A 57,671-nucleotide genomic window follows, 5' to 3' on the forward strand; every position below is an offset into this window, starting at 1 on the left:
CCGCGCAGGTGGCCGACTAGGGCGTTGGCGAACCGCAGCAGTGCGTTGGTCAGGCCGCATGCCGTCATCAGCTCCGATGCGAGGATGAAGAACGGCACCGCCATGAGCGGGAAGCTGTCGATCCCGGCGAACATGCGCTGTGTCGCGATCAGCGGGTTCACAGACCCGTCGATCAGGACCGCGGTAATGCCGGCGATCCCCATCGTGAACGCCACCGGGACACCCAGAAACAGGGTCGCGAAAAACAACAGGATGAGGGTATTGGCCACGGCTCAGGACACCTATTCGACCGACGCGACACCGGCCTGAATTTCGAAGTCCTGCGCGACGAAACGCTTGGCGAAGAACGCGAGCTGGACGAGGAAGAGCGCGCATCCGATCGGGATCGCGAGGTAGGGGATCCCGCGCGAGATGCCGGTCGACATCGTCTCCTTGTCCCAGCCGAATTCGACGAACCGGATTCCGAGCCAGCCCATTACGCCCATGAAGATGAACATCACCGCGACGATCGCCCAGCGCAGCGCGAGCTCGTATCGGCGTGGAAGCATGATCGGCAGGGTATCGATGGCCACCAGGCGGCCTTCGCGCAACGCCAGCCCCGCACCGCTGAAGGCGCCGAGGATCATCAGGTGCCGTGCGACTTCCTCAGCCCAAGCAAAGGACATGTTGAAGCCGTAGCGGCCGACCACGTTGATGAAAACGATCGCGAAGACCATCGCCAGAACGATCGCGACCAGGGCCCGATTCAGCGCGACGATCCAGCTCTCAAGGGCGCGCAACGCCACTCCTCCCACAGTGCATTCTTGTTCGTTGAGCAAAAACTGGCATACAGTATGCCACCTGTCAACGCGAACCTATATGTGCTACGCGTCACCCTGCGCGTTGGCCAAGGTGCCCGCGCGCCGGCGAAAGGAACGAGCCATGAAGTCGTTAGATCGCCCGAAATCGCTGACGGAACTGGTGACCGAAACCCTTCGGGACTGGATCGTCAAAGGTGAACTGGATCTCGGCAGTCACCTGTCCGAGGTTCGTATCGCCAATGATCTCAAGGTCAGCCGAACCCCGGTACGCGAAGCGATCAACCGCCTCGAGATCGAGGGGCTCCTGACCGTCAGGCCGCAGCGCGGCACCTTCGTCTTCTGCCTCGAGCCGGACGAGCTGGCCAAGCTTTGCGACGCGCGTGTCTGTCTCGAGACCACGGCGATGGCCGCCGCGATCCAGACGAATCCGGAGCGGCTCTACGCCAGTCTGCTGGATTGCGCGACGCGCATGACGGACGCGCGCAGGCGTGACGATGTCTCGCTGTACCTCGCGCTGGATACCGAGTTCCACCAGCACCTGCTGAATTGCTCCGGCAACCGGTTCCTGAACGACGCGTACCAGACCATAGCGCCGAAAATGGCGGCCCTGCGAAACCGGTTGGGGCGGCACCCGGACCACCTGGCGAAATCCTATCGCGAGCACCTGGATCTGGTGGAGGCCGTGAAGGATCGGGACACCGACCGGGCTCTGGAAATCCTGAAGTTGCACATCGACCGGAAGGAAGGATCCTACTGGAACGACGCGACCAGGGTTCCGGAACTGCATTCCGTCGGCGACTGACCGTCTTGGCCGCGCCGACGCCAAAGGCGGTCGGGGGCAGGGCGGCTTTGACCGTTCAGCCAGGCCTTCGCGGCACGTCGGATCATTCTAGCTAAGGTAGCTGCAGCATGCTCTCGATGCCGGTCAGCCTCTCGCGGAGAGAGTTTTCCCGTCTAACTCGCGGGTTCGGGCGCGCCCCGATAGGCGGGCCGCTTCGCGAGAAACCGGCTGGACAGCCGAATGCCCGGTCTCTCCACCGCGTGATAGATCAGGCCGGACAGGGCCAGCACCGCCGCGACATAGATGACACGCCCAGCGGGGCGGGTAGATCGGCGATGCCGTTCCGCCGAAAGAACGTTATCAGTGGCTGATGCGTGAGATAGGCGGCGAAGGAGACGTTGCCGAGCCAAACCATCGGCGCACTCGACAGGAAGCGGGACAGGTGCCCGTGTCCGCGCGCGATGATCACGATCAGGCCACAGAACGCCGGCGCCATGATGGAGGCACCGAGCCACGACCAGACGACTGGCCAGATTTGGTTGTGGATGTCGATCATGATGGACCGAGTGACGACCAGCAGTCCGGCCACAGCCACCACGGCGGCGACCTCGTAAGCGGTCCAGCGCGCCGTTCCTCCGGAACCCGGCCCAAGAGCCCGCGTTCTGATCAGCACCTCGCAGAGCAGGATGCCGGCGGCGAACTCGTACAGGCGCGGTATTGGATTAATCGCGCCAAGGCCGTGGGCGTTGCCTCGGATGCTCGGGTCGAAAAGCACGAGCTGTGCAAAAACCAGCCACGCCGCCACGACGGCTAGGACGACCATGAACGTCGCGCCCGCCCGCCGTGCCATCCAGACACTCAGCAGCGGGAAGAAGACATAGAACACCAGTTCGGTGGAGATCGACCACGACGGCCCGTTCCATGCGTAATAGACGGTCATGTTCGGGACCCAGGATTGCTGCAAAAGGGCGACGGCAGCGATGCCCGGCCAGCCGATGGATTTCAGCATGTTGGCCATGACGTTCGGATAGAACACGAGCGCCGCAAGGGCGAGCACCGTCACGTGTGCCGGCCACAGCCGAAAGAAGCGGCGGGCCACGAAGCGCCAGTATGGAATGGCGGCGATCTTGTCCCGGTAATTATAGTGCAGGATGAAGCCAGACAGGCAGAAGAAGAAAGACACGCCGTTCCCGAGATTGACGGCGGACAGGGCGCCTTTCTCGATCCAGAGCAGGCCTTGCAGATGGTGGACCACGATCATCGCGGCGGCGATGAAGCGCAGTCCCGTCAGACCTTCGATGCGTGGACGGGCGGTGCCGGGTGATGTCATGGCGTACAGAGCTTAGTGCCCGGAGTCACGGGCTGCAATTCGCGATTGCAGCGCTTTACAGGCGCTTGAGGGGCGCGCCTGAAAGGAGCCCATCCCGATCTTGTCCGCGTCATCGAACGCGCAACTCGAAATGCGGGTGACGTGTCTAACCTTCCGCCGGATGGGTATCTAACCTTGCCGAAAAGTGTGGCGCTCCCTAGGGGAGTCGAACCCCTCTTTCCAGATTGAAAATCTGGCGTCCTAACCGATAGACGAAGGGAGCAGCGCCGGGACGGATATAGAAGGGATTTGCGCCGCCTGCAACAGGGTGTCGGCCTAAAGGGAAAAGTTCACCACTTGCCGGTATTTGGCATCGACGCCCAGGGCTCTGCTTTCGGCAATGCCTCGCCTTTTTGCAGTAGCTCGATAGAGATATTGTCCGGCGAGCGCACGAACGCCATCCGGCCGTCGCGCGGCGGACGGTTGATGGTGACGCCGGCGGCCATCAGCTTCTCGCAGGTCGCATAGATATCGTCGACGACGAAGGCGAGGTGACCGAAGTTGCGCCCCTCGTCGTAGGATTCGGGATCCCAGTTGAAGGTGAGCTCCAGCATCGGCGCGCGTTCGTCCCGCGCCCGCTCCACGTCCTCGGGGGCGGCCAGGAAGATCAGCGTGAAGCGACCCTCGGGATAGTCGTTGCGGGTCACCTCGACCATGCCGAGCTTGTTGCAATAGAAGTCGAGCGAATCGTCGACGTCGGTGACGCGGACCATGGTGTGAAGGAATTTCACGTTGAGCCTCCCTGGGCTTTCGGGCGGGGCGCGGGCATCTTTCGTCCCGAGCGTTCGACGGGCAAACTAAGGCGGGGCCTGCCCGGAGCCAAGACCCGTAGAGCCAAGACCCGCAGAGCCAAGACCCGCAGAGCCAAGCCCCCCGGCGGGCAAATCAGTTGGACGGAAGCGATGGGACTGATGGACAATCTCGAACCGCCGGCCAAGGCGCTCATCCGCATGGTGCGCGACGCCGAACGCGTCGTCGTGTTCACGGGGGCCGGCATCTCCACCGAATGCGGTATTCCGGATTTCCGCAGCCCCGGCGGCCTGTGGACGAAATACCGCCCGATCGAATTCCAGGACTACATGTCGTCGGCGCAGATGCGCGCCGAAGCATGGCGGCGCAAGTTCGCCATGGAGCCGGCCTTCCGCGCCGCGCGTCCGGGCCGCGGCCACAACGCGATCGCGCATCTGGTGCGGATCGGAAAGGTCCGGCACGTCATCACGCAGAACATCGACAATCTGCATCAGATGTCCGGCGTGCCGGAGAACCGCGTCATCGAGCTGCACGGCAACGCGACCTACGCCCATTGCCTCGACTGTGGCCTGCGTCACGAGATCGACGACATCCGCATGGCGTTCGAGGCGACGGGCGAAGCGCCCGGATGCCGCGCCTGCGGCGGCATCGTCAAGACGGCGACCGTCTCCTTCGGTCAGGCGATGCCGCAGGAGGAGATGCTGCGCGCCGAAGCCGCGACGGAGGACTGCGATCTGTTTCTGGCGATCGGGTCGTCGCTGGTCGTCTATCCGGCGGCGGGTTTTCCACTGATGGCGAAACGAAACGGCGCGCGGCTCGTCATCCTCAACCGTGAAGCAACCGACCTGGACCCTTACGCTGATCTCGTTGTCAGCGAAGATATCGGGTCGGTCCTGGAGCCGTTATCCACACTCAACAACTGAAACGGTCTTGATCACAATGCTTCGTCGATTTGGTCTTCCACGAAGATGATGCGATGATATTCTCCTATCGAATCGGGGGCGATCAGAGGGCGGCGGCTGACGTCGTCAAACGTCGCGTAGAGACGTTGGAGTCTGGAATGGGGGCCAAGCACACGCCAGAAATAGGCGTGGCCATAGAGCCAAGCGAGGAAGGGTCTGTCGACGTCATCGAAATCGTCGGCACGATCAAATGGTTTGATGCAGGCAAGGGGTACGGTTTCATCGTGCCCGACAATGGTCTGCCGGACGTGCTTCTGCATGTAACCTGCTTGCGGCGCGATGGCTACCAGACAGCATATGAGGGCGCGCGCATCGTGTGCGAGGCCCTCGATCGTCCGAAGGGACTGCAGGCCTTCCGCATTGTCTCGATCGACGAGTCGACAGCGGTTCATCCCGCCCAGGTTCCGCCGCGCACCCATGTCAACGTCACGCCGACAAGCGAATTCGAGCGGGTTGAGGTGAAATGGTTCAACCGCGTTCGGGGCTATGGCTTCCTTTCGCGCGGCGAGGGGACGCCGGACATCTTTGTCCACATGGAGACGCTGCGGCGATTCGGTTTCACCGAGCTGCGTCCCGGGCAGACCTTGCTGGTGCGGTTCGGCAACGGCCCGAAGGGCCTGATGGCTGCGGAAATCCGTCCCGACGGCGGCGGCGGTCCGCCATCCCATTGACCGCGATAACGAACACGTATCGGCGGGGGAGCGCGGCGTTTGTCGCGCTTCTTGCGTTCTGGCTGGTGCTTGCGACCCTGCCGGCGGCCGCGTTCGAAAAGTCCAGTCTCGTCATCGAGACTGAAAGCGGCACGCATCCCTTCACCGTGGAGATGGCGGTGACGCCGCAGGAGCGGGGCCAGGGCCTGATGTTCCGTCAGTCGATGGCCGACGACGCCGGCATGCTGTTCGACTTCGGTGTCGACGAAGAATCGTCGATGTGGATGAAGAACACCTACATTTCGCTCGACATGGTGTTCATCAAGGCCGACGGCACCGTGCATCGCATCGCGCGGAGCACGACTCCGTTTTCGCTCGATATCGTGTCGTCGAAGGGGCCGGTGCGGTCCGTGCTGGAACTGAATGCCGGCGTCGCCGACAGGATTGGGCTGAAGCGCGGGGATATCGTCCGACACGAGATGTTCGGCAACGCCGAATAGCCACCTGAAACTACTCGGCGGGCGGCATGGAGACCGGTCCCGGTCGCGACCCAGCAGGCGGAAGTGGATCGTAGTCGTCGTGGCTGCTTGCGGCGGAGGCGTTGAAACGCTAGATACCCGGATACCTTTTAGGGGGCGGCTCGGGGTATAGCTCAGCCTGGTAGAGCACCTGCTTTGGGAGCAGGGGGTCGCAAGTTCGAATCTTGCTGCCCCGACCAATCGACCCCGACCACGAACGAGCCGGAGCTTGGGAGTTCGAAACATGTCGGCGCGGATCTTCAAGCCTGCCAAGACGGCGATGCAATCAGGCAGGGCCAGGACCCAGGAGTGGGTGCTGCAGTTCGAACAGGAAGTCCCCCGTTCGCTCGAGCCGCTGATGGGCTACACCAGCTCGGCTGACATGAAGCAGCAGCTGCGGCTGACCTTCCCGACGAAGGAGGCGGCCATCGAATATGCCGAGCGCAATCGCATTCCCTATTCCGTGACCGAACCGCACGAGCCCAGGCGCCGCAACATCGCCTATTCGGATAATTTCCGGTACAACCGGATCGGCCAGTGGACACATTGAACCAGCGGCTGTTTCGTCAAGGGGCATGCCCCGATCGACGGCCCCGTAGCTCAGCTGGATAGAGCGGCAGCCTTCTAAGCTGCATGTCGCAGGTTCGAGTCCTGCCGGGGTCGCCATATATTTCAGCGAGTTATGCTTGTTTTGTGAAGCGCCGCGCGAACATCGTGGCGCGAGCGGCCCGAAGTCGACGTGTGATCGTCATCGACACGACATCATACGGCCATGACGATCGGCGATAGTGCGTATCGGTGGCGCGGCGCCGGCAACGGCCGGTCCCGAAGAGGGGCTGCCAGGGAGGCACTACGATGACTGGATACATCGCTTTGATTCATTATCCGCTCGACGGCCTCGAATGGTGCGTGAGCTTTCCCGATCTTCCGGCATGCCGATCGTCGGGACGCAGCCTTGACGAGGCGACGGCCAATGCACAGCGTGCGTTGACCGAGCATCTTTCCGAATGGCTGATGTCCGACGACCTGCCGCCGCCGGCGCGAACGCCCGGCGAGATGCTTTTGGCGGCGAATGACGATCCGCAACTTGCCCGTCGGATGGTGGGCGCGGTGCTCCGGGCGATCGACCCTTACCCGGGCACGACATTGCGCCACGCTGCGGCCGGCGTAGCCGCCCAGTACGGCTTCTACGGAGAGGAAAGGCCGCGCCGGCGCGCTTGAGGCGCCGGTCACGGTTGGGCAATCAGTTATGCAACTCGGTCATCACTTCGACCGGGCGCCCGAGGATTGCCCCGACAGGCGACGTCGCCTTCACCGCTTCGTGCAGCTCGGCAATCTGCTCGGGTGTAGCGTCGGGTGCCTTTAGTTTCACCGTTGCGCGGACGTTCGTGTAGCCCGGACAGCACTGCTGCGGAGTCTGCAGACCCAGGAACGCGTTGAGGTCGAGATCGCCTTCCAGGTCGATCTGGATGTCCTCCAAATCGATCCCGCGAAGTGCGGCATTGGCCGCGTAGCCCGTCGTCAGGCAGCAACCGTATGCGCCGAGTACAACCTCGACCATATTGGGTCCTGTATCGGATCCGCCGAGCGCAGTCGGCTCGTCCATTCCAATCGTGAAGTCGCGGATTTGCGCCTGGCTGCGAAATCCGCCGAGCCATTGGGTGCTCGCCTTCCAAACGGTCTTCCCGACCTCGGGGTCCTCCTTGATTGCGTTGATCAGCCCCAAGAGGGCGTCCTGATCGAAGTTTTTCTCGTTGGTAGAAGGTGTCGTCATTGATCCTCGTCCCCTGGAGCGCCCCGTTGTCGCTTGCCCGCCGCGCTCCGTCTGGCTATTGCCGAATGTCGGGTGCGCTTTTGTTGTTGGTTCAAATACTGCGCCCGAACTTGCGCGCCGGCAATAGCGATAGGGACGTGCGCCGCCCGGCGCATCGCGGTCCGGCAGCTACCGGGGCGGCGACAGGTAGAGGATCTCGATGTCCCTGTCGGGCACGTAGTCGGTCGCCGTGAACTCGAACTGTGTCGGGGCGATCTTCTTCAGGCCGTCAAGGCACAGGGAGACCAGCCAGTTCGGATCCGACTTGTCTACGATCAGCCGGAATCGCCCGATCTTTCCCTGCCAGTTGCGCGCCGTCGTCAGGATGTAGGACAGACGGTGCTCGATCAGGTAGTCGCCGCCGGATTGCTGCAGGCGCTTGCGGATGGCCGATTGCGTCGACGCGTCGATGCAGTAATCGCCGACATAGCCGGACGGGTCGCCCGGATCGAAGACGTAGTCGCCGAAGAACCCCTGACCGATCACCGGACGATAGCGATGCTCGATGACGGTCTCGGCCATCGGCGGAAACGCCTGCTCCCAGTAGAACACCGTCTCAAGCGTCCAGAACGGCTGTAGCGGGTCGTGCGGTTCGTAGGAATGCCCGACACCGAGACGCCGCAGGTCCGCTGAGGCGGATGGCTCGAGCGCCGCGAGTGCGGCGTAGGTCTTTTCCGAAAACGGATTGAGCGGGATCGCCAGGCTGTCCAGAAGCTCGGTGCGATCGATGCCTTGCGCGATCGCCCGGCTGTCGATCTGGATATCGACAGGCTCTCCGTTCACGATCACCTCAAAATCGACGAAGTTGTCGCTTTCGGGCGACGGGATGTCGACTGGCGCCTCGAACAGGTCCGCCATGTCGACCTCCGGCAGGGGGAAGGCGACGAGAAGCCGGATCGGTTCTTCCGTCGTGTTGCGGAACACGTAGCGCACCGCGACCTGGTTCGGCGAAAGAAAGAGATCTTCTTGATCGAGCACGATGTCCCAGTTGGGCACGAGCTGAATGCCGCCCGCACCGAGCACGGCGGAGGAGTCGTTCGCCGTGGCCGGTGCGGCCAGGCCGGCGGCTAGCAGAAATGCAGCGATCGGCTTGCGCATGGTCGATCTCCCGGACAGATCCGGCCGATCCTAGCGCGATTGCGGCTTCGGTCCCATCAGGCTCCGCCGCCGGCCTTGCGCCAGCGTTCGAGGCCGGCCTTCAGGTCTTCGATGATGTCGGCGGTGTCCTCGAGGCCGATATGGAAACGTACGGCCGGGCCGTCCGCGTGCCACGTCGTCGCTGTTCGAACCGCCCGTGGATCGAACGGCAAACACAGGCTCTCGTACCCGCCCCAAGAGGCGCCGATGCCGAACAGCTCGAGGCCGTCGAGGAAAGCGGCGAGTGCTTCCTTCGGTCCGGGATTCATCACGACGGAAAATAACGACGTCGCGCCCTTGAAGTCGCGCTTCCAGAGCGCGTGGTCCGGATGGCTCTCCAGAGCCGGATGCAGCACGCGCGCCACCTCCGGCTGGGTCTCCAGCCATCTGGCGACCTCGATCCCCGCTGCCATCTGCTGTCGCAGGCGGACCGACAGCGTCCGCAGTCCGCGCTGTCCCAGCCACACCACGTCCGGGCCCGCGCATTCGCCGACCATTTGCCAGGTCGCCTTGAGCGCCGGCCACGCCTTCTCGTTGCCGGTGACCGTGCCGAGCATCACGTCCGAGTGGCCACCGATATATTTCGTCGCCGCATGGATCGCGATATCGACCCCGACTTCGAGCGGGCGGAAGAACAACGGGGTTGCCCAGGTGTTGTCGATGATGGTCGCGATGTCATGTTCGCGCGCGGTCGCGACGATCGCCGGAACGTCCTGGACCTCGAAGGTATGCGAGCCCGGAGACTCGAGAAAGATCACAGCGGTCTCGGGCCGGATCAGATCGGCGATGCCGGCGCCGACACGTGGGTCGTAATATTCGACCGAAACGCCGAACCGCGTCATGATGCCATCGCAGAAACTGCGCGTCGGCGCATAGCAGGAGTCCGTCACCAGCAGATGGTCACCGGCCTTGAGCTGCGACTGCAGCGCGATGGCGATCGCGGCGAGGCCGGACGAGGCCAGGACGGTTCCGGCGCCGCCTTCGAGCAGGGTCATTGCGGCTTCGAGAGAATCCGTCGTGGGGCTGCCGTAACGCCCGTAGGGATAGCGGGCATCGCGCCGCTGGAAGTGCGCCACGTCGGGGTAGAGGACAGTCGATCCGCGATACACGGGTGGATTCACGTATCCGAATTGCTCCTCCGGGGTGCGCCCGACAGTAACGATGTCCGTGTCGATCCGGTGTGAGCGCTTGTGATCTTTTATTCCCATTGTGCCTAATACTTCTCTCGACTTTGCGGTTACTGACGTTCCCGGTAGTGATGCGGCAGGACCGAGAGCCTTGACCAGAGGGTCATAATCGCCTGTGATGCGCAGGTCTGGCCCGACCGTGGTTCCTCCGGGGCCTGTGCGGGCCACTCACCAGTGGGGGAGTGATAAGGACGGAACCCGGCGAACGATCGGGACCGATCTACACGGAAACCTCATGTGATCCAACGGGTAACAGAGAAGGCTGCATGATGAGAAACAAACTTATGCCGGTATTCCTCGGCGCAGCGTTCGGGATGGTCGCGGCTACGGCGGCATCTGCCGCGACGCTCGACGACGTCAAGGGGAAAGGCTTCGTTCAATGCGGCGTGAGCCAGGGACTGCCCGGGTTTTCCAATCCCGACGACAAAGGCAACTGGACCGGCCTTGACGTCGACTATTGCCGGGCTGTCGCTGCGGCGATCTTCGGCGACGGCAACGCGGTCAAGTTCACGCCGCTCTCCGCCAAGGAACGTTTCACCGCCCTGCAGTCGGGCGAAATCGACATCCTGTCGCGCAACACCACGTGGACGATGGGGCGAGACACCTCGCTCGGCCTGAACTTCGCCGGCGTCGACTATTATGACGGCCAGGGCTTCATGGTCCGCAAGTCACTCGGCGTGTCCTCGGCCCTCGAGTTGTCGGGTGCCTCGGTGTGCACCAACACCGGCACCACCACCGAACTCAACGTCGCCGATTACTTCCGCGCCAACAACATGGAGTACGAGATCGTCGCCTTCGAGAAGGCCGACGAGGTCGTCGCCGCTTATGACGCGGGCCGTTGCGACGTCTACACGACGGACGCCTCGGGCCTCTATGCCCAGCGCCTCAAGCTGACCAATCCGGACGAGCACATGGTGCTGCCGGAGATCATCTCGAAGGAGCCGCTCGGCCCGGCCGTTCGCCAGGGCGATGATCAGTGGTTCAACATCTCCAAGTGGGTGCTGTTCGCGATTATCAATGCCGAAGAGCTCGGCGTCACCCAGGCCAATGTCGAGGAAATGAAGAACTCCGACAATCCGGAGATCAAGCGCATGCTCGGCACCGAAGGCGCCTTCGGCGAGGGCATCGGCCTCGAGAACGATTGGGCGGTCAAGGTAATCGCGGCGGTCGGCAATTACGGCGAAATCTTCGACCGCAATGTCGGTCCGAACACCCCGCTTGGGATCTCGCGCGGCTTGAACGCGCTGTGGTCGAAGGGCGGGATCTTGTACGCTCCGCCGATCCGCTGATTGGTTCCCACCCCCGGCCGCAAAACGGCCGGGGGTTTTTCGGGGCGGCACCGGATCCACCAAAAACGACTCGGCACCAGCGCCGGCAATCCGGTTCCTTCGCCCCCCGACTTGAAGTTCAGAGTTTTCGGTGGCCGCCCAACTCCGGGCCGGTCGCCAGTGGAGGGGGACTATGGCCGTACAGCACACAGTGCCGGCGGAATCCGCTCGTGCCTCGCTGTTCTACGACCCGAAGATCCGAGGCATCTTCTTTCAGCTTCTGCTGATCGCTGCTCTGGTCTTCTTCGGGTACCAGATCGTCACGAACACCGTCGCCAATCTCGAGCGCCAGAACATCGCCTCGGGCTTCGCGTTCTTGGACACGACGGCCGGCTTCGGCATCATCCAGTCGCTTGTCGAGTACAGCGAGGAGTCGAGCTACGGACGCGGCCTCGTCGTCGGTTTCCTCAACACGCTGCTGGTCGCCTTCATCGGCATCCTGCTGGCAACGGTCCTGGGCTTCGTCATCGGTATCGCGCGGTTGTCGCAGAACTGGGTGATCTCCCGAATCTCCTACGTCTACATCGAGATCATCCGCAACATCCCGCTCCTGCTGCAGATCTTCTTCTGGTATTTCGCCGTCCTTCGCGCGGTGCCCAATCCGCGCGATTCGGTCGAGTTGCCGGGCAGCATCTTCATCAACAACCGGGGCGTCTTCGCGCCGAGGCCGGTTTTCGAATCCGGGTCCGGGCTCGCCGGCATCGCGCTTCTCGTCGCCATCGCCGCGGTGTTCTTCATCAGGCAATGGGCCCACAAGCGCCAGGAGGAGACCGGCCTGCAGTTTCCGATTTTCTGGACGGCCGTCGGTCTCATCGTCGGCCTACCTCTTGTCGGACTGATCGTCGCCGGCTTCCCCGTCGGCGTCGACTATCCCGCACTCAAGGGCTTCAACTTCGTCGGCGGCCTCAAGGTGACCCCCGAGTTCATGGCGCTGTTGCTGGCGTTGTCGATCTATACCGCCGCGTTCATCGCCGAGATCGTCCGTGCCGGCATTCTCGCGGTCAGCCACGGCCAGACCGAAGCCGCCCATGCGCTCGGCATTCGCAACGGACCGACCTTGAGGCTGGTGATCATTCCGCAGGCCATGCGGGTCATCATCCCGCCGTTGACCAGCCAGTACCTCAACCTGACCAAGAACTCGTCGCTGGCGGTCGCCATCGCCTATCCCGACCTCGTTTCGGTCGGTGGCACGATACTCAATCAGACCGGTCAGGCCATCGAGATCATCGGTATCTGGATGGTGGTCTACCTGTCACTGAGCCTGCTCACCTCCGCCTTCATGAATTGGTACAACCAGCGCATGGCGCTCGTGGAACGGTAAGGGGGGCGCTGCGATGTCTACGACGGATTATGCGTATGTCCGCACCGAGATGGCCGACGAGGTTCCGCCTCCCGCGTCCGAGGTCGGCGTTTTCGGCTGGATCCACAAGAACCTGTTCTCGAGCTGGCTCAACACGCTGTTGACGCTGTTCGGGGTCTACATCATCTGGCTGCTCGTTCCCCCCGTGATCGAATTCGCTCTCGTGAACGCGGTGTGGACGGGAGAGAACCGGGAGGCCTGCCTGGCGCCGCCGGACAGCAACGTGCACATGGGCGCCTGCTGGGCCTACGTAAAGGCCTACCTGCCGCAATTCATTTACGGGCGGTATCCCGATGCCGAACGTTGGCGGGTCAATCTGGTGTTCTTCCTGTTCGCCATCGGGCTGGTGCCGATGTTGGTCCCGCGCGCACCGTTCAAGCGCGCGAACATCATCTACATGCTGGGCGCGTTCCCGGTCATCGCCTTCATCCTGCTGACCGGCGGCGACTTCGATCTGAGCGGTTTCGTGTTGTCCGGGTCCACGGGATCCTTCTGGATCGAATACCTGATCCTGACGGTCGTTCTCGCCGGTGCCGCGTTCGGTATTGCCAAGGCGGGGGGCAACGACCCGCGACCGATGATCATCAGCGTGCTCGCCACGTTGGCGGTCATTGCGGTGGTGCTGTTCGTGGTATCGGTCGATTTCGGCCTGCCCGAGGTGGAGACCGAGGTCTGGGGCGGCCTCCTGGTAACACTCGTCATCGCCATCACCGGCATCGTCGCGTCGCTGCCGCTCGGCATCGCTTTCGCGCTCGGACGTAGGTCCAAGCTGCCGATCATCCGCCTGGTCTCGATCATCTTCATCGAGTTCTGGCGTGGCGTGCCGCTTATCACGGTTCTGTTCATGTCCAGCGTGATGCTGCCGCTGTTCCTGCCGGAAGGCGTGACGTTCGACAAATTGTTGCGGGCGCTGATCGGCGTCGCGCTGTTCGCCGCCGCTTACATGGCGGAGGTCGTGCGTGGCGGCCTGCAGGCGATCCCGAAAGGCCAGTACGAGGGCGCCGAGGCACTTGGGCTGGGCTACTGGAAGATGATGGGGCTGATCGTGCTTCCGCAGGCCCTGAAGCTGGTCATCCCCGGCATCGTCAATACGTTCATCGGGTTGTTCAAGGACACCACGCTGGTGCTGATCATCGGTCTGTTCGATCTTCTGGGCCAGGTCCAGTCGTCCTACACCGACCCGACCTGGTCGACGCCAACCCAGAGCCACACCGGCTATATGTTCGCCGCGATGGTCTTTTGGGTATTCTGCTTCAGCATGTCCCGCTATTCGATCTACATGGAAAAACGGCTCCACACGGGCCACCGACGTTGAGGAGTAACCAGATGTCAGAGGCAACCACCGAAACCTCGGTCCCGCGGGTCGACCGTTCGAAGATGAAGGTTGGCGAGGAAGTCGCCGTCGAGATGATCGACGTTCACAAATGGTACGGCGATTTCCATGTCCTCAAGGACATCAATCTGAAGGTGATGAAGGGTGAACGCATCGTCATCTGCGGACCGTCCGGTTCCGGCAAGTCGACGCTGATCCGCTGCATCAACCGGCTCGAGGAGCATCAGCAGGGCAAGATCGTCGTCGATGGGATCGAGCTGACCAACGACCTCAAGAAGATCGACGAAATCCGCCGCGAGGTCGGCATGGTGTTCCAGCACTTCAACCTGTTCCCGCACCTGACGATCCTGGAAAACTGCACGCTGGCGCCGATCTGGGTGCGCAAGATGCCGAAGAAGGACGCGGAGGAGGTTGCGATGGAGTACCTCACGCGCGTCAAGATACCGGAACAGGCCAAAAAGTATCCAGGCCAGCTCTCCGGCGGCCAGCAGCAGCGCGTGGCGATCGCCCGCAGCTTGTGCATGAGTCCGCGCATCATGCTGTTCGATGAGCCGACCTCGGCTCTCGATCCCGAGATGATCAAGGAAGTGCTCGACGTTATGGTCGATCTCGCCCAGTCCGGCATGACGATGTTGTGCGTGACCCACGAAATGGGCTTCGCCCGTCAGGTCGCCAACCGGGTGATCTTCATGGATGCGGGCCAGATCATCGAGCAGAACGAGCCGACGGCGTTCTTCGAGAACCCGCAGCACGATCGCACCAAGCTGTTCCTCAGTCAGATCCTGCACTGAGGATCACGCACCGGCTTGAATACCGGCCCATGCGCCTCACATCAGGGACATGGGCCGTTTTCTCGTCACGCTCGGTCTGGTTCTGGTCGTGGTCGGTGTGCTGTGGCCGTATCTGGCCAGGCTCGGCCTCGGCCGTTTGCCCGGCGACATCGTCGTCGAGCGCGAGGGCTTCGCCTTTACATTCCGATCGTGACGGCGCTGCTGATCAGCGCCGTCCTCAGCCTGTTACTGTGGTTGGTCGGCCGGTGATGGGGGCATAACCGGGGTCGTTCACCCCAAGCCCCAGTCTTACTCCATGCCCGTTGCCACGGGCAGGTCGGCGCGGCCGCCCCATTCGCACCACGAGCCGTCGTATACGGCCGTCTGGCGGTGGCCGATGACCTGCAGCGCCAGCACCAGGATGGCCGCCGTCACGCCGGATCCGCAGCTGGTAATCACCGGAGTGCGCCGGTTGACCCCGACCGCGTCGAAGGTCGCCTTCAATTCGTCGTCGCTTTTCAGGACACCTTCAGGGGCGACCAGCGAGTCCCAGGGCAGGTTCACGCTGCCCGGCATGTGCCCGCCGCGCACCCCTTCACGTGGTTCCGGCTCGATGCCGGCGAAACGGCCCGGTGAGCGGGCGTCGAGCACTGTTTCATAGCCGTTGCCGAGCGAACGCAGGACGTCCTCGGCGTCTCGGACGGCGCCATGGTCGAGGCGGGCGGTGAAATGACGTTCCTGCCTCGTCACGGGACCGGACTCCACCGGCCTGTTCTCGGCGAGCCACTTCGGCAGTCCGCCATCGAGCACGGCAACGTCCGCCACACCCATGATCCGGAACATCCACCAGACCCGCGCCGCAGAGTACAGGCCCGCGCCGTCGTACACGACGATGCGTTGACCGTCGCCGATGCCGAGCTTGCGCATCCGCGAGGAGAATTTCTCCGGGCGCGGCAGCATGTGTGGCAGGTCGGTTGTGGTGTCGGCGATGTCGTCGATATCGAAGTGCACGGCCCCGGGGATGTGGTTTTCCAGGTATTCCGCCTTCGGGTCGCGTTCCATATGCGGCAGGTACCAGGAACCGTCGACAACGACGAGATCCGGCGCCGATAGATGCTCGGCGAGCCAGTCTGTGGAAGCGAGGAATTGCGCGCGTTCGCCGGCCATGGTGTTCCTTTGGTCTTTCCGTTCAGTCTTTGCTCGTCAGGCCGCGTTTCTCGTGCCAGCCGGCAATCGATTCAAGCGGGTACTCGTCGAAACTGTCGTCATTCTCGCGGATGTCGGGCTGCACCCAGTCCGGTGCGTAGGCCAACATCAGATGAACCCGCTCCGGCGGAACGGGCAGTTCGGTATCGATCGCCGAAGCGAAGGGGTGGACGAGTTCCGGCCAGCGCGGATCCCAGACCCATAGCGCACTGCCGCACTTCCTGCAGAAGCGTCGTTCGCCCGCGCTCTCCTGGCCGTCGATATGCGCGTGGAACACGGTGATGTCCTTCTCGCCCTCGACCTTCAGCGTCGCCGCGTCGCCTCCGAGATTGATGGCGTAGCCGCCGCCGCCCGCCGTCTTGCGGCAGATCGAGCAGTAGCAGCGCATGTAAGGGTAGGGCGTCGACGATTGCAGTGAGAAGGTGACCGCGCCGCAATGGCAGGAGCCTTCGAGCAGCATCGCCTCACCCCCCATCCGTGAAGGCAATGCGCACGCGACGGTTCTGCGCGCCCTTCGATTCCATCTTGGTGACGACCATCGCGCCGATTTCGCCGGTCTGCGCCACGTGCGTGCCGCCGCACGGCTGCAGGTCCACGTCCTGGCCGATCCGTACCAGCCGCACCTTGCCGGCGCCCATCGGCGGCTTCACGCTCATCGTCTTGACCAGATCGGGATTGGCCTCGAGCTCCGCATCGGTGATCCACTCGGTGGTCACGAGGTGATCGCCGGAAATCAGCGCATTGAGCTGTTCCGTGAGCTCCTCCTTCTGCGGGACCGTGCCCTCGATCGCGAAGTCCAGGCGGCCGTAATCGTCGGAAATCTGTCCGCCGGTTACCGGGTGCGGCATGGCGACCGACAAAAGGTGCAGCGCCGTGTGTACGCGCATCCGCCTGTAGCGCGTTTCCCAGTCTATCTTCGCCTCGACCGTATCGCCCGGCTCGGGGAGGGGGCCGGGCTCGGCGGGGACGTGCACGATCTCGCCGGGCGCATCTCCCTTGACCGCGGTGGCGACCGGGATCTCGGTCCCGTCCTCAAGCGTCAGCGTTCCCTTGTCGCCAGGCTGCCCGCCTCCGGTCGGGTAGAACACCGTCCGGTCGAGCACGATGCCGCCGCGATCGTTGACGCCGAGGACGGTCGCCTCGCAGGATTTACGGTAGGCGTCGTCGCGGAACAGCGGTTCGGTCTCCGGCACGTCGGTCTCCGTCTACTCGAAGGGGATTTCGATATCGAGGGTGCGTTCGAGCCAGTCCGGAACGGGCAGGCTCTTCGAACGCAGGAAGTCGGGATCGAACAGCTTCGACTGATAGCGGGTGCCAGGATCGCACAGGATCGTGACGACCGTATGCCCCGGCCCCATCTCCCTGGCGAGCCGGATGGCGCCGGCGACGTTGACGCCGGTAGAGCCCCCGAGGCACAGCCCCTCGTGTTCCAGCAGATCGAACACGACGGGAACCGCCTCGCTGTCCTCGATCAGATACGCCTTGTCGACGTGGATGTCCTCGATGATCGGCGTCACGCGACCAAGCCCGATGCCCTCGGTGATCGAGCCACCTTCGGTCGATTTGGCTTTGCCATGGGCGAACAGCTCGAACATTGCGGCGCCGCGCGGGTCGGCGCAGCCGATCACGATGTCGGGATTCTGGTCGCGGAGGAACATCGAGGTTCCCGCGAGCGTTCCGCCGGTGCCGACCGAGCAGATGAATCCGTCGACCTTGCCCTCTGTCTGCACCCAGATCTCGGGGCCGGTCGAAGAGTAGTGGGCCTTGCGGTTGTCGAGGTTGTTCCACTGGTCGGCGAACAGCACACCGTTCGGCTCGGTCTTGCGCATGTTATCGGCCAGCCGCCGCGCGACATGCTGGTAGTTGTTGGGATTGGCGTAGGGCAGGGCCGGCACTTCGACCAGCGTGGCGCCCGCGAGCCGCAGCATGTCCTTCTTTTCCTGGCTCTGCGTCTCGGGAATGACGATCACGGTGCGATATCCGCGCGCATTCGCCACCAGGGCCAGTCCGATGCCCGTATTGCCGGCGGTTCCTTCGACCACGAGCCCGCCCGGCTTCAGGTCGCCGCGCGTCTCCGCCTCGAGGATCATCTGCCGTGCGGGCCGGTCCTTCACGGACTGTCCCGGATTCAGAAACTCTGCCTTGCCGAGGATAGTGCAGCCTGTCGCCTCCGAGGCGTGGCGCAACTTGATGAGTGGCGTATTGCCGATCGCCTCGACGAGGCCGTCGCGATAGTCCATGCGGACGCTGATCCTCTCTTTCTTGATACTGAAGTCCCTGCTATCGGTCGAACTTAGAGGCCAGCCGGGGGGCGTTCAAGCTGACCGTCGACAAACCCGACATAGCCCGAGTTCCGCGATTCCGATATTGCCAACATTGCATGGCGTGGCGTGTTCCGGGTATGAGCGGGGCGACAAACGAGAAGAGGAACATCCGATAATGCTTCGCAACGCGATACTCGCCGCCTTGGCAATGGTAGCCGTCGGGATCGGCGCCACCGGCGCTTCCGCGCAGGAGCAGACCCAGGCCGAAGACACGATGACGCTGGTTGCCGGTACCGTGGATTGTCGCTACCAGCTTCGCCCCATCGAGACCGCGATCTGCACTGCGCCCGTGCTGGCGGCGATGGATCTGCAGATGATCACGCTCTACAACGTGCTGAATGCGTTGGTTAAGCCGGAAACGGGCGTCGAGATGGCCGCAACGCAGCAGGCGTTCCTGAAGTCGCGCGAGGCCTGCACCAGCGATCCGGAATGTATCGGCCAGGCGATCGCCCGGCGTATCGGCGAGCTCGATGTCATTCTCAAGGACATCGCGTCCCGCGGCCCGTACTGACGGGCTTTCGCGACAAGGCGCACGCCGAAATTCCGGCTGACCGCGGTCGTCTTCGCGGTCTTTTTACGGTCGCCTCTTTTTCGCGACGGTCGGGGCGGCAGTCGGAAAGGTGTGTCCCGCGCAATACAAACGCGCAAAACAAAAGGGCGGCCCGAGGCCGCCCAGTTTGATACGCACCAACGGAGGGAGGTTTCGCTGATGTCTCGCCCCCGCGACCCTCCGTCGCGGGCGAGGGGCTTGCCCCTCATCAATGAAAACATTCTGACTGATTCGTCGGCTTAATGCGCGCCGCGTCGATGGCGTTCCACAAGTTCGCCCCGGCTGTGACTGTTCGGACACAGTATCTTGAGCCGACTGGCAGGGCCTATTGAAAGGCGACTTCGGCGAAACTTCGCAGTTTCCGCGAATGTAATCGTTCGCGCTCCTGGGATTTCAGCCTTTCGAGTGCGTTTAGTCCGATTTCCAGGTGTTGGCCGACCCGCTGGCGATAGAACTCGCCGGCCATGCCGGCGAGTTTGATTTCCCCGTGCAAAGGCTTGTCCGAGATGCACAGAAGCGTGCCGTACGGCACGCGGAACCGGAATCCGTTGGCCGCGATGGCTGCCGATTCCATGTCGAGTGCGACCGCTCGCGATTGTGACAGCCGCCGCAGGATCGCACCATGGTCCGACAGCTCCCAGTTCCGGTTGTCGACGCTGGCCACCGTACCGGTGCGCATCACCCGCTTGAGCTCGTAGCCGTTCAGCCCCGTGACTTCGCCGACGCCCTGTTCGATGGCGACCTGCACCTCGGCGAGCGCGGGGATCGGCACCCAGACCGGCAACTCCTCGTCAAGCACGTGGTCCTCGCGCACATAGCCGTGCGCCAGCACATAGTCCCCGAGCTTCTGGGTATTCCTGAGACCCGCGCAGTGCCCGAGCATCAGCCAGGCGTGCGGCCGCAGCACGGCCACGTGGTCGGTGATGGTGCGGGCGTTGGACGGCCCGACGCCGATATTGATCATGGTGATACCGGCATCGTCCGGCTGTACCAGATGATAGGCCGGCATCTGCGGCATTCGGGCCGGCGGTTGTCCGGAGGATGCGGACTTCAGCCTGGCATTGTGGGTGATCAGGTTGCCGGGTTCGACGAACGCGGTCGCGACCGGATCGCCGTCGGCCATGCGTTGACGGCCGATGCGCGAGAAGTCGTCGACGTAGAACTGATAGTTCGTGAAGATCACGAAGTTCTGGAAATGCTCGGGTGCGGTGCCCGTGTAGTGGGTCAGGCGATGCAGCGAGTAGTCGATGCGGGCCGCCCTGAACATCGCGAGCGGTGCCGGGGCCCCGGGCCGCGGCACGAGCGTTCCGTTGACGATGGCGTCGTCCATCGCCGCCAGGTCCGGCGTATCGAACAGGTCGCGCAACGGCGGGCCGTCGCTGGCCATATGGCCAGCCTCCGTCTCGATATTGATGTCACGGCGATAGGCGAAATGGATCGGGATCGGCTCGTTCGATTCGCCGATCTCTACGGGCACCCTGTGGTTTTCGATCAGCAGGCCGATCTGCTCGACCAGATAGCGACGAAAGAGGTCCGGTCGCGTCACTGTCGTCTCGTGGATGCCAGGTCCCGAAACGAATCCGTAGGACAGCCGCGAGTCGACACGGGCGTGAGTGGCGGTCGTCATCCGAACGAACGGGTAGGTCGCACGTACGGGGGCGGATGGAATGTCGCCTCCCACGAAGCCCTGAAAGCGATCGCGCAGGAAGGCGGTGTTGCGCTCGTAGATCTCGGTGAGCCGATCGACCGCCTTCTCTGCGGACTGAAACGACTCGGTGGCGACGCGGGGGGGAGTGATCAGGTCGGATGAAGCGCTCATGGTTTCAGCTTTCATCGGGCCCGGGCGAAGTCAAGCGTGGTTGCGGCGGCCGCTTTAGGCACGCCCCGCGAAACGGGACTGAAACAAACAGGCCGAAAACGCGCCAGCCGGAGAAAAACTCCTGAAACGTGCCCTGATTACTATTAGGCCCATGCATGGGGTTTCTCGCATCCAAGCCCGCAAAGACTTCGGTCATAGGCTTCGTGCAGGTCCAACGCTACCGGAAGGAGCGACTTCAATGGGGACCGTCTCGATATTGAGTGCGTACGCGCCGGACGGTGCCGGCGCCCGGCGCGACGGCAACCGGGGCTATCCGCGGCTGGCGCGGGCGTTGCGGAGCCTGGAGCCTTTCCGCAGCCTGTCGCGGCGTTCGTTCGCCGACGTAGCCGGCTTGGTCGAACTGCACTGCATCGAGCGGGGCCAGGTTCTGTTCGAGCGCGGGGACCCGTCGGACACGCTGTATCTTGTCGCGAGCGGGCGATTCTTCGTGTTTCTCGATACTGACCAGGACCCCGTCGCCGAGATCGGCGCCGGCGAGCCGGTCGGTGATCTCGCCTTTCTTACCGGCCAGCCTCGTACAGCCACCGTCGTGGCGGCGCGCGACAGCGAGGTCGTCGCGGTGTCTCGCGCGACCTATCAGCAGCTTTTCGAGCGCGTGCCGCTGCTCCAAAAGGGGCTTCTGGTTCGCCTTGCCGAACGCATGCAGACGATCGCGGCGACGGCGCGGCCGCCTGCGCGCTCCCCCGGCAGGACCATCGCGCTGTGTCCGGTGGGTACGGCTCCGATCCCGCATGTCCTGGTGAAGCGGCTCGGGGCGGCGCTGGCGCAATACGGTCGCACGGAGGTCCTCCGTCCAGATCCGGTTCCGGATCATGGCGACCCTGGGATCGACGTCAGGCTGGCCAACCTCGAACGGGATTGCAGGTTCGTTCTCTGTCCGTTGCCGGTTCCTGAAGCCGATGGCGCCGAATGTGCCGAGTTGCTGCTGCGCCACTGCGACTCCGTCGTCCTCGTCGGCCGTCTCGGCGATGCGGCCGTGCCCGGGCGCGACCGGTTGGAGCGCACATGCGCCGATCTGTTCCTGAAGCGCAACCGCAGCCTCATTCTGTGGCGCGAAACCACCACCACTCCGATCGGAGGCACGCCGGCCTGGCTCGCCAGGCACAAGGTCGCGCTGCACCACCATGTCGCGCTCGATGCTCCGGGCGATGCCGAGCGGGTCGCCCGGTTCCTCGCCGGCCGTGCGGTCGGGGCGGTGTTCGGCGGTGGCGGCGCGCTCGGTTGCGGTCATCTCGGTCTTGCTCGCGCCTTCCGCGACGCCGGCATGGCGTTCGACATCTTCGGCGGAACCAGCGCCGGAGCCGCCATGGCCTTGACGCTTGCCGCCGGCACGCGTCCCGAGGACGTTATCGACCGCATCGAAGAGATCTTCGTCAGGAAGCGGGCGCTGCGCCGCTTCACGCTGCCGGTCTTCAGTTTTCTCGACCATACCGTGTTCGAACGCGAACTGGCCGCCAGCTACGGGAGCGCGGACATCGCCGACCTGCCGCTCAACGCCTTCGCCGTCTCGACCAACCTGTCGCGCGACTGCCTGCACGTACACCGCACGGGACCGATCTGGCAGGCGATCCGCTCGTCCGGCGCGGTCCCAGGCGCCCTGCCGCCATTTACGACGGAGGAGGGTGACTTGCTGGTCGACGGCGCCCTCGTCGATAACCTGCCGGTCTCGGTGATGCGCGACATGAAGATCGGTCCCAACGTGCTCGCCGGTTTCTTCCGGGAGGATCGCCGCCCGCGCGACCGTCGCTATGATCAGGTTCCGGGCCGAGAGCGGCTCATCGCCGACATCGTGTTGAACCGCCGTCGGTTGTTTCCGAGCCTGTTCGACGTGCTGTCGCGCTCGATGCTGGTGACCAGCCGCCGGTCCTTGCGGGAAACCGAGATCGGCTCCGATCTGCTGGTGAGCCTGCCGGTGCCGGACCGGATGGGGCTGCTCGATTGGAAATTGGGCCGCGCGCAGGAGGAGCGCTGCTATCGCTATGTCTCACGCCTCATCGAGGAGGCCGGCGGTCCGATGGCGCTGATCGAGCAGGCGCAGAGGGATCGATCCGCGGTCCGGCCCTGAATCGAAATGATCGGCCAATCGAAACGATCGGCGAATCGAAACGGGCGGCCAATGGGCCGCCCGCAGTGATCTTCGATCGTTCGGAGCCTTAGCTGCAGCCGCTGGTGCTGCCGCAGGTGTCGCACTTCAGGCAGGTGCCGTTGCGCACCATGGTGAAGTTGCCGCACTCGCCGCAGCTTTCGCCGACATAGCCTTTCAGGCGGGCCTGGGCGCGCTGCTCCTCGACGCTGGGCGTCGCCATCACCTCGGTCTCGGTTTCCACCTCGACGTCGATCTCGATTTCGTGCTTCAGCGCGGTCGCCTGAGTTCCGCCCGACCCGGTGCCGGCAAAGGTCTTGGCGCGGGCCTGGAGCTGTCCGATGGCTCCGGTGGAGGGATCAGCCGTCCGTCCGCCGGACTCCGACCCGTGCACCACCACCAGCTTCTCGTTGACGCGGCCGCGCACGAGGCCGGTCGACACGAACTTGGCAGCGGGCACCGCCGGCTCCGGCTTGCCCTCGCTGACGCCGGCCCCCATCGCGGTCGAGCCGATGTCGGCGGAATCGACGTGGCCGAGATCGTGGCGGCCGATATAGGAGATCGCCAGCTCGCGGAAGATGTAGTCGAGGATCGACGTGGCGTTCTTGATCGAGTCGTTGCCCTGCACGAAACCGGCCGGCTCGAAGCGGGTGAAGGTGAAGGCCTCCACGAATTCCTCGAGCGGCACGCCGTATTGCAGGCCAAGCGATATGGCGATGGCGAAGTTGTTCATCAGGCTGCGGAAGGCGGCGCCTTCCTTGTGCATGTCGACGAAGATCTCGCCGAGCCGCCCGTCCTCGTACTCGCCGGTCCTGATGTAGACCTTGTGGCCGCCGACGATCGCCTTCTGGGTATAGCCCTTGCGCCGGTGCGGCAGTTTCTCGCGCTCGCGCACCGCCTTCTCGACGACGCGTTCGACGATCCGCTCGGCCATCGCCGCGGCCTTCGCCTGGGCGGGCTGGGCCAGCATCTGCTCGATGGCCTCGTCCTCATCCTCGCTGTCGTCGGCCAGTAGCTGCGCCGACAGCGGCTGGGACAGTTTGGAACCGTCGCGATAGAGCGCATTGGCCTTGATGCCGAGGCGCCACGAAAGCATGTAGGCGCTCGTGCAATCCTCGACGCTCGCCTCGTTGGGCATGTTGATCGTCTTGGAGATGGCACCCGAGATGAACGGCTGCGCCGCGGCCATCATGCGGATGTGGCTTTCCACCGACAGGAAGCGCTTGCCGCTGCGCCCGCAGGGGCTGGCGCAATCGAAGACGGCAAGGTGCTCGTCATTCAGATGCGGCGCGCCTTCCAGGGTCATCGCGCCGCAGACATGAGTGTTGGCCGCTTCGATGTCGCGCCGGCTGAACCCGAGCTCCGACAACAGGTCGAAGCTCGGGTCCGCCAGTTTGTCCGCCGCGACCCCCAGGGCCCCCTGGACAAAATCTTCGCCCAACGTCCACTTGTTGAACGCGAACTTGATATCGAATGCGGATTTCAGCGCCTGCTCGATCGCCTCGAGCTTCTCGTCGGTGAAGCCCTTGGCCTTGAGCGTGTCGTGGTTGACCGCCGGCGCGCCGTTCAGGCTGCCGTGGCCGACCGCGTAGTTGATGATTTCGTCGATCTGCGACGGCTCGTAGCCGAGCTTCGACAGGGCGGCGGGAACCGCCCGGTTGATGATCTTGAAGTAACCGCCGCCGGCGAGCTTCTTGAACTTCACCAGGGCGAAATCGGGCTCGATGCCGGTCGTGTCGCAGTCCATGACCAGGCCGATGGTGCCCGTCGGCGCGATGACCGAGACCTGGGCGTTGCGGAAGCCGTGCTCCTCGCCGATCTCCAGCGCCTTGTCCCACGCCGTGCGCGCCGCCGTCGTGATGTCGCTTTCCGGGCATGAGGCGATATCGAGCGGGACGGGCAGGGTGTTGAGCGCCTCGTAGCCTTCGGCCTCGCCATGCGCCGCCCGGCGATGGTTGCGGATTACCCGCAGCATGTGCTCGCGGTTCGGCTCATAGCTGGGGAAGGCCCCGAGCGCCGATGCCATTTCCGCCGACGTCGCGTAGGCGACACCGGTCATCAGCGCCGTGATGGCGCCGCACAGAGCGCGGCCTTCGGTCGAGTCGTAGGGAATGCCCGAGGTCATCAGCAGGCCGCCGATATTCGCGTAGCCGAGACCCAGCGTGCGGTACTCGTAGGAGAGTTCGGCGATGCGCTTGGAGGGGAACTGCGCCATCAGCACCGAGATTTCGAGCACGATCGTCCACAGACGCGTGGCGTGCTCGAAGGCGGCGACGTCGAATGTCCCGTCCTCGTTGCGGAACTGCAGCAGGTTCAGCGAAGCCAGATTGCAGGCCGTGTCGTCGAGGAACATGTACTCGGAGCACGGGTTGGACGCGCGGATCTCGCCGCCGGCCGGGCACGTGTGCCAGTCGTTGATGGTGGTGTGGAACTGGATGCCGGGGTCGGCGCAGGCCCACGCGGCATGGCCGATGTCGTCCCACAGGTCGCGGGCGTTCAGCGTCCTGGCGATCTCGCCGTCGAGCCGGCGTATCAGGTTCCACTCGCCGTCATCCTCGACCGCGCGCAGGAATTCGTCGGTGACGCGCACGGAGTTGTTCGAGTTCTGGCCGGAGACCGTGAGATAGGCCTCCGAATCCCAATCGGTGTCGTAGACCGGGAATTCGATCGACGTGTAGCCGTGCTTGGCGAACTGGATCACGCGGCGGATGTAGTTCTCCGGCACGTGCGCCTTCTTGGCGGCGCGCACCTCGCGCTTCAGCGCCGGGTTCTTGGTGGGATCGAAGCAATCCTCGCCCGGGCCCTGGCAGTTCACGCACGCCTTCATGATGGCGGTCAGATGCTTCTGGCAGGTCTTGGAGCCAGTGACGAGGGCGGCGACCTTCTGCTCCTCCTTCACCTTCCAGTTGACGTAATCCTGGATGTCCGGGTGATCGACGTCGACGACGACCATCTTGGCGGCGCGGCGCGTGGTCCCGCCCGACTTGATGGCGCCGGCGGCGCGGTCGCCGATCTTCAGGAAGCTCATCAGGCCCGACGACTTGCCGCCGCCCGACAGCTTCTCGCCGTCGCCGCGTACCATCGAGAAATTGGAGCCCGTACCGGAGCCGTACTTGAACAGCCGCGCTTCGCGCGTCCACAGGTCCATGATGCCGCCGTCGTTGACGAGATCATCCTCGACCGACTGGATGAAGCAGGCGTGCGGCTGCGGGTGCTCGTAGGCCGAGGCCGATGCGGTCAGCGCGCCGGTCTCGAAATCGACATAGTGATGGCCCTGGCCGGGACCGTCGATGCCGTAGGCCCAGTGCAGGCCGGTGTTAAACCATTGCGGGCTGTTCGGCGCGCACTTCTGCGTCGCCAGCATGAAGGCCAGTTCGTCGAAGAAGCCACGGGCGTCGGATTCCGAGTCGAAATAGCCGCCCTTCCAGCCCCAGTAGGTCCAGGTGCCGGCGAGACGGTCGAAGACCTGGCGGGAATCGGTCTCGGGGCCGTAGCGCTCGTCCTCGGACAGCTCGGCGAGGGCCTCTTCGTCGGCGACGGACCGCCACAGCCAGGAGGGAACCGAGTTCTCCTCGACCGGCTTCAGCCGCGCCGGGACGCCGGCCTTGCGGAAATACTTCTGGGCGAGGATGTCGCTTGCCACCTGCGACCAGCCGGCGGGGACCAGGATGTCTTCGAGCCGGAACACGATCGAACCGTCGGGATTGCGAATCTCGCTGGTGGTGGTCCGGAAATCGATCCCCTCATAGGGCGACTTCCCCTCGACGGTGTAACGTCGCTCTATCCGCATCTTGCTCATTCCCCGTTCGCGCTGTTCGGCGCGCAATTGCCCCGCGCCGGACCTGACAGACCCGGCTCCTGTCCGAATTGTGACGGCGATTGCCCCGTCAATGGCGTCTCGCGACGCCGCAACACCTCACGCTGCCGCCCACGGGTCGACCCCGAGCCATGGGTGCATTTTATCGTTACCCTCGGGAAGGCCCGAAGGGAATAACTCATTGATACTTATATGGAAGTTCCGCCGACCGGCGAAAGCTGTGCCGTAGGCGACAACATCATTCACGCTAAAAGACTCGCACGGATTGCGTCAAGGACATTCACGTCTGCTGACGTCAATTTTTCACAATCCCTTGTGGTTCATGGGTTTTGCTCCAACAAGATATGGTGTCGCGGCTTAACGATCGGTGAATCTTGGGGACAACCCACTCTTCGCCTTGCGAAGGGTATCCCGCAGGCCTTTTCTGGGGGCGATGTCCGGACCTCCGCATCCGCGGAGATTCGAAGTGGAAATCATTGAGGACGATTCGTCTCGAATTGTCCCTACCGATTTCAACGCGGCTTAAGTCGGTCTGGTTACCGTGCGCCTTCGATAGACGGAGCCAATGCCGATGCCGACCAGTCTCGCCTATGGAAAAACACTCGCGTCGCTGGACGTCGTGCTCGTGCACGACAACAGGGGCGCGCAGGCGATACTGCGATCGATGGTCTCGTCCATGCATATCGCGCGGCTGCGTGTCTACGACTACGCCGAGCAGGCCCTCAGCGACATGATGGTCGATCCGCCAACCGTGCTCATCGCCGAGTGGGAGATGAAGCCGATGAGCGGCTATCGGCTGGTGCGGACGATCCGCGAGAAGGACATGGAGCCGCTCTCGTTCATGCCGATTCTCGCGGTCACGCCGATGCCGACCCTTTCGATGGTCGACCGGGCCTTCTCGATCGGTGTGAACAACATCGTCGTCATGCCGGTGTCTCCCGTCGCGCTGCGCCACCGGTTCGAGTGGTTGCTCCGCGACGACCGTGAGTTCGTTCTGCAGGACAATCACTATGTCCTCGGCGGTATGGAGGAGGTGCTCGAGGAGCGGATTCGCCGCGCCGACATCGGCAACCTGCTGCGCAAGCAGAAAGCCATGCAGGACGCGATCGCCAAGCGTGCCGAGAACGCCCAGGACGTGGTCGACCGGATCGTCAATGGCGAGGTCGGCGAACACGATCCGACGCATGGCGGACAGGCCGATCAGTCGAAGGTCACCTGGAACAGCTGGAACGTCACCTAACGGCGCGATGCCGCGGCAGCGCCGGTCAGGGCCGCCGATTCAGGGGGGGGACCGGGCGACTGCGTCGCGAAGGCGGTGGAATCCGGATTTCGCCTTTCCGACAAGGCTGGACACGCGGGCCCGTTCCCGCCATAGTCCGCCGGCATTTCAAGGGCGGACGATGCGCGACTTCATCATTCAGATCTTCGCCTGGTGGCACAAGGCCACGCTCGGCACGCGGTTCAACACGTGGCTGAGGGGCGAATTCGTCGGCGAGGACGAGTTCGGAAACCGTTACTACCGCACGCGCGGTGGTGCGGTGGATCGTGACCTGGGCTTCCAGCGACGTTGGGTCCTCTTCAGCGGGCCTGCCGAGGCGAGCACGATTCCGCCGGGCTGGTGGGGATGGATGCACCACAAGGTGGATACGCCGCCGACCGAAACTGACTACAAGCCGCACGAGTGGCAGAAGCCGCATCAGCCGAATCTGACCGGCACGGCGGCGGCCTACCGGCCGCCCGGAAGCACGCTGACGCCGGAACGGCGCCCGCGGGTGACCGGCGACTACGAGGCCTGGTCTCCGGACGCATGATCCGGGCGGATTTCATGATCCTTTCGCCTGTCCAGTTCGCTCCCGCTTGTCGCGACGCGCGTCGATCGGACCCGAAATGACCACATTTCGGGGCGATCGGACAAACACGGATGCCGGATCGGGGCAGGGGATGGAGCAGCGAGTGTCGACGTACCGGATAGGGCAGATCGGCCGAAGCGGGGTACTCGCCGTAGTCGCGATCGCGGCTGTAGCCATCACCGCCGCAACAGGTGCGCGCGCCGAGAAGATCTCCAACCCGGTCGCCGAATTCACCGGTCTCGACAAGATCACGGGTCAGATCCGAACGTTCGACGTTCTGGTCGACGAGACCGTCCAGTTCGGCGCGTTGCAGCTCACTCCGCGCGTGTGTTACTCGCGCCCGCCGACCGAACCGCCGCGCACCACCGCCTTCGTCGAGGTCGACGAAGTGACGCTCGACCGCAAGATCCAGCGGATTTTCAGCGGATGGATGTTCGCCGACAGTCCTGGCCTCAACGCCATTGACCACCCGATCTATGACGTCTGGCTGACCAACTGCAAGACGAGCTCCGAAGAGCTCGGGGTCGGCAACTGACCGAAATCCGCTTGCTGGTCGATCGCCCGCTCCAGCATTTGCTGATAGCGCCTGCGTGGCACCTCGATCGCACCGAAGCGCTTGAGGTGGTCGGTCACGAACTGGGTGTCGAGCAGCGCGAACCCTCCGTATTTGAGCCGCGCCACCAGATGGACGAGGGCGATCTTGCTGGCGTCGCGTTCGCGGTGAAACATGCTTTCGCCGAAGAACGCGGCCCCGAGACTGACCCCATATAGCCCTCCGACCAGCCTGTCCTGCCGCCAAACCTCGACCGTGTGGACATGGCCGGTGCGGAACAGTTCGCCGTAGAGGCGGCGGATCTCGGCGTTTATCCACGTCTTGCGACGTCCCTGTGCCGGCTCGGCGCAAGCCTCGATGACGGCATCGAAATCGCTGTCGATGCGGATTTCGTAGTCGTCGAGACGCACCGCGCGGGCAAGCCGGCGCGGGAGATGGAATGCGTCGAGCGGCAGAATCCCGCGCTCGCGCGGCTCGATCCAGTAGAGGCTCGGGTCTTCCGCGCTCTCGGCCATCGGGAAGATGCCGCAGGCATACGCCTTCAGCACAACCTGAGGAGTGATCGATAGCGACAGATCGTCGGGCGTGGTCATGTCGGAAACTTAGGGGCTGGCCGGTGCCCGTCCAATACAGGACGAGGCGGGCCGGCCTCAGCCTTCCTGCTGGTTGGCCGCCAGGAAGCGTTCCAGCCAATGAATGTCGTAGTCGCCGTCGACGATGTCGGACTGGTCCAGAAGCCTCTGGAAAAGGGGAATCGTCGTGGATATGCCGTCGACGACGAACTCGCCGAGCGCCCGGTGCAGCCGCATCAGGCACTCGTTGCGGGTCTTGCCATGCACGATCAGCTTGCCGATCAGGCTGTCGTAGTAAGGCGGGATCGAATAGCCCTGATAGACGGCCGAATCGACGCGCACGCCCAGACCGCCGGGAGAATAGTAGTAGTTGATCTTGCCCGGCGAGGGCCGGAACGTTGCAGGGTCCTCGGCGTTGACGCGGCATTCGATGGCATGGCCGCTGAAGGTGATGTCGGATTGCTTGACCGACAGCGTTCCCCCCGATGCGACGCGGATCTGCTCGTTGACCAGGTCGATGCCGGTGATCATCTCGGTGACCGGATGCTCCACCTGCAGGCGCGTGTTCATCTCGATGAAGAAGAACTCGCCGTTCTCATAGAGGAACTCCACGGTTCCCGCGCCGGAATAACCCAAATCGGCGATGGCTTTGGCAACCCGCTCGCCGATCTCCGCCCGCTCCTTGGCGTTGATTCCGGGGGAAGGCGCTTCCTCCCAGACCTTTTGGTGCCGGCGCTGCAGCGAGCAGTCGCGCTCGCCCAGATGGATGCCGCCGCCCTGTCCGTCTCCGAATACCTGGATTTCGATATGGCGGGGCCGCTCGAGATACTTCTCGATATAGAGAGCGTCGTCGCCGAATGCGGCCTTCGCTTCGGACCGCGCAGTGCTCACCGCTTCGGCGAGATCGTCGGCCGAGCGTGCGACCTTCATGCCGCGCCCGCCGCCGCCCGCCGCAGCCTTGACGAGGACGGGATAGCCGATCTCGCCGGCGATCCGCGCGGCTTCCTTGTCGTCTTTCACGGCGCCGTCGGAACCGGGCACGACGGGAATACCGAGGCGCTTGGCGGTGCGCTTGGCCTCGATCTTGTCACCCATGATGCGGATGTGCTCGGGCGAGGGGCCGATGAAGGCGATGTCGTGGGCGCGCAGGATTTCCGCGAAGCGGGCGTTCTCGGAAAGGAATCCGTAGCCGGGATGCACCGCGTCGGCACCGGTGATCTCGCAGGCCGAGAGCAGCGCCGGGATGTTGAGATAGCTGTCGCGCGCAGGAGGCGGGCCGATGCACACGCTTTCGTCAGCCAGCCGCACATGCATTGCATTTGCGTCGGCGGTCGAATGGACGGCCACGGTCGAAATCCCGAGCTCCTTGCAGGCGCGAAGCACCCGGAGGGCGATTTCTCCCCGATTGGCGATGAGGACCTTGTCGAACACGCGCGAGCGCCCGTTGGATTTGCGAGGACGAACTATTCGACGACGACGAGGGGCTCGCCGTATTCGACCGGCTGACCGTCCTCGACGAGTATCGCTGTCACGGTGCCAGCTTTCGGCGCCGGGATCTGGTTCATCGTTTTCATGGCCTCGACGATTACCAGCGTCTGGCCTTCGCGAACGCTGGCCCCGACTTCGATGAAAGGCGCTGCTCCGGGTTCGGGCGCGCGATAGGCGGTTCCTACCATCGGCGAGGTGACGGTGCCGGGCTTCAGGCCTGGCTCGGCGCTGGCGCCTGCGCTCGGTGCGTGTCCCGCGGAAGCGGCCGGCAGGGCCGCTGCGATCGCCGGTGCCGCACCGGCGACCACGGAGACGGTGCGCGCCACGCGTACCCGCAGCCCCTGCTGCTCGATCTCGATCTCGCTCAGATCGGTCTCGCTAAGCAGCGCCGCAAGCTCGCGGATTAGGGTCTGGTCTATATCCCGGTCGGATTTTGCCATCTTGATATCCTGCCGACCGCCGCTCGGCAGCCCGATCGTGTCATTGCTTCCGCTTTGGAGACGGAAGACCATACATAGAGGTTCGAACGCAATCCGCAAATCGCGTCCGAACGGTCCGGTGCGTGTTTTTGGGGAAATCCCCGGATTCCAGGTTTCGTCAGCACAAACCGTCTCGGTCAGCAGGTCTGGCAGACTTCCTTTCGCGCCTTGGCGATCTTGCTCTGCAATTCCTCCAAGCTGACGGCGCCGGGTATCACGTCTTCGCCGATCACATAGGAGGGCGTGCCGCGCAGGCCGAGCGCTTCGGCAATCTTGTAGTTCTCGGAGATCTGTTCGTCCACCGCCGGGTCCTTCGCGGCGGCGACAACGGCATCCTTGTCAAGTCCGAGCTTTTCGACCACCGCCAGAGCCTGCTTCTGGCCGATCCCGTCGCCCCCGCCGGGCTGCCCCATCAGTTCGACGTGGTAGTCGAGATACTTCTCAGGCGCCACCTTGAGGACGCCGAGCGCGATGCGGGCGGCTTCTCCCGACCCTTCGGAAAGCACCGGCCACTCCTTGAAGACGACCCGCAGGTTCGGGTCGGTCTTCATCAGGTCGATCATGGCGGGAAGCATCCGCTTGCAATAGCCGCAGTTGTAATCGAAGAACTCGACCAGCGTTACGTCGCCAGTCGGATTTCCGACGACCGGCGAGTCGGGCGAATTGAAGATCGCTTCCCGATTCGCCGCCAGCGCCTCCGTGCGGGCAACGGTCTCGTCCTTCTCGCGCTTCGACTCAAGCGCTGCGAGCATCTCCTCGAGGATATCCGGATTCGCGATCAGGTAATCGCGGACCACCGGCCCGAGTGTCTCGGCGTCGAGCGCAGGTGTTTGCCCCGCGGGCGCCTGGTCGGAGTCGCTGCTGTCCGCCGTATCCTTCGCGAGACCGGCGACCTTCTCGTCGATCATCGCGGCGACTGCGGCTGCGTCGAGGTCCGGCGCCGGTGCGGGTTTGTCCCGGAAGGCTCCGACCGCCGCAACCACGGCCACGATCAGGGCGAGTGCGGAAAGAACGATGGGCGTTCTCGTCATGTTGAGTGTCCCGTAGCTTAAAGTCGCAATGTCACGGACCGCTTATCACGACTTCGGCGGCTTGTATGTCAAAATATCGTCAGCGCGCAGCCAGGCCGGCGATCCGGTCTTCAGCCCCTGTTTCGCGCGCTGCGCGAACCGCTGTGCCATCTCGAAGTCGCCACGCTTGAAATGTTCCTGTGCCGTGGCGAGCTCCGCCTCGGGCACCCGCCCGGCGCGGCCATAGGCGATGGCGAGATGGCGGTAGCCCGTAACGAAGTCCGGTTCGTCCCGCAGACCGCTGGTCAGGTTGTTGATTCCCTCGTTCAGCAGGCCCGGATCGTTCGCGGCGACCTGTGCGCCGCCCAGCGAGACCTTGATCAGACCGGGATTGGGGGCCAGTGCCACGGCCTTCTGGTAGGGCGAGATCGCGTCGCGCGGCTTGCCCGACTTGACCAGGAGATCGCCCTTGAGCTCCCAGAAATACGGGTTGTTCGGCATTGCCTTGATCAGCCCGTCCGCGTTTGCGATGGCGGAGCGGTAGTCTCCGGTCCGCATCAGCGAGACGGTGCGGGCGTAATTGGCCGCCAGGCTCTTGTCCGACTTCGGGTAGCGTCGCGAGACCGTGCCGGGATGTTCGAGGTAGCCCGACAGCTTCGCGCGCACGAGGTCGTGGCGCATTTGCAGTTCCGGGGGATCCGCGCGGTCGAAGTAGGGGCTTTCGCGTGCCACCCGCTCAAGGGACGAGACGCGGTCTCGTGGCATCGGATGGCTGACGGCGTACGGATCGGCGTACTTCGCCGATAGCATCGACTGGTCGGCGAGGCTCGCAAAGGTCGTCAGCATGCCTTTCGCCGATTGGCCGGTCGCGTTCAGATAGTTGATCGCGGAGCGGTCGGCGGCCGCTTCCTCGGTCCGCTGGTAGGCGAGCAGGGAGCGCTGCGCGACATGGGCACCGCCGAGCATCAGGGCGTTGCCCGCCTGCGCCCCCGAACCGAAGTTCCCGGACGCGGCGCCCGCGCCCATCGCCGCGGCACCGAGCAGCGTGGTCAGGATCGAAATCGCCTGCGCGTTTTGCAGCTGCTGGCGCATGCGGGCCAGGTGGCCGCCGGCGATATGGCCGGTCTCGTGCGCGAGCACGCCGATAACCTCGTTCGGCGTCTTGGCCTGCATCAACACACCCGAATTGACGAAGATCCGCCGTCCGTCGGCGACGAACGCGTTGAAGGACGTCGAGCCGACCAGGTAGATGTGCACCGCGGACGCGCCAACCCCCGCCGCCTTCAGGATCGGTGTGGTGTAATCGCGCAGCAGGTTTTCTATTTCCGCGTCGCGAATGAACCCGATCGATTGCGCGGAGGCGGGGGTAACCGACATCGAAGCGACCGATACGGCAGTCGCCAGCGCGACCACCGCGTTGGCGTACCGTCTCCCCGCACCCCAGCCGTCGCGCCGTGCGGGTGCCGCGGGTTTCGCCGTCTTTTCAGCCATGGTTGAACGAAACTCCATGAAAGCGGCGAGGGTAGGGCGGTCGTCGGCCACGGTCAAACCCCGGGCGTCCGGCCCGTGGTCGATCTGCCGCGAATATAGACCCACCGACGTCTCTCCGTTACGAAAAGCGCGGCAAATGCGGCGACAGGGTGGCGGAGACACATTCGCCCCGGCCGGGCCCAACGCGGAGAGATGGAGACGATGAGCGAGAATACCGATAACGAGCGACCTGGGTCCGCGCGCCGCTGGCCGGCATCGTCCCGGCGATCCGAGGTCGCTCCCTTCATCGCCATGGACGTTCTGCGGGACGCGAAGGCTTTGGAAACGGACGGACGGCGGATTCTGCATCTGGAAGTCGGCCAACCCGGGGCGCCGACCCCGGAAGGGGTGCGGGTCGCGGTCGATGCCGCGCTTTCCGAGGGACGCATCGGCTATACCGAGGCGTTGGGCACGACTCCGTTGCGCGAACGTATAGCCAGGCACTACCGCGACGCCTATGGCGTCGACGTGTCGCCGTCGCGCATCGTCGTGACGACCGGTTCGTCGGCCGCGTTCGTGCTGTCGTTCCTCGCCGCCTTCGATGTCGGTGGCCGGATCGCGCTTCCCGCCCCCGGCTATCCCGCCTATCGCAACATCATTTCCGCCATGGGGCTGGAGACCGTCTGGCTCGAGACGAACGAGAGGTCGCGTTGGGCGCCGACGGCGGACATGCTGGACGAAGCCGCGGCGAGCGGGAGGCTGGACGGCATCCTGGTCGCAAGTCCGGCGAATCCGAGCGGTACGGTCGTCGCGCCCGACCAGATGGAAGCGCTGATGACGCGGGCCCGCGAGCTCGGCATGTGGTTCGTCTCCGACGAGATCTATCACGGCCTGACCTACGGCGCGCCGTGCGACACCGCGCTCCAGCACGATGAAAACGCCATCGTGATCAACAGTTTCTCGAAATACTACTGCATGACCGGCTGGCGGATCGGCTGGATGGTGGTGCCGGAGGCGCTGGTGCGGCCGATCGAAAGGCTCGCCCAGAATATCTACATCTCGCCACCCGCGCTGTCCCAGGTCGCCGCGCTCGCCGCGTTCGACTGCACCGAGGAACTGGAGCGCAACAAGGCGGTCTACGCGAAGAACCGCGAAATCCTGATGGGAGCCCTGCCGGCGCTTGGATTCGACAAGGTGTTGCCGATGGACGGCGCTTTCTACGCCTATGTCGACGTCGGGCGGTTCACCAACGATTCGGGCGAATTCGCCGACCGGATGCTGCGCGAAGCCGGTGTCGCCACGACCCCCGGGCTCGACTTCGACCCAGTGCGCGGCAATCGATTTCTGCGAATTTCCTTTGCCGGCCCCACTGCGGAGATAGAGGAGGCAGTCGGCAGTCTCGAGAGGTGGCTGAAGCGCTAGCGGCAGCCCGCGCTTCAGCCGCTCCTATCGATCAGTCGCCGAACAGGCTGCGGCGCTGCCACCAGCCCTTGCGCGGCTCGCTCGGTACGGCGCCTTCCGACACCGGTTCCTTGGGCGGCTCGGGCACTTGCGCCGGCTCAGCCGCCGGCTCGGGCTCCGGCGCCGCTTCTTCGACTACCGGCTCTTCCGGCTGCGTCGGGGGGACGTCTTCTACGGGCTGTTCAGTCGCCACGGCACTTTCCGCGGCGGCTTCCGCCTCTGCGGCCACTTCAGGTTCACCGGCTACTTCAGGTTCCGCAACCACTTCAGGTTCCGCAACCACTTCAGGTTCCGCAACCACTTCAGGTTCCACCGGCGCGGCTGCCTTTCGGCGGGAGCGGCGCGGCTTCTTGGGCTTTTCTTCGGCGGCGGGTTCTTCGGTCGATACCGGTGCCGCTTCAGCAGCCCCGCCGTCGCCGGCTTCCTGAGCCATCACGTCTTCCGGCGCAGCGACGTCTTCCTGAGCCGCGGTTTCCTGCGGCTCGGATTCCGGTGCGGGGGCTTCAATCTGCGGTGACTCGCTGGCAGCGATCACCCCGTTATCTACAGTTCCCTCGCCGTTTTCCGTTGTCTCGGTGGCTTCGCCTTCGGACGTGGCCTCAACGGCCTCGCCGCGATGTCGCCTGCCGCCGCGACGGCCGCGCCGCCGCCGCCGTCCGCCGGACGACGTGCCTTCGCCATCCGCCACCACGACATCCGGCTGTTCGCCAGTGCCGGGAACCACTTCCGTCTCCTCGGACGCCTCGCCGGGACCGGCGTCGGTCTCCGCCGCCGCGTCGCCACCGCCGCGCCGCCGGCGGCGTCTGCGCCTGCGCCGACCACCGTCCTCGTCGCGCGCCTCACCAGCCTCACGGGATTCCTCGGTGTCCGTCTCCGCGGCGCTTTCCTCTTCCTCGGGCTCCACCGAGACCGGCCTGACGACCGCTTCCCGTTCGGTGGGACGTGCCGGCTCGCCCTTCTCCAGCTCGAAGGACGAGGCGCCGACGGTCTCGTCGGCCCCGATCGTGATGATGACGCCGAAGCGCTCCTCCAGTTCGCCCAGGTGAGCGCGCTTGTTGTTAAGCACGTAGAGGGCGACTTCCGACCGGGTGCGCAGCGTGAGGTCGGTGGGCTTGCCCTTGAGCAGTTCCGTTTCGATCCCGCGGAGCAGGTTCAGGGCCACCGATTCCACCGAGCGGATATAGCCCGTGCCCTCGCAGTGCGGGCAGTGCTGCATGGTGGACTCGAGCACACCGGCGCGAATGCGCTGCCGCGACATTTCCAGGAGGCCGAAATGGCTGATCCGACCGACCTGGATGCGGGCGCGGTCATGGCGCAGCGCGTCCTTGAGACGCCGCTCCACGGACCGGTTGTTGCGCTTCTCCTCCATGTCGATGAAGTCGATGACGATGAGGCCGGCGAGATCGCGCAGCCGCAACTGGCGCGCCACCTCGTCGGCGGCTTCCAGGTTCGTCTTCAGCGCGGTGTCCTCGATATTGTGCTCGCGGGTCGACCGCCCCGAGTTCACATCGATGGAGACCAGTGCCTCTGTCTGGTTGAGGATGATGTAGCCGCCGGACTTGAGCGTCACGCGCGGGCTGATCATCGCATCGAGCTGCGCTTCGATCCTGTTCTTGGCGAAGATCGGCTCGTGATCGCGATAGGGCTGGATGTTCTTGGCATGGCTCGGCATGAGCATGCGCATGAAATCCTTGGCCTCCCGGTAGGCTTCGTCGCCCGCCACGAGAACCTGGTCTATGTCCTTGGTGTAGAGATCGCGGATCGCCCGCTTCACCAGGCTGCCTTCCTCGTAGACGAGGGTCGGCGCGACGGATTTCAGCGTGAGCTCGCGCACGTTCTCCCAGAGCCTGAGCAGGTACTCGAAGTCGCGCTTGATCTCCGCCTTGGTGCGCGAGGCGCCCGCGGTGCGCAGGATGACGCCCATCCCCTCCGGTACGTCCAGTTCGCCGACGATGCTCTTGAGCCGCTTGCGGTCGGAGGCGTTGACGATCTTGCGGGAAATGCCGCCGCCGCGCGCCGTGTTCGGCATCAGCACCGAATATCGGCCGGCGAGCGACAGATACGTGGTCAGCGCGGCGCCCTTGTTGCCGCGCTCTTCCTTGACGACCTGAACGAGCAGAATCTGCCGCTTCTTGATGACTTCCTGGATTTTATAGGAGCGCCGAGGCCTGGACTTTCGCGCAGGCACTTCCTCGAGGGCGTCGTCACCGCCGACGGATTCGACGGAGTCGTCTCCCGAACCGGCGACTTCCTCGACAGTGTCGCCGGGCCTGTCTTCGCTCGACTCCGCATCGTCGTTGGTCTCTGCTTCCGCAGCGGAGGCCGACTCGCCGGACGTCTGTTCGTCCGCATCGTCCTCCGACTCGCCGAGTGTCTTCTCGTCTTCTTCCTCCGCGGCGAGCAGCGCCTGCCGGTCGGCAAAGGGGATCTGGTAGTAGTCCGGATGGATTTCGCTGAAGGCGAGGAAGCCGTGCCGGTTGCCGCCGTAATCGATAAAGGCGGCCTGGAGCGAAGGCTCTACGCGGGTGACTTTTGCAAGGTAGATGTTGCCGCGAAGCTGGCGCCGCGCAGCGGCCTCGAAGTCGAATTCCTCGACCTTTCCTTCGTGCAGAACGACGACCCGGGTTTCCTCCGGATGCGCCGCATCGATAAGCATCTTGGTTGGCATGTTCTCAACTCTGAATCGCAAGAATCCACGCGCGCCATCGCCGCCATCCTTGACGGGGCAGGCGGGCGCGCCGGATCTGCTGGGTGTGTTCCCGGCCCAGGGGCCTGTAGGGAATCGGGGAAGCGGATGATGCGGCTTCGGGCCTTTCCGACCGGCTCAAAACGCAGTGCGCCCTGAGACGCATTGCTGGCCGGCGGCTCTCCAAAACCATACATCCGTAACGCTCACTTTCCTGCCGGCGGGGCCGGCGGAGGGTCAGAAATCGGGCGAAACGAACTGTTCGATCCCGCCCTGTGCTGCCGCGAACTGGGTGCGCGGCGGTTGATTCGACCTCTGGCTTGTGAAGGAGCGCGGTTTCAACGGGACGTCCCTGATTCGGCGAAAATGCCCAGGTTGTCCGGCGGAACCTTCGGTCCTCTGCGGCCTGTCTCAGGGGGCCGCCTTGCGCTCAAGGCCAGAGACGCGAATTCGAAACCTGCCCGTTATTAATGCGTCGGCGTCCATCTTTGCAAGAGTTGTGTTGTGGAGGCCACAACGGCTGATTATTCGATTCCACCTGTCAATATCCGATTAACCCTGCGCCTATAATCCTGAAAACGAGTCATCGATGGTGACACCACCGTTGGGCAGGTGCTGGGGTCGCTGGCAGGTGTTCAAAACCGTTGCAATCAAAGGGTTTTTCCTTTCCTTCGTTCTCTCGATCGGGGTCACTGCGGCATGCGTTGCCGTAGCGGAAGAGGCCGCCGGCGGCTTAGGCGCCGCGGATAGCCGGGAGTCCGAGGTCGGATTGCCCGTCGTCGCTTTGGGCTCGCGGCTGGCCGGCGACGAGAAGCGCACGCGTTTCGTCGTCGATGTCGATCGCAACGTCGATTTTGGTGTGTTCGCGTTGGCCGATCCCTATCGGATTGTCATCGATCTGCCGGAGACGGCGTTCCAGTTCGAGAGGGGAGAAGGCGCGAAGGGCCGAGGCCTTGTCAGCGCCTACCGCTATGGACTGATCGGCCCGGGCAAGTCGCGAATCGTGCTCGACGCCAGCGGGCCGGTGAAGGTCGACAAGGCCTTCGTCGTCGACGGGGTCGACGACCAGCCGGTTCGCGTCGTCGTCGACCTGTTGTCGACGTCGCGCGAGGATTTCATGGCCGCGCTGGCGCTTCAGAAGCCCAGGACCGCGGCAACCCTCAAAACCCGGTCCATGCCGGGGCACGAGGCGGTCCGGCCGGGCGGCGGGCATGAGGGGCGCGATATCGTTGTCGTCATCGATCCGGGGCACGGCGGCATCGACCCGGGCGCCAAGAGTCGCAAGGGGACGCTGGAAAAGGACGTGGTCCTCGAATTCTCCAGGCGCCTTCGGGCTGCGTTGGAGAAATCCGGTCGTTTCACCGTCAAGCTCACCCGCGATGACGACGTGTTCATTCCGCTTGGGAAACGGGTCAATTTCGCCCGCGAAGCCAAGGCATCGCTGCTGATCTCGGTTCACGCCGATTCCGTGCGCGTCGGCAATGTCAGCGGTGCGACGGTCTACACCCTCTCCGAACGTGCGTCCGACAGCGTCGCCGCGGCGCTCGCCGAGCAGGAAAACCGTTCCGACGTCATTGCTGGCGTGGATCTGACGGGCGAATCCGATGCCGTCGCCGACATCCTGATTGATCTCGTGCAGCGCGAGACCAAGAACTACGCGGTTTTCTTCGCCCGCACGCTGGTCGGTGAACTGAAACGCAGCACAGGCGTGGTGAAGAATCCGCACCGGTCCGCGGGCTTCCGGGTGCTAAAGGCGCATGATGTGCCTTCGGTTCTCCTGGAACTCGGGTATTTGACCAATCCGAACGACGAGAAGCATCTGGTCGACGCGGAATGGCAGGAAACGATCGCCGATACAGTTTCCGATGCGGTTTCGGAATATTTTGGTGAACGACACGCGCGCGCCCCGTTCTGACGCCCGTTCTGACGATTGGCGCGCCGTCGGATCACAATTTCGTCATTTCCGTCCCGTTCAACGGTCAAATGGCGATTTGATCGATCGAACGGTTCGGGGTATGAGCATGGCGAGGATTGCCGCGCATGCGGGGGCGACGCGGAGAACCCTGGCTGGGAGACCCCCGGCTGACGGCCCGTGGCGCGGGAGCCGTCCGGACGCAAGCGATACTCGGCGGTAGCCTGGATGCTTTGGAGATTCATCGGTTTTCTGTTCACCGCGGGCGTGATCCTGTTTGTGGTCGGCGCGGCGGGCGCAGCGTATCTGCTCTGGAAGGTCTCCGGTGACCTTCCGGATTATGCGAGCCTGCGCGAATACGAACCCCCGGTAATGACCCGTGTTCATGCCGCCGACGGCGAGCTTGTCGCCGAGTATGCGGTCGAGCGCCGGCTGTTCATGCCGATTCAGGGCGTGCCGCGTCAGGTGATCGAGGCGTTCCTGTCGGCCGAGGACAAGAACTTCTATTCGCATTTCGGCATCGACCCGGTCGGCATCTTCCGCGCCGCGGTCGAGAACGCGCAGAACTTGATGCGGGGCGGTGGCCGGAGCCTCGTCGGTGGCTCCTCGATCACGCAGCAGGTTGCCAAGAACTTCCTGCTCTCCAGCGAGAAGTCCTACGAGCGCAAGATCAAGGAGGCGCTGCTGGCCCTTAGGATCGAGAACGCGTTCACCAAGGACCAGATTCTCGAGCTCTATCTGAACGAGATTTATCTCGGCCTCGGCGCCTACGGCATCGCCGCCGCGGCGCTCATCTATTTCGACAAGTCGGTCGATTCGCTGACCATCGCCGAGGCGGCCTATCTTGCCGCCTTGCCGAAGGCGCCGAACAACTACCACCCGTTCCGCCAGCCCGAGCGCGCGATCGAGCGCCGCAACTGGGTTATCGACCGGATGGAGGAGAACGGCTTCATCACGCCGGACGAGGCCGATGCGGCCCGCAACAGCCCGCTGGAAGTGAAGCTGCGCCCGACCGGCGCGCGTCTGCAGGCCGCCGACTATTTCGCCGAGGAGGTCCGCCGCAAGCTCTACGAGCTCTACGGCGAGGACGGCCTCTACAAGGGTGGCCTGTCGGTGCGCTCGACGCTCGATCCGAAACTGCAGGTCCTCGCCCGCAGCGTGCTGGTCAAGGGACTTATCGGCTACGACCGCACCAGGGGCTGGCGCGGTCCGGTCGCCAACGTCGATATCGCCGGCGACTGGGGCCCGGCGGTCGGAAAGGTCGACGAACTGAGTGACGTCGAGCCCTGGCACCTCGCGGTTGCGCTGAAGGTCGACGACGAGGGCGCCGTGATCGGCCTGCGTCCCGACAAGCTGCCCTCCGGCCAGTTCAGCGAACGCCGCGATGTCGGCCGCATTCCGTTTGCGCAGATGAAGTGGGCCGGCAAGAAGGCCGCCGATATCCTGAAGCCGGGCGACGTCTTCTATGTCTCTCCCGTGGTCGACGAGGAGACCGGCGCCGAGGATGAGGGCGTCTTCGAGCTGCAGCAGGTGCCGAAGGTGTCCGGCGCGCTGGTGGCGATGGACCCGCATACCGGCCGCGTGCTCTCGCTGGTCGGCGGCTTCAGCTACGCCGAAAGCGAGTTCAACCGCGCGACCCAGGCCATGCGTCAGCCCGGTTCGTCGTTCAAGCCCTTCGTCTACGCGGCCGCGCTGGACAATGGCTACACGCCCTCGAGCGTCGTCATCGACGCGCCCATCGAGATCGTCTCGGGCGGCAAGATCTGGCGCCCGCAGAACTATGGCGGCAAGTTTGCCGGCCCCTCGACGCTGCGCCGCGGTATCGAGAAGTCGCGTAACGTGATGACCGTCCGCCTTGCCCAGGACATGGGCATGCCGATCATCCGCGAATACTCCAAGCGGTTCGGCATCTACGACGATCTGGCGCCGTACCTGCCGATGGCGCTGGGCGCCGGCGAGACGACGGTGCTGCGCATGGCCGGCGCCTATTCGACGCTTGCCAACGGCGGGCGCAAGATCACGCCGACCCTCATCGACCGCGTCCAGGATCGCTACGGCCGCACCATCTACAAGCACGACGAGCGCGTCTGCGAGACCTGCAACGCTCCGCAGTGGCAGGGACAGGACGAACCCGAACTGATCGACAATCGCGAGCAGGTTCTCGATCCCTACACCGACTACCAGATCATCTCGATGCTGGAAGGCGTGGTGCAGCGGGGCACGGCCACGATCCTGAAGACCGTCGAGAAGCCGATCGCCGGCAAGACGGGCACGACGAACGACGAGAAGGACGCCTGGTTCATGGGCTTTTCGCCGGACCTCACCGTGGGCGTCTACATCGGCTACGACCAGCCCAAGCCGCTCGGCCGGGGAATGACCGGCGGCCGTCTTGCCGCGCCGGTGGTTCGGGACTTCTTCGTCGGTGCGCTGAAGGACAAGCCGGCCATTCCGTTCCGGGTGCCGCCGGGGATCCAGCTCGTACGGATCAACGCGACGACGGGCCTGCGGGCGGGCCCCAACAGCGAGCAGAACGTCATCCTGGAGGCCTTCAAGCCGGGCCAGGCCCCGCCGGAGAGCTACTCGGTGATCGGCTATCAGGACCAGTTCGGCAAGCCGCTGACGGTCAGTCCGGAGGCCGACAGGGCCGTCAGGTCTGGAACCGGCGGCCTGTATTGACCAGATAGCGTTTCGAGACCCCTTCCTACCAACACCAAGACAGCAACGAGACCGCCATGCGCGCCGAACACTTGCAGATGGTCGACGAGATTCGTCAGTCGATCTCCCTGCTGAGGAGGCATCTTTGACTGGGACAACGCGCTTGCCCGTCTGGATGACCTGAATCACTACGCCGAAGATCCGGATTTCTGGAACGACGCCGAGAAGGCGCAAACGCAGATGCGTGAGCGCCAGCAGCTCGAGGACTCGGTCGAGGCCGTAAGGCGCCTGGAGACGGGGCTTTCGGATACGATCGAGCTGATCGAGCTGGCCGAGGAGGAGGACGATGCCGGTGTCCTCGCCGACGCGGAGGAGACGCTGCGCGATCTCCACGCGGACGCGATGAAACGTCAGGTCGGCACGCTCCTGTCGGGCGAAGCGGACACGAACGACACCTATGTCGAAATCCACGCCGGCGCCGGCGGCACAGAAAGCCAGGACTGGGCCGAAATGCTCCTGCGCATGTACTCGCGCTGGGCGAACGCGCATGGCTATAAGGTCGAGGAGATCGGCTATAACGCAGGCGACGAGGCGGGCATCCGCAACGCTACGCTGCAGATCAAGGGACCGAACGCTTACGGCTGGCTCAAGACCGAGTCCGGTGTCCATCGGCTGGTGCGCATCTCACCCTACGATTCGAGTGCGAGGCGCCACACGAGCTTTGCGTCCGTCTGGGTCTTTCCCGTCGTCGACGATTCAATCCAGATCGATATCAACGAGTCCGATGTGCGGGTCGATACCTACCGCTCGAGCGGGGCCGGCGGCCAGCACGTCAACACCACGGATTCGGCCGTCCGTCTGACCCACGTTCCCACCGGAATCGTCGTGGCCTGCCAGAACGAGCGCTCGCAGCACAAGAACCGCGCGACCGCCTGGGCGATGCTGCGCTCGCGCCTCTACGAGTCCGAGCTGCAGAAGCGCGAGGAGAAGGCGATGGCGGAGGCCGCCTCCAAGACCGAGATCGGCTGGGGACACCAGATCCGCTCCTACGTCCTGCAGCCCTATCAGCTGGTCAAGGACTTGCGGACGGGAGTCGAAAGCACGAACCCGCAGGCCGTGCTGGACGGTGATCTGGACACGTTCATGGAAGCGTCACTCGCTCACCGCGTCAACGCGGAGGCCGAGAAGAAAGCGGCCGAAACCGCCTGACGTTCCGGTCTAATACCCTTCCGGGAGCAATTCGGCCGCCCGGATAAACGGCATCGGGTTCTTGGCCTGGCCGTAAACCCGGGTCTCGTAGTGCAGATGCGGTCCCGTGCTGCGTCCGCTGCTGCCGGCAAGGCCGACGACCGTGCCCGACGGAATGACATCGCCCACCTCGACCTTGACGCGGCTCATGTGAGCATATCGCGTCGTATAGCCGTCTCCGTGATCGATTTCGACCATCCGTCCGTACCCGCCCGAGTAGCCAGCAACGGTTACTCGGCCGCCGGCCGTCGCAAGCACCGGCGTTCCGGTCGAAGCCCGGAAATCGAGACCGGTATGCAGGGCCGGACGTTTCAGGAAGGGATCGAGCCGGGTTCCGAAACTGCTGGTGTATTCGATCGCGCCCGTTAGCGGCGGGCGCACCGGCAGACGACCGACGTGTGCGCGCAGCGCATCAAGCCGCTCGAGCTTGCCGCTGATCCGGTCGATCTGACGATCGGGGATCGAAGGGGTGCTCATGCGGCGCAATTCGATCAATGGTCCACCCATGCCGCCTTCGGTGACTTCGTCCGGCAGATCCGCACCGACCGCGCCGCTGACTTCGATGAGCCGCTCCGAAAGCCCTCCGACCGTGGACTCCAGGGTATCAAGCACCGACGCCTGCATGGTTTCGACGCGCGTGAGCGATGCCTGAACACGATCGATCGGTGGCAGGCCGCCATCCAGCTCCGGCGTCCGCGACGGAAGCTCCTTGGCCTTGTCCAGCGGCGCAGGGCGCGAAGGATCGAAAGCCGCAGCTTTCGCCGGGCTGGTCAAAAGGCCGTAGCCACGGCCGCGATTCTCGGCGACCTGCTGCCCTGTATCCGGCTGGAAATTGAGCGTCACCTTGCGCGCCTTGGCCGCCTCGATCAGTCCGGCAATGTCGTGCTGGCGTTCTTCCAGGGCGGCCTGCTTGCGCAGGAGCGTCTCGAGGCGCCCCTCGAACGCCTGCTGGTCCAGGAACTGGCGGGTATTGATCTCGTCGATCTTGCGACGAAGCGACGCGATGCGATCCTCGTAGGCGCGCTCGACCGAAATGCGATGCACTTTCGCCGCGGCGTAGATGTCGTCCTGAAACGCGATGTAGGCGGTCGATCCGATCAGCCAGGTGATGGCGGCGGCAGCGGTTGCACCACTCAGCCAAACGGCCCAACCCGGCAATGTGAGTGATCGGACCTTGTCCCCGCGTGCGACGATGAAGTGATGCGGTTGTGGCCGACGCCCGAAAATCCGATGAGGAATAGGCATGAATTCGACAACGCGACTCTGTTTGTACCTAGAGCCGGAATTATCGATCCATTAAGGTTAAAAAAGTCCGAAATTGGCGGCGAGAAGCCCCGAAAGCGTGTGTCGGATCATGCCGCGAAAACGGGTGTTCGGCTCCGATCGCACGGACCTAGAGCGCCCGGACCGCCTCCAGCACTTCCTCGGCGTGGCCGGCCACCTTGACCTTACGCCACACCTTGCGAATGACACCGGTCTTGTCGATCAGGAAGGTGGAGCGCTCGACGCCCATGAACTTGCGTCCGTACATGCTCTTCTCCTTCCAGACTCCGTAGGCTTCGAGCGTGGTTTTCGATTCGTCCGAGACCAGATCGATCGCCAGATCGTGCTTGGCCTTGAATTTGTCGTGTTTCGACGCGGGGTCCGGGGACATGCCGATGACGACGGCGCCGGATGCCTCGAAGGCCGCGACGAGGCCGGAAAAGTCGATGGCCTCTCGGGTGCAGCCGCTCGTGTCGTCCTTGGGATAGAAGTACAGGACGACGGCTTTGCCGCGCAGGCCGGATAGCCGAATCTGCCCGCCGCCATCCGCCGGCAGGAGGAAATCCGGTGCTTGCGAGCCTTCAACAGCGTCCGCGCTCATAGCTTGCCTTCCTTTTGTCTTGTTTTCAGTAGCAAAAACGGCGCGCATACTGGAAACGGCACCGGCGCCGCGCGATAGTGTACGCGATCGGCACGTTGCTGGATGGATATCTCTTTGCACGTGTATCGTCACGGTTATGTAACCGGCCGGCAGCGGCACTGTCAGCCGCCGATTAAGGTGATGCGCCGCCGATGACTTCTGAAGCCAATCCTGGGCCGAACCGCGGGCGGACGATGCGGCGCGCGGCGGCCTCCAGCCTGAATCGGCTGCGCAGCCTTCGCGCGCGCCGCAGGATGTGGCTGCGCGTCGCTCAGGTGCTTGCGGTTGTTGCCGTCGTTGTCGGCGGACTGCTTGGTGGCGCGGTCTTCCGGTTGTCGCAGGGACCCGTTTCCGTCGGTTTTCTGACGCCGCGCATCGTAGATGCGATGCAGAAGCAATTGCCGCCGGAGTTCACCGCGCGTGTCGCCGATACCGTAATCGAACGCGACGGCAGTTCGGGCGAGGTGCTGCTGAGACTGCGCGACGTGTCCGTACTCGGACCCGACGGCGTCCCGGTCTTCGCCGCCCCGCGCGCCGCGATCGGTCTGTCAGGGGGGGGGCTGCTTGTCGGCAACGTGACGCCGCGCAGTGTCTTCCTGATTCGTCCTGCCTTGACCGTCATCGAGGAAAACGGGCGACTGCGCATGAAAGCCGGCGCCGATCCGGCCGCCGGCGAGCCCGAGCCTCCGGCAAAAATGGTCAATCCGGTCGAGGCGTTCGCCGTGCTGTTCGCGGTGCTGGGACAGAACGGGCAGAACGGTGCGCCGGCCCTGACGTCGATCGGCGCACGCGGAGCAAGCCTCAGTGTCGCCCGATCGGATGGCACGACGGGCACGCTGCAGCAGATCGACGTCTCCGCCGAGCGCGGCGACGAGCCGGGTGCGGTTACGGTAAGCGTTGGCCTGGGCCGCAAGACCGGGGCGCCGCTATTGACCGCGTCGCTGCGACGGCGGGACGACGGGTCCTTCGCCATCGGGGGGAATATCGAAAACGTCGCCCTGAGCGATATCGCGCCGCTCGTTCCCGGCGGCTTGCCGTTTGACATGACCGGGCCGATTTCCGGTCGGCTCGATGCCTTCATCGATGCCTCGGGCGGCTTCGACAACCTGTCGGTCAATCTGACGCTGGGCGCGGGGCATGTCGGCAAAGGCGACAAACGGATTCTTGTCGACGAAGCCGACCTCTCCTTCGACTGGCGGTACGCCACAGGCGCGATCAATATAGGGCCTTCGCATGTCCTGATCGGCAACAGCCGCGGGACGGTTTCGGGCCAGATCGCCGTGCCGAGCCGCGGCGACTTCAGCTACGGCACCGTGCCGGTGCGGCTCGATTTCACCGATATCGTTCTGGACGATCCCGATACCGGCGTCCCCGCGATCTACGATTCGATTGCCCTCGAAGCCTTCTTCGTGAGCGCGCAACGGGTGCTGCATATCAGCCGGATGGACGTCGCCGGAGCCGGAACCGCGGGGTCGTTCGTTGGCTTCATCGGCGGCGGCGGCGAGTCGCCGGGCATCCGGCTTGCCGGCTCCATGACTCCGACCTCGGTCGAGACCTTCAAGTCCGTCTGGCCGCCGTTCATCGCCGACAAGGCGCGGCGCTGGTTCGTCAACCACGTTCTGTCCGGGCAGATCATCGGCGGTCGGGTGGATGTCGATATCCGCCCCGGCGAGATCGCCCGCGTTCTCAGGGGTGTTCCGTTTCACCGCGAGGCCTTCGATCTGGGGTTTTCGCTCAAGGACGGATCGCTGCTGTTTCTCAAGGAGATGCCGCCACTCCTCGCTGTAAACGCCGACGGCAGGGTTGATGCCCAGGAGTTCACCGCACTGACCACAACCGTGGGCCGCGTCGATCTGCCCGACGGCGGATCCGTCTCCGTGCCGTCGGGCCGCTTCTTCGTCCCCGACATCCCGGCCAAGCCGTCCAGCGGAGAACTCACCTTCGAACTCGACGGCTCGATCGGGAACATCATGCGGCTGCTCGACTATCCGCCGATCGAACTGGCCAAGCGACGCAATTTCGACATCGACAGTTTCGGCGGCGAGGGCGCGTTCGAGTTCACCCTCAGGATGCCGCTTATCGACGGCTTGCGCTTCTCCGATTTCGATTTGGCGGCCGACGGCTCCATCGCAGGCTTCAGTGCGGAGAATTTCGCCGGGGCAAAGAGCATCGGCGACGGCAGTATCGATGTGCGCGTCGCCGACGGTCGGGTTCTGATCGAGGGGGACGCGCTGGTCGACAATGTCCGCGCCGATCTGGCGCTCGACGATTCCCTCGACCCCTCCGGTGCCCCCGGCGCGCGCTCCGTCACCATGACCCTGGACGAGGCGGCGCGCGCGCGGCTCGGCATGCCGCTCGACGCGATCTTGACCGGCCCGATCGTCACGACCGTATCCGACGTCAAGGCGACGGAGTCGGGCAATGTCCAGCAGATCGAGGCGGACCTTACCCAGGCCAGTGTGTCGTTCCCTGCGCTCGGTCTGGAAAAGCCAGCCGGCCAGCCGGCGACTGCGAACTTCAAGCTCACCCAGTCCGGGCAGACCGTGAAGTTGACCGATCTGCGCGTCCAGTCGGAATCGTTGCGTGTGGAGGGCAGCGCCGAATTCTCCAAGGCGGGCGGGCTCGTCAGCCTCAATATGCCCGTACTCAGGACGCCGCGCGGCACCGACCTTGCCGTCAGCGGTACGAGCCAATCCGGCGCCCGTTCGTTTAAGCTGAAGGGCAAGGCTCTCGACATGCGGGCGCTGCTCGCGAACCTCGGCGAGGCGGCCGAGAATTCCGGCGATAGCGGGAGCGAGGTGATGAACGTCGAAATCGACGTCGGCCGCGCGATCGGTGTCGGCGGCGAGATATTGTCCAACCTGCAAGGCACTGTAAGGCGTGTCGGGAACCGAACCAACCGGCTCGATCTCTCGGCGGTGACGTCGAACGCGGTCCCGGTCAGCATTCGTTATTCCGATGACGGAACAAACTCGGACTTGTCCGTCGACAGTGCTGATGCGGGCAGGGTGCTCGCCTGGGTCGGCTACTATCCGAATATGCGCGGCGGTCAGTTGCGGGTTGTTGCCGGCCGCCGCGGGGCGACTGCGCCGCTGTCGGGCGATATCGCCATCGATCGGTTCCGCATCGCCAACGATCCCTCGCTCGCCCGCCTGATCGAGGGCGGCGAAGACCAGCCTGAAACACTGGACCGGCCCTCCGCGCCGGCGCAACCGGCCGGCGGTGGCGCGCAGCGCGTCAACGTCGCCGACGTGGGCTTCGACCGCCTTTCGGCGAAGTTCGTGCGCGGCAAGGGCGACCTGAAGGTGCAGGAAGGCGTTTTGCGTGGCGTCGCCGTCGGCGCGACCTTCGAGGGCACCATTGATTTCGACGACGAACGAATGAACCTGCACGGCACCTATGTGCCGCTCTACGCCCTCAACAACCTGTTCGGGCAGCTGCCGCTGTTCCTCGGGCCCTTGCTGGGGGGCAAGAAGAACGAGGGGCTGCTCGGCATCACCTATTCACTGAGCGGCTCGACCAGGAAGCCCGTGCTGACCATCAATCCGATATCGGTCGTTGCGCCGGGTGTGTTCCGCTACATCCTTGGCATGGACAATCCGCAGGCACCGGCTCGTCCCGACGGAGATCCCCCGCCGGCCAGGACCATCCGCTGATACGGCTCAGGCCGGCCGCAGCAGCACGTGCTTCTTGCGGCCGAAGGACAGCTTGATCACGCCTTCCGGCCCGATATCCGCTCCGGTCAGCGTCGCCGCCGGATCGTTCACCGGCTGATCGTTCACCTTCAGCGCGTTGTTGGCGATCGCGCGGCGCGCCTCGCCGTTGGTCTGGGCGAGACCAGCCTGGACGAATGCCGAGAGCACGCCGAGCCCGGCCTCGATCTCGGCCGCGGCGACCTCGATCGTCGGCAGGCTTTCTGCGAGCGCACCTTCCTCGAACGTGCGGCGCGCCGTCTCCGCGGCGGCCTCCGCCGCCTCGCGCCCATGCAGCAGCGCGGTGGCTTCGGTTGCCAGGATCTTCTTGGCTTCGTTGATCTCCGCGCCGCCGAGCGCTTCCAGCCTGGCGATCTCGTCGAGGGGCATGTCGGTGAACAGCTTCAGGAAGCGGCCGACGTCGCCGTCCTCGGTGTTGCGCCAGAACTGCCAGTAGTCCCAGGGGCTCAGCATCTCGCTCTTGAGCCAGATCGCGCCGGCGGCGGTCTTGCCCATCTTGGCGCCCGAGGACGTGGTGATCAGCGGGCAGGTCAGGGCATAGAGCTGCGGCGTTCCCATGCGCCGGCCGAGATCGATGCCGTTGATGATGTTGCCCCACTGATCGGAGCCACCCATCTGCAGGGTGCAGCCGTAGCGCCGGTTCAGCTCGACGAAGTCGTAAGCCTGCAGGATCATGTAGTTGAATTCGAGGAAAGACAGCTCGTGCTCGCGTTCGAGCCGCATCTTCACGGATTCGAAGCTCAGCATCCGGTTGACCGAGAAATGCCGGCCGACGTCCCGAAGGAAATCGATGTAGTTGAGCGGCGCCAGCCACTCCGCGTTGTCGAGCATGGTCGCGTCCGTGCCCTTGTCGCCGAACGACAGGAAACGCGCGAAGACCTTCCTTAGGCTCTGCTTGTTGGCCTCGATCTGGTCATAGGTGAGCATCTTGCGGCTCTCGTCCTTGCCGGACGGATCGCCGACCCGCGTCGTGCCGCCGCCCATCAGCGTGATAGGCTTGTGACCGGTCTTCTGCAGCCAGCGCAGCATCATGATCGACAAGAGGTGGCCGACATGCAGCGACGGGCCCGTGCAGTCGTAGCCGATATAGGTGGTGATCGGCCCTTCAAGCGTCTTCTGGTCCAGCCCTTCCGGGTCGGAGCACTGATGGATGAAGCCGCGTTCATCGAGCACGCGCAGGAAATCGGACTTGAAGGCACTCATGTCGACTGGGTATCCCGGGTAATCAGGTTTGCGGACATGGCTCTACCAGAGGCTTCCACGTGACGAAAGCACTGACGGTGATCGGACTGATGAGCGGCACATCCATGGATGGTGTCGATGTGGCGATGCTAGAGACGGACGGGGAAACGATTTTTGCGTTCGGACCGACCGGCAGCAGACCCTATTCTGCGGCTGAGCGTCGCACGATCGCGGAGGCGGTTGCGCAGGGACCCGGGATTTCCGACCGAACCGAGCGTTGCGGTGTCGTCGGCGAGGCCGAGCGCACCGTTACCGGGGCGCATGCGGAAGCCGTGGAGGCGTTTCTGGCCGATAACGGCCTGACCGTCGCCGATATCGATGTCGTCGGCTTTCACGGTCAAACGATTTTCCACCGTCCGGAGAAACGCCTGACGGTCCAGATCGGCGACGGACCGGCGTTGTCGCGGCGGTTGGGCATTGATGTCGTCCATGATTTCCGTGCCGCGGACGTTGCCGCTGGCGGGCAGGGGGCGCCGTTCGTTCCGGTCTACCATCGGGCGCTTGCCGCCCATGCTGGCCTCGATCTTCCCGTTGCGGTCCTCAATCTCGGTGGCGTCGGCAATGTCACCTACCTGAGTGGGGAGGCTCCGCTGGCCTTCGACACAGGTCCCGCCAATGCCCTGATAGACGATTGGGTGAGCGCGCGGGTCGGGTTGGCATTTGACGAGGGCGGCCGTATCGCGGCGCGCGGCCGGATCGATGAAGCACTCCTGGCGGAGCTTCTGTCCGGACTCTATTTTACAAAAAGACCGCCGAAATCCCTGGATAGAAACGAGTTTTCCGTTTCATCCCTGGCCGGACTGTCACTCGAGGACGGCGCTGCGACACTTGCCGCCTTCACCGCGGCGTCGGTGGCGCTGGCGCGGGACTGGTTCCCGGAGCCGGCACGCCGGTGGATCGTGGTCGGCGGCGGCGCAAACAATCCGACGCTCATGGCGATGCTGCGCGAGCGCCTCGATTGTTCGGTCGTCACCGGCGCAGATATCGGCTGGTCGGGCGATCACGTCGAGGCGCAGGCCTTCGCCTATATGGCCGTCCGCTCGATGCGCGGACTGCCGCTGACCTTTCCGACCAGCACGGGCGTGCCCGCGCCGATGACCGGCGGCGTATTGGCGAAGGGTCGGTAACGAGCGCGGAAGGACTATCGGTTTCCGCCTTACGGCCGCACGACGATCTTGCCGATCGTCGCCGCTTCCATCGCCTCGTGCGCCTGGACGATGTCGTCGAGGCCGAACTCCGGGCCCAGGTGATGCATGAGCTTGCCGGCCGCGAGCATGGCATTGATCTCGTCGACGGCTGCCTGCCGTTCCGCCTCGTCGAGTTCGTAGACGAGGAAGAACTGCAGCCGGATTGTGTTCACCAGGCAGAAGGCGGCGGGAATGGTTGCCTCCGGACCGGTGCCGTAGATCACCACCTGTCCCTTCGGCTTGATAACCTGCGGTATCAGCCCGGCATTCGCGCTCAGGTCCATTTCGATGATGCTGTCGACACCCATCTGCATCGTCAGGTCCTTGACCCGTGTCCCGACGTCCTCGCGCGTGTAGTCGATCGTCTCGTCGGCACCGGCCTCTGTCGCCATCGCCGCCTTCTGCGCGGACGAGACAGTCGTGAGCACCCGCGCGCCGCGCGCCTTGGCGAACTGGATCGCGTAGTTCGCGACCGCGCCGGCGCCGCCGGAGACCAGGATCGTGGTTTGCGGCGCGGCGCCGGCCAGCGATACGGCGTGAACCGCCGTCATCGCCGGAATGCCGAGGCAGGCGCCGACCTCGAAGCGGGTGCCGTCCGGCAGTCCGACCGCCATGGTTTCGGGCACGACGATGTACTCGGCCGCGGTGCCGAACGGCCGTTTCCACTGGCCATTCCAGATCCAAACACGCTCGCCGATACGCGACGGCGAAACGCCGTCGCCGACCATATCGATCGTTCCGGCGCCGTCGGAATGAGGGATGACCCGGTTAAAGGCAATCTTGCGCGCGGTGCCGGCCCGCGACTTGACGTCGGACGGGTTGACCCCCGAGACCGCGATTTTCACACGCACCTCGCCGGGACCCGGCTCCGGCGTATCGACCTCGCCGATCCTCAGAACATCGGCTGCGGCGCCGTTTTTCTCGTAGTAGGCGGCCTTCATGGCGTTTCCCCTTTTCGTTGTTGATCCGCGCGTTGGCCGACGCCTGTCAGTTCGGCCGGCGAGGAGGTAGGCGGCATTGGCGCGACAGCCGACAGGGAGAACACCCGATCGGCGCCCGGCATTGCAAGGGCCGACGACTTCAGCGCATAACATCGCTCCGTAAGGGCAGTGGCGGTCGTGGCGTTCACGAACAACGCCGCATGGCTTACCCGGTCAAAGAGAAGGGTGATGTTCCTCTCCGTATTCGAACTGTTCAAGATCGGAATAGGGCCGTCGAGCTCGCATACCGTCGGCCCGATGGTCGCGGCGGCGCGCTTTCTGTCGCTTCTGGGCAAACGGGGCGCCGACGATGTCGCGCGGATCTCGGTTTCGCTGCACGGATCGCTCGCCTTCACCGGCAAGGGGCATGGCTCCGACCGCGCCGTCGTGCTGGGCCTGATCGGCGAGAAACCGGATCTTGTCGATCCGAACGCCGTCGATGGACTGCTCGACGAGGTGGCCCGGACGAAGCGCATTGCCCCGGCCGGATTGCCATCGATGTCCTTCGATCCGCAGCACGACATCGTATTCGACTACGGCGACCCGCTTCCCGCCCATTCGAACGGCATGAAGGTCTTCGCCCATGCCGCGGACGGCACGGTGTTGGTCGAGGAAACCTATTATTCGATCGGTGGCGGCTTCGTGAAAACGGCGGCCGAGCTCGACGCGGTGGGCGAGGACGAAAGCCCGCTCACCCACGAGACCAGGGTGCCGTATCCTTTCGCCACGGCCAGCGAGATGCTGGCCATGGGCCGCGAAGCCGGGCTGTCGATCGCGGAGATGAAGCGCGCCAACGAAATGTCGCGTGGGACCGGCGCCGACCTCGATGCCGGGCTCGATCGCATCTGGTCGGCAATGTTCGGCTGTATGACCCGCGGACTCGGCGCCGGCGGGCAATTGCCGGGCGGCCTGCGGGTCAAACGTCGCGCCGCCGATATCCATGCCAAGCTGAAAGGCGAGGCGGGACATAACCGCCCCTTCGAGCACACGGTGATGGACTGGCTGTCCGTCTATGCGATGGCGGTCAACGAGGAGAATGCCGCCGGCGGCCGCGTCGTGACCGCGCCGACCAACGGTGCCGCCGGCGTCCTGCCTGCCGTTATCCGCTACTACCTCGATCATTGCCCCGAGGCGAAGACCGAAGGCGTGCGCACCTTCCTGCTGGCCGCCGCCGCGATCGGCGGCATTATCAAGCACAACGCATCGATTTCGGGCGCCGAGGTCGGCTGCCAGGGCGAGGTCGGCTCGGCCTCGGCGATGGCCGCGGCAGGGCTAGCGGCGGCCCTCGGTGGCACCAACGAGCAGATCGAGAACGCCGCCGAGATCGCGCTCGAGCACCATCTGGGGATGACCTGCGATCCCGTCGGCGGCCTCGTTCAGGTGCCGTGCATCGAGCGCAATGCGCTGGGTGCCGTGAAGGCGGTTACCGCGGCGTCCCTGGCGCTGCGTGGCGACGGCAGCCATTTCGTGCCGCTCGACAGCTGCATCGAGACGATGCGACAGACCGGTCTCGACATGAGCGAGAAATACAAGGAAACGAGCAAAGGCGGTCTGGCCGTCAGCATCGTTGAGTGCTGACCGCGGGTCGACTTCCGTCCCGATTGCCCGCCTTCGTCAGGGATGACATAAAGTCGGGATGATTAAGACGCTCCTCATCGCCAATCGTGGCGAGATTGCCTGCCGTATAATCCGCACGGCCCGCCGCATGGGGCTGACGACGGTTGCCGTCTACTCGGACGCCGATGCCGGTGCCATGCATGCGACACTAGCCGACGTCGCCGTGCCGATCGGTGCGGCAGCGGTCAACGAGAGCTATCTGGTCGCCGAGCGCATCATCGCCGCGGCGAAGGATGCGGGGGCGGACGCGATCCATCCGGGCTACGGCTTCCTGTCGGAGAACGCCGCGTTTGCCGAGGCGTGCGCCGGCAACGGCATCGTTTTCGTCGGCCCGCCGGCATCGGCGATCAAGGCGATGGGGCTGAAGGACGAAGCCAAGGCGTTGATGGAGAAGGCCGGTGTGCCGGTGGTGCCGGGATTTCACGGCGCCCGCCAGGAGCCGGAGTTCCTGCACGAGAAAGCCTACGAGATCGGCTACCCGGTGCTGATCAAGGCTGTCGCCGGCGGCGGCGGCAAGGGCATGCGACGCGTCGACAAGGCGATCGACTTCGACGACGCGCTGGGCGGTGCCAAGCGAGAAGCCAAGGCCGCCTTCGGCGACGACCGGGTCCTGGTCGAGAAGTTCGTCGCCGAGCCGCGCCATATCGAGATGCAGGTTTTCGGCGACAGTCACGGCAAAGCCGTGCATCTGTTCGAGCGCGACTGCTCGTTGCAGCGCCGTCATCAGAAAGTGATCGAGGAGGCGCCGGCGCCCGGCATGACCGACGGCCTGCGCGCCAAGATGGGGCAGGCGGCGGTCAAGGCGGCGCTTGCCGTCGGCTATCAGGGCGCGGGCACGATCGAGTTCATCGTCGACGGCTCGAAGCCACTGTCGGACGAGACGCCATTCTACTTCATGGAAATGAACACGCGCCTGCAGGTGGAGCACCCGGTGACCGAGGAGATCACCGGACAGGATCTGGTCGAGTGGCAGATCCGCGTTGCCTCGGGCGAGCCGCTGCCGCTCGCGCAGGCGGACATCGCGATCAACGGCCATGCGGTGGAGGCGCGGCTTTACGCCGAGGACCCGGACAACGGTTTCCTGCCGTCGACCGGCCATCTGCACGTCCTGTCGCTGTTCGAGGCAGAGGGCATTCGCATCGACACCGGCGTCGGCGAAGGCGATGACGTCACCCCGTTCTACGATCCGATGATCGCCAAGGTGATTGCCCACGGCGAAACCCGCGACGAGGCACTCGATCTGCTGTCACAGAGCCTGGTTGCGAGCATCGTTGCCGGCCCGCGAACGAACCTCGGCTTCCTTCGGCGCCTGGTGGACGATCCGGACTTCCGGGCGGTTCGCTTCGATACGGGCCTGATCGACCGCAAGCTCGGTACGCTCGTCTCGGCCGCGCCGGGCGTGCGTGAGGCTGCGGTTGCGCTCGGAACGCTGCGGCTCATCGACCGCGAGCAGGAGCGTGTCGAGACGGAGCGGCTCAATCGTTCCAACGAGGTCTACAGCCCATGGAGCGTCGCCGACGGCTTCCAGCTCGGCGCGAGCCGAGTGACGGCTGAGCCGTTGGTCGTCGACGGGGCCCAGGACGCCATCTCCGTCGAATGGGTGGATGGTGAACCGGCCGTTCGCGTCTCGAATCCGGAAGACGGCGAAGAGGAGATCGAAGCCGATCTGATCGATGCCCCGAACGGCATCTACGTTCTCGTCGACGGACGTCAGTTCCTCGTCGCCGCACGCGATCCGTTTTCGGTCGATCTGGAAGCCGCCGATGGCGACGCCGTCATCAAGGCGCCGATGCACGGCAAGGTCGTCTCCATTCATGTCGAGGAGGGCCAGGCTGTCGAGCGCGGGCAGAAGCTCGCCGTCATCGAGGCGATGAAGATGGAGCACACCCTGACTGCGGGGCGCGCCGGGACCGTCTTGGAAGTCGCCGCCAGTCCCGGCGATCAGGTCGGCGAGCGACAGAAACTGATCGTCATCCACTCCGAGGAGTAAGACGCGATGCCGGGTCCGCCGTGGCGAACCCGGGACTCGTGCTCCGAAAGCCTCGTAGACCTGGAGGCGCGTGCGCTCCGGGCGACCGCAAATACCCTACTGTGCGATGATCTCGACTTCGGCGTCGCGACCCGCTTCCACGGTGAAATCGCGGCTGTAGAGTTTGTCGTCGTGGCGGGCGATGACGGAATATTCCCCGGCCGCCAGCACATGCGTCGGGAAGGCGCCATAGCTCTCCTTCACCACGTCGCCGCCCGGCGAGAGAATACTCCAGGCGGTATTGGCCAGCGCCTCGCCGCCGGCCTCGTTGACCAGCTTCAGGGTGATGGCGGCGGCCCGATGCTTGATCGTCGCATCGGTTAGCTGGCCCGGCTTCACCAGGATGTCCGCGCGCATCACCGAGTTGCCGTCGCCGAAGCGGCTGACCACGTGATAGCTGCCGGCGTTCAGGCGGATGACCTTGCCGGGCTCGGCCTGTTCCACCAGAAGCTTCCGTTGCCCGTACTCGTCCTGCTCGGACGAATAGACCGATACCGAGGTTTGCTTGGCCGGGATCGGCTCGTCCAGGACGCCGATCGCCGCCAGTCTCATGCCGCCGGCGTTCAGGTCGAGCGTCTGTTCGGTCGGTCCCTCGCGCAACGACACCCGGCTGGCGGTGTTTGCTAGGCCATAGGAGACGTGAACGATGTAGTCGTCGGCAGGGAGCGTGAAGATCGGCGCAGACGCGTTGCTCTCTTCGACCAACTCGAACGATCCGTCGACCCCCGGTTGCGCCCGGTATATCCGCCAGGCCAGGCCGTCGACGAGCACGTCGCCTTCCTCGGAAAGCCGGGCGGCAAGCCGCATCTGCCGATCGGGCCGGACGAGATCGGCGGCCGCATCGCCGAACGCGCTGTCCGGGTCGATGTTGAGCCCCTGGAGCAGGTCGAGCGGCGCACCCGGGCTTTCGCCCATGGGGGCGGCCCTGGGCGGCTCGACCATCAGCGGTCGTTCACGCGGAATCGGAATCGTGTTCTGCGCGACTTGGATCGGATCGGA

At 64.4% G+C, this 57,671-nt stretch carries 47 protein-coding genes, 3 tRNA genes and 1 pseudogene (2 of these 51 only partly in view); 26 read left to right on the plus strand and 25 right to left on the minus strand.

Going from position 1 to position 57,671, the window contains the following annotated elements; all coding sequences use genetic code 11:
- Positions 1-269, minus strand: partial view of a TRAP transporter large permease gene (locus ACSF9G_RS10170; protein ID WP_436641136.1) — the beginning only. 1,018 nt of this gene lie to the left of the window's left edge; 269 of the gene's 1,287 nt are visible here — the first part of the coding sequence; it begins with the start codon at positions 267-269; its stop codon lies off the left edge, out of view.
- 12 nt (positions 270-281) lie between these two features.
- A complete protein-coding gene (locus ACSF9G_RS10175) occupies positions 282-779 on the minus strand; it encodes a TRAP transporter small permease (protein WP_436641139.1) in 498 nt (165 codons plus the stop codon).
- Positions 780-921: 142 nt separating this feature from the next.
- Between ACSF9G_RS10175 and ACSF9G_RS10180 the strand changes: the two genes are divergently transcribed.
- Positions 922-1,602 (plus strand): GntR family transcriptional regulator, encoded by a 681-nt coding sequence (locus tag ACSF9G_RS10180; protein ID WP_436641144.1) that lies wholly within the window; start codon positions 922-924, stop codon positions 1,600-1,602.
- Positions 1,603-1,849: 247 nt separating this feature from the next.
- Here ACSF9G_RS10180 and ACSF9G_RS10185 read toward each other — a convergent pair whose 3' ends face one another.
- The 3 genes from ACSF9G_RS10185 to gloA all read right to left on the minus strand — a co-directional run bounded on the left by ACSF9G_RS10185 (position 1,850) and on the right by gloA (position 3,681).
- Positions 1,850-2,911, minus strand: coding sequence for an acyltransferase family protein (locus tag ACSF9G_RS10185; protein ID WP_436641145.1), 1,062 nt, complete (start codon positions 2,909-2,911; stop codon positions 1,850-1,852).
- Positions 2,912-3,098: 187 nt separating this feature from the next.
- A tRNA-Glu gene (locus ACSF9G_RS10190) sits at positions 3,099-3,173 on the minus strand.
- A gap of 67 nt (positions 3,174-3,240) precedes the next feature.
- Positions 3,241-3,681 (minus strand): lactoylglutathione lyase, encoded by a 441-nt coding sequence (gene gloA / locus ACSF9G_RS10195; protein WP_436641146.1) that lies wholly within the window; start codon positions 3,679-3,681, stop codon positions 3,241-3,243.
- A 171-nt stretch (positions 3,682-3,852) separates the two neighbouring features.
- Between gloA and ACSF9G_RS10200 the strand changes: the two genes are divergently transcribed.
- The 7 genes from ACSF9G_RS10200 (at position 3,853) to ACSF9G_RS10230 (ending at position 7,051) form a co-directional block, all read left to right on the plus strand.
- Positions 3,853-4,623 carry an SIR2 family NAD-dependent protein deacylase gene (locus ACSF9G_RS10200; RefSeq protein WP_436641148.1) on the plus strand — a complete coding sequence of 257 codons (771 nt, stop codon included), beginning with the start codon at positions 3,853-3,855 and terminating at the stop codon, positions 4,621-4,623.
- 137 nt (positions 4,624-4,760) lie between these two features.
- Positions 4,761-5,333: a cold-shock protein gene (locus ACSF9G_RS10205; protein ID WP_425256268.1), complete on the plus strand. Its 573-nt coding sequence runs from the start codon at positions 4,761-4,763 to the stop codon at positions 5,331-5,333.
- A complete protein-coding gene (locus ACSF9G_RS10210) occupies positions 5,330-5,812 on the plus strand; it encodes a DUF192 domain-containing protein (RefSeq protein WP_436641149.1) in 483 nt (160 codons plus the stop codon). The genes ACSF9G_RS10205 and ACSF9G_RS10210 overlap by 4 nt, the downstream gene beginning before the upstream one ends.
- Before the next feature lie 141 nt (positions 5,813-5,953).
- A tRNA-Pro gene (locus ACSF9G_RS10215) sits at positions 5,954-6,030 on the plus strand.
- Positions 6,031-6,074: 44 nt separating this feature from the next.
- Positions 6,075-6,380: an ETC complex I subunit gene (locus tag ACSF9G_RS10220; protein WP_436641151.1), complete on the plus strand. Its 306-nt coding sequence runs from the start codon at positions 6,075-6,077 to the stop codon at positions 6,378-6,380.
- A gap of 39 nt (positions 6,381-6,419) precedes the next feature.
- A tRNA-Arg gene (locus ACSF9G_RS10225) sits at positions 6,420-6,496 on the plus strand.
- Positions 6,497-6,685: 189 nt separating this feature from the next.
- A complete protein-coding gene (locus tag ACSF9G_RS10230) occupies positions 6,686-7,051 on the plus strand; it encodes a type II toxin-antitoxin system HicB family antitoxin (RefSeq protein WP_436641153.1) in 366 nt (121 codons plus the stop codon).
- A 22-nt stretch (positions 7,052-7,073) separates the two neighbouring features.
- On the opposite strand, the gene ACSF9G_RS10235 is transcribed toward ACSF9G_RS10230, so the two are convergent.
- From ACSF9G_RS10235 to metC, 3 genes are all read right to left on the minus strand, one after another.
- Positions 7,074-7,604, minus strand: a complete 531-nt coding sequence (locus ACSF9G_RS10235; protein ID WP_436641155.1) for an OsmC family protein — start codon at positions 7,602-7,604, stop codon at positions 7,074-7,076.
- Between the two features lie 168 nt (positions 7,605-7,772).
- Positions 7,773-8,741: a DUF4424 domain-containing protein gene (locus ACSF9G_RS10240; RefSeq protein WP_436641157.1), complete on the minus strand. Its 969-nt coding sequence runs from the start codon at positions 8,739-8,741 to the stop codon at positions 7,773-7,775.
- A gap of 56 nt (positions 8,742-8,797) precedes the next feature.
- Positions 8,798-9,988 carry a cystathionine beta-lyase gene (gene metC / locus ACSF9G_RS10245; protein ID WP_436641159.1) on the minus strand — a complete coding sequence of 397 codons (1,191 nt, stop codon included), beginning with the start codon at positions 9,986-9,988 and terminating at the stop codon, positions 8,798-8,800.
- Between the two features lie 248 nt (positions 9,989-10,236).
- Here metC and ACSF9G_RS10250 point away from each other — a divergent pair, with 248 nt between their 5' ends.
- The 5 genes and pseudogenes from ACSF9G_RS10250 (at position 10,237) to ACSF9G_RS10270 (ending at position 15,028) form a co-directional block, all read left to right on the plus strand.
- Positions 10,237-11,256 carry an amino acid ABC transporter substrate-binding protein gene (locus ACSF9G_RS10250; RefSeq protein ID WP_436641161.1) on the plus strand — a complete coding sequence of 340 codons (1,020 nt, stop codon included), beginning with the start codon at positions 10,237-10,239 and terminating at the stop codon, positions 11,254-11,256.
- 172 nt (positions 11,257-11,428) lie between these two features.
- Positions 11,429-12,616 carry an amino acid ABC transporter permease gene (locus ACSF9G_RS10255; protein ID WP_436641163.1) on the plus strand — a complete coding sequence of 396 codons (1,188 nt, stop codon included), beginning with the start codon at positions 11,429-11,431 and terminating at the stop codon, positions 12,614-12,616.
- Positions 12,617-12,629: 13 nt separating this feature from the next.
- Positions 12,630-13,970 carry an amino acid ABC transporter permease gene (locus ACSF9G_RS10260; protein WP_436641165.1) on the plus strand — a complete coding sequence of 447 codons (1,341 nt, stop codon included), beginning with the start codon at positions 12,630-12,632 and terminating at the stop codon, positions 13,968-13,970.
- Between the two features lie 11 nt (positions 13,971-13,981).
- Positions 13,982-14,779, plus strand: a complete 798-nt coding sequence (locus ACSF9G_RS10265) for an amino acid ABC transporter ATP-binding protein (RefSeq protein ID WP_436641167.1) — start codon at positions 13,982-13,984, stop codon at positions 14,777-14,779.
- Between the two features lie 49 nt (positions 14,780-14,828).
- Positions 14,829-15,028, plus strand: a pseudogene (locus ACSF9G_RS10270) (DUF2905 domain-containing protein).
- Between the two features lie 39 nt (positions 15,029-15,067).
- Here ACSF9G_RS10270 and sseA read toward each other — a convergent pair.
- From sseA to ACSF9G_RS10290, 4 genes are read right to left on the minus strand one after another with little or no spacing between them, the layout of a single operon-like run.
- A complete protein-coding gene (sseA, locus tag ACSF9G_RS10275) occupies positions 15,068-15,925 on the minus strand; it encodes a 3-mercaptopyruvate sulfurtransferase (protein ID WP_436641169.1) in 858 nt (285 codons plus the stop codon).
- A 22-nt stretch (positions 15,926-15,947) separates the two neighbouring features.
- Positions 15,948-16,424 (minus strand): GFA family protein, encoded by a 477-nt coding sequence (locus tag ACSF9G_RS10280; protein WP_436641171.1) that lies wholly within the window; start codon positions 16,422-16,424, stop codon positions 15,948-15,950.
- 4 nt (positions 16,425-16,428) lie between these two features.
- Positions 16,429-17,157 carry an alanyl-tRNA editing protein gene (locus ACSF9G_RS10285; protein WP_436641173.1) on the minus strand — a complete coding sequence of 243 codons (729 nt, stop codon included), beginning with the start codon at positions 17,155-17,157 and terminating at the stop codon, positions 16,429-16,431.
- A gap of 12 nt (positions 17,158-17,169) precedes the next feature.
- Positions 17,170-18,204 carry a cysteine synthase A gene (locus tag ACSF9G_RS10290; RefSeq protein ID WP_436641175.1) on the minus strand — a complete coding sequence of 345 codons (1,035 nt, stop codon included), beginning with the start codon at positions 18,202-18,204 and terminating at the stop codon, positions 17,170-17,172.
- Positions 18,205-18,403: 199 nt separating this feature from the next.
- Here ACSF9G_RS10290 and ACSF9G_RS10295 point away from each other — a divergent pair, with 199 nt between their 5' ends.
- Positions 18,404-18,799, plus strand: coding sequence for a lysozyme inhibitor LprI family protein (locus tag ACSF9G_RS10295; protein ID WP_436641177.1), 396 nt, complete (start codon positions 18,404-18,406; stop codon positions 18,797-18,799).
- Positions 18,800-19,163: 364 nt separating this feature from the next.
- Here the strand turns inward: ACSF9G_RS10295 and ACSF9G_RS10300 are convergent, their stop codons facing one another.
- Positions 19,164-20,657 carry an AMP nucleosidase gene (locus ACSF9G_RS10300; RefSeq protein WP_436641179.1) on the minus strand — a complete coding sequence of 498 codons (1,494 nt, stop codon included), beginning with the start codon at positions 20,655-20,657 and terminating at the stop codon, positions 19,164-19,166.
- A 238-nt stretch (positions 20,658-20,895) separates the two neighbouring features.
- On the opposite strand from ACSF9G_RS10300, the gene ACSF9G_RS10305 reads away from it, so the two are divergent.
- Positions 20,896-22,782 carry a patatin-like phospholipase family protein gene (locus ACSF9G_RS10305; RefSeq protein ID WP_436641181.1) on the plus strand — a complete coding sequence of 629 codons (1,887 nt, stop codon included), beginning with the start codon at positions 20,896-20,898 and terminating at the stop codon, positions 22,780-22,782.
- Between the two features lie 88 nt (positions 22,783-22,870).
- Here the strand turns inward: ACSF9G_RS10305 and ACSF9G_RS10310 are convergent, their stop codons facing one another.
- A complete protein-coding gene (locus ACSF9G_RS10310) occupies positions 22,871-26,590 on the minus strand; it encodes a vitamin B12-dependent ribonucleotide reductase (protein ID WP_436642110.1) in 3,720 nt (1,239 codons plus the stop codon).
- Positions 26,591-27,188: 598 nt separating this feature from the next.
- Here ACSF9G_RS10310 and ACSF9G_RS10315 point away from each other — a divergent pair.
- From ACSF9G_RS10315 to ACSF9G_RS10325, 3 genes are all read left to right on the plus strand, one after another.
- Entirely contained in the window at positions 27,189-27,857 is a 669-nt protein-coding gene (locus ACSF9G_RS10315) for a response regulator (protein ID WP_436641183.1), read from the plus strand.
- A gap of 160 nt (positions 27,858-28,017) precedes the next feature.
- The gene (locus tag ACSF9G_RS10320) at positions 28,018-28,428 is read left to right on the plus strand and encodes an NADH:ubiquinone oxidoreductase subunit NDUFA12 (RefSeq protein ID WP_436641185.1); all 411 of its coding nucleotides are present in this window, start codon (positions 28,018-28,020) and stop codon (positions 28,426-28,428) included.
- Positions 28,429-28,627: 199 nt separating this feature from the next.
- Complete coding sequence (locus ACSF9G_RS10325; RefSeq protein ID WP_436642112.1) at positions 28,628-29,002, plus strand: DUF2155 domain-containing protein; 375 nt, start codon at positions 28,628-28,630, stop codon at positions 29,000-29,002.
- Here ACSF9G_RS10325 and aat read toward each other — a convergent pair.
- The 5 genes from aat to ACSF9G_RS10350 form a co-directional block, all read right to left on the minus strand.
- Entirely contained in the window at positions 28,942-29,613 is a 672-nt protein-coding gene (gene aat / locus ACSF9G_RS10330; protein ID WP_436641187.1) for a leucyl/phenylalanyl-tRNA--protein transferase, read from the minus strand. The two genes, ACSF9G_RS10325 and aat, sit on opposite strands and share 61 nt — an antisense overlap.
- A gap of 57 nt (positions 29,614-29,670) precedes the next feature.
- Positions 29,671-31,023 carry an acetyl-CoA carboxylase biotin carboxylase subunit gene (gene accC / locus ACSF9G_RS10335; protein ID WP_436641189.1) on the minus strand — a complete coding sequence of 451 codons (1,353 nt, stop codon included), beginning with the start codon at positions 31,021-31,023 and terminating at the stop codon, positions 29,671-29,673.
- Positions 31,024-31,055: 32 nt separating this feature from the next.
- Positions 31,056-31,520 (minus strand): acetyl-CoA carboxylase biotin carboxyl carrier protein, encoded by a 465-nt coding sequence (accB, locus tag ACSF9G_RS10340; protein ID WP_436641191.1) that lies wholly within the window; start codon positions 31,518-31,520, stop codon positions 31,056-31,058.
- 176 nt (positions 31,521-31,696) lie between these two features.
- On the minus strand, positions 31,697-32,590 hold the full coding sequence (locus ACSF9G_RS10345; RefSeq protein WP_436641193.1) for a DsbA family protein: 894 nt from the start codon (positions 32,588-32,590) through the stop codon (positions 31,697-31,699).
- Positions 32,591-32,635: 45 nt separating this feature from the next.
- A complete protein-coding gene (locus tag ACSF9G_RS10350; protein ID WP_436641195.1) occupies positions 32,636-34,060 on the minus strand; it encodes a M48 family metalloprotease in 1,425 nt (474 codons plus the stop codon).
- 201 nt (positions 34,061-34,261) lie between these two features.
- Here ACSF9G_RS10350 and ACSF9G_RS10355 point away from each other — a divergent pair, with 201 nt between their 5' ends.
- Positions 34,262-35,461: a pyridoxal phosphate-dependent aminotransferase gene (locus ACSF9G_RS10355; protein ID WP_436641197.1), complete on the plus strand. Its 1,200-nt coding sequence runs from the start codon at positions 34,262-34,264 to the stop codon at positions 35,459-35,461.
- 31 nt (positions 35,462-35,492) lie between these two features.
- Here ACSF9G_RS10355 and ACSF9G_RS10360 read toward each other — a convergent pair whose 3' ends face one another.
- Positions 35,493-38,168: an Rne/Rng family ribonuclease gene (locus ACSF9G_RS10360; protein ID WP_436641199.1), complete on the minus strand. Its 2,676-nt coding sequence runs from the start codon at positions 38,166-38,168 to the stop codon at positions 35,493-35,495.
- A gap of 787 nt (positions 38,169-38,955) precedes the next feature.
- Here ACSF9G_RS10360 and ACSF9G_RS10365 point away from each other — a divergent pair.
- The 3 genes from ACSF9G_RS10365 (at position 38,956) to prfB (ending at position 43,962) form a co-directional block, all read left to right on the plus strand.
- Positions 38,956-40,101 carry an N-acetylmuramoyl-L-alanine amidase gene (locus ACSF9G_RS10365; RefSeq protein WP_436641201.1) on the plus strand — a complete coding sequence of 382 codons (1,146 nt, stop codon included), beginning with the start codon at positions 38,956-38,958 and terminating at the stop codon, positions 40,099-40,101.
- Between the two features lie 225 nt (positions 40,102-40,326).
- Positions 40,327-42,774, plus strand: coding sequence for a penicillin-binding protein 1A (locus tag ACSF9G_RS10370; RefSeq protein WP_436641203.1), 2,448 nt, complete (start codon positions 40,327-40,329; stop codon positions 42,772-42,774).
- 56 nt (positions 42,775-42,830) lie between these two features.
- Positions 42,831-43,962 (plus strand): peptide chain release factor 2 gene (gene prfB, locus ACSF9G_RS10375; protein WP_436641205.1). Its coding sequence is split into 2 segments (ribosomal slippage): positions 42,831-42,899 and positions 42,901-43,962, totalling 1,131 coding nucleotides; the frame shifts between segments, so codons are not numbered across the junction.
- 9 nt (positions 43,963-43,971) lie between these two features.
- Here prfB and ACSF9G_RS10380 read toward each other — a convergent pair.
- Both ACSF9G_RS10380 and ACSF9G_RS10385 read right to left on the minus strand, forming a co-directional pair.
- The gene (locus ACSF9G_RS10380; RefSeq protein ID WP_436641207.1) at positions 43,972-45,159 is read right to left on the minus strand and encodes a M23 family metallopeptidase; all 1,188 of its coding nucleotides are present in this window, start codon (positions 45,157-45,159) and stop codon (positions 43,972-43,974) included.
- A gap of 235 nt (positions 45,160-45,394) precedes the next feature.
- Positions 45,395-45,865: a peroxiredoxin gene (locus ACSF9G_RS10385; protein WP_436641209.1), complete on the minus strand. Its 471-nt coding sequence runs from the start codon at positions 45,863-45,865 to the stop codon at positions 45,395-45,397.
- A gap of 191 nt (positions 45,866-46,056) precedes the next feature.
- On the opposite strand from ACSF9G_RS10385, the gene ACSF9G_RS10390 reads away from it, so the two are divergent.
- Positions 46,057-49,560, plus strand: a complete 3,504-nt coding sequence (locus ACSF9G_RS10390; RefSeq protein ID WP_436641211.1) for a hypothetical protein — start codon at positions 46,057-46,059, stop codon at positions 49,558-49,560.
- Between the two features lie 6 nt (positions 49,561-49,566).
- Here ACSF9G_RS10390 and tyrS read toward each other — a convergent pair whose 3' ends face one another.
- Positions 49,567-50,820, minus strand: a complete 1,254-nt coding sequence (gene tyrS / locus ACSF9G_RS10395) for a tyrosine--tRNA ligase (RefSeq protein WP_436641213.1) — start codon at positions 50,818-50,820, stop codon at positions 49,567-49,569.
- A gap of 59 nt (positions 50,821-50,879) precedes the next feature.
- Here tyrS and ACSF9G_RS10400 point away from each other — a divergent pair, with 59 nt between their 5' ends.
- Positions 50,880-51,986 carry an anhydro-N-acetylmuramic acid kinase gene (locus ACSF9G_RS10400; protein WP_436641215.1) on the plus strand — a complete coding sequence of 369 codons (1,107 nt, stop codon included), beginning with the start codon at positions 50,880-50,882 and terminating at the stop codon, positions 51,984-51,986.
- Positions 51,987-52,015: 29 nt separating this feature from the next.
- Here ACSF9G_RS10400 and ACSF9G_RS10405 read toward each other — a convergent pair whose 3' ends face one another.
- Positions 52,016-52,987 (minus strand): NADPH:quinone reductase, encoded by a 972-nt coding sequence (locus tag ACSF9G_RS10405; protein ID WP_436641217.1) that lies wholly within the window; start codon positions 52,985-52,987, stop codon positions 52,016-52,018.
- A 228-nt stretch (positions 52,988-53,215) separates the two neighbouring features.
- Here ACSF9G_RS10405 and ACSF9G_RS10410 point away from each other — a divergent pair, with 228 nt between their 5' ends.
- Together ACSF9G_RS10410 and ACSF9G_RS10415 are read left to right on the plus strand one after the other, a co-directional pair.
- A complete protein-coding gene (locus ACSF9G_RS10410) occupies positions 53,216-54,604 on the plus strand; it encodes an L-serine ammonia-lyase (protein ID WP_436641219.1) in 1,389 nt (462 codons plus the stop codon).
- A gap of 58 nt (positions 54,605-54,662) precedes the next feature.
- A complete protein-coding gene (locus ACSF9G_RS10415; protein ID WP_436641221.1) occupies positions 54,663-56,633 on the plus strand; it encodes an acetyl/propionyl/methylcrotonyl-CoA carboxylase subunit alpha in 1,971 nt (656 codons plus the stop codon).
- A gap of 96 nt (positions 56,634-56,729) precedes the next feature.
- Here ACSF9G_RS10415 and ACSF9G_RS10420 read toward each other — a convergent pair whose 3' ends face one another.
- Positions 56,730-57,671, minus strand: partial view of an RgsD C-terminal domain-containing protein gene (locus ACSF9G_RS10420; RefSeq protein WP_436641223.1) — the 3' portion only. 273 nt of this gene lie beyond the right edge of the window; 942 of the gene's 1,215 nt are visible here — the last part of the coding sequence; the start codon falls outside the window, past its right edge; the stop codon is at positions 56,730-56,732.

This window comes from Microbaculum mangrovi (assembly GCF_051390635.1).
GTDB lineage: Bacteria > Pseudomonadota > Alphaproteobacteria > Rhizobiales > Tepidamorphaceae > Microbaculum.

Coding starts and splice junctions, on each gene's coding strand:
- metC (WP_436641159.1), bottom strand. CDS start 9,988: ATGGGAATAAAAGATCACAAGCGCTCACACCGGATCGACACGGACATC.
- ACSF9G_RS10250 (WP_436641161.1), top strand. CDS start 10,237: ATGAGAAACAAACTTATGCCGGTATTCCTCGGCGCAGCGTTCGGGATG.
- ACSF9G_RS10295 (WP_436641177.1), top strand. CDS start 18,404: ATGCTTCGCAACGCGATACTCGCCGCCTTGGCAATGGTAGCCGTCGGG.
- ACSF9G_RS10260 (WP_436641165.1), top strand. CDS start 12,630: ATGTCTACGACGGATTATGCGTATGTCCGCACCGAGATGGCCGACGAG.
- ACSF9G_RS10360 (WP_436641199.1), bottom strand. CDS start 38,168: ATGCCAACCAAGATGCTTATCGATGCGGCGCATCCGGAGGAAACCCGG.
- ACSF9G_RS10310 (WP_436642110.1), bottom strand. CDS start 26,590: ATGCGGATAGAGCGACGTTACACCGTCGAGGGGAAGTCGCCCTATGAG.
- ACSF9G_RS10350 (WP_436641195.1), bottom strand. CDS start 34,060: ATGGCTGAAAAGACGGCGAAACCCGCGGCACCCGCACGGCGCGACGGC.
- ACSF9G_RS10240 (WP_436641157.1), bottom strand. CDS start 8,741: ATGCGCAAGCCGATCGCTGCATTTCTGCTAGCCGCCGGCCTGGCCGCA.
- ACSF9G_RS10205 (WP_425256268.1), top strand. CDS start 4,761: ATGGGGGCCAAGCACACGCCAGAAATAGGCGTGGCCATAGAGCCAAGC.
- ACSF9G_RS10290 (WP_436641175.1), bottom strand. CDS start 18,204: ATGGACTATCGCGACGGCCTCGTCGAGGCGATCGGCAATACGCCACTC.
- ACSF9G_RS10315 (WP_436641183.1), top strand. CDS start 27,189: ATGCCGACCAGTCTCGCCTATGGAAAAACACTCGCGTCGCTGGACGTC.
- ACSF9G_RS10230 (WP_436641153.1), top strand. CDS start 6,686: ATGACTGGATACATCGCTTTGATTCATTATCCGCTCGACGGCCTCGAA.
- ACSF9G_RS10405 (WP_436641217.1), bottom strand. CDS start 52,987: ATGAAGGCCGCCTACTACGAGAAAAACGGCGCCGCAGCCGATGTTCTG.
- ACSF9G_RS10265 (WP_436641167.1), top strand. CDS start 13,982: ATGTCAGAGGCAACCACCGAAACCTCGGTCCCGCGGGTCGACCGTTCG.
- accB (WP_436641191.1), bottom strand. CDS start 31,520: ATGGCAAAATCCGACCGGGATATAGACCAGACCCTAATCCGCGAGCTT.
- sseA (WP_436641169.1), bottom strand. CDS start 15,925: ATGGCCGGCGAACGCGCGCAATTCCTCGCTTCCACAGACTGGCTCGCC.
- ACSF9G_RS10385 (WP_436641209.1), bottom strand. CDS start 45,865: ATGAGCGCGGACGCTGTTGAAGGCTCGCAAGCACCGGATTTCCTCCTG.
- ACSF9G_RS10280 (WP_436641171.1), bottom strand. CDS start 16,424: ATGCTGCTCGAAGGCTCCTGCCATTGCGGCGCGGTCACCTTCTCACTG.
- ACSF9G_RS10370 (WP_436641203.1), top strand. CDS start 40,327: ATGCTTTGGAGATTCATCGGTTTTCTGTTCACCGCGGGCGTGATCCTG.
- ACSF9G_RS10355 (WP_436641197.1), top strand. CDS start 34,262: ATGAGCGAGAATACCGATAACGAGCGACCTGGGTCCGCGCGCCGCTGG.
- ACSF9G_RS10235 (WP_436641155.1), bottom strand. CDS start 7,604: ATGACGACACCTTCTACCAACGAGAAAAACTTCGATCAGGACGCCCTC.
- ACSF9G_RS10410 (WP_436641219.1), top strand. CDS start 53,216: ATGTTCCTCTCCGTATTCGAACTGTTCAAGATCGGAATAGGGCCGTCG.
- ACSF9G_RS10390 (WP_436641211.1), top strand. CDS start 46,057: ATGACTTCTGAAGCCAATCCTGGGCCGAACCGCGGGCGGACGATGCGG.
- ACSF9G_RS10345 (WP_436641193.1), bottom strand. CDS start 32,590: ATGACGAGAACGCCCATCGTTCTTTCCGCACTCGCCCTGATCGTGGCC.
- tyrS (WP_436641213.1), bottom strand. CDS start 50,820: ATGAGTGCCTTCAAGTCCGATTTCCTGCGCGTGCTCGATGAACGCGGC.
- ACSF9G_RS10415 (WP_436641221.1), top strand. CDS start 54,663: ATGATTAAGACGCTCCTCATCGCCAATCGTGGCGAGATTGCCTGCCGT.
- ACSF9G_RS10200 (WP_436641148.1), top strand. CDS start 3,853: ATGGGACTGATGGACAATCTCGAACCGCCGGCCAAGGCGCTCATCCGC.
- ACSF9G_RS10305 (WP_436641181.1), top strand. CDS start 20,896: ATGGGGACCGTCTCGATATTGAGTGCGTACGCGCCGGACGGTGCCGGC.
- ACSF9G_RS10180 (WP_436641144.1), top strand. CDS start 922: ATGAAGTCGTTAGATCGCCCGAAATCGCTGACGGAACTGGTGACCGAA.
- ACSF9G_RS10255 (WP_436641163.1), top strand. CDS start 11,429: ATGGCCGTACAGCACACAGTGCCGGCGGAATCCGCTCGTGCCTCGCTG.
- ACSF9G_RS10220 (WP_436641151.1), top strand. CDS start 6,075: ATGTCGGCGCGGATCTTCAAGCCTGCCAAGACGGCGATGCAATCAGGC.
- ACSF9G_RS10300 (WP_436641179.1), bottom strand. CDS start 20,657: ATGAGCGCTTCATCCGACCTGATCACTCCCCCCCGCGTCGCCACCGAG.
- ACSF9G_RS10320 (WP_436641185.1), top strand. CDS start 28,018: ATGCGCGACTTCATCATTCAGATCTTCGCCTGGTGGCACAAGGCCACG.
- aat (WP_436641187.1), bottom strand. CDS start 29,613: ATGACCACGCCCGACGATCTGTCGCTATCGATCACTCCTCAGGTTGTG.
- ACSF9G_RS10185 (WP_436641145.1), bottom strand. CDS start 2,911: ATGACATCACCCGGCACCGCCCGTCCACGCATCGAAGGTCTGACGGGA.